The sequence below is a fragment of the Bradyrhizobium sp. SZCCHNS1022 genome (assembly GCF_032484835.1).
In the GTDB taxonomy this organism is placed as follows: domain Bacteria; phylum Pseudomonadota; class Alphaproteobacteria; order Rhizobiales; family Xanthobacteraceae; genus Bradyrhizobium.
In genome coordinates, this window is sequence record NZ_JAUETT010000005.1 from 1 (window position 1) to 56,808 (window position 56,808).

General features: G+C 63.2%; 52 protein-coding genes and 2 pseudogenes (1 of these 54 only partly in view). 21 read left to right on the forward strand and 33 right to left on the reverse strand.

Features of this window, described 5'->3' with window-relative positions:
- The 3 genes from QX071_RS25515 to QX071_RS25525 all read right to left on the reverse strand — a co-directional run.
- Positions 1–6,053: non-ribosomal peptide synthetase (locus QX071_RS25515; RefSeq protein WP_315729489.1), on the reverse strand; the 6,053-nt coding region annotated here is incomplete at its 3' end.
- 205 nt (positions 6,054–6,258) lie between these two features.
- Positions 6,259–8,670, reverse strand: coding sequence for an AMP-binding protein (locus QX071_RS25520; RefSeq protein WP_316172171.1), 2,412 nt, complete (start codon positions 8,668–8,670; stop codon positions 6,259–6,261).
- 224 nt (positions 8,671–8,894) lie between these two features.
- Entirely contained in the window at positions 8,895–9,110 is a 216-nt protein-coding gene (locus QX071_RS25525) for an MbtH family protein (RefSeq protein ID WP_315705457.1), read from the reverse strand.
- 328 nt (positions 9,111–9,438) lie between these two features.
- On the opposite strand from QX071_RS25525, the gene QX071_RS25530 reads away from it, so the two are divergent.
- From QX071_RS25530 to QX071_RS25540, 3 genes are all read left to right on the forward strand, one after another.
- The gene (locus tag QX071_RS25530) at positions 9,439–10,191 is read left to right on the forward strand and encodes a thioesterase II family protein (protein ID WP_315705456.1); all 753 of its coding nucleotides are present in this window, start codon (positions 9,439–9,441) and stop codon (positions 10,189–10,191) included.
- A gap of 345 nt (positions 10,192–10,536) precedes the next feature.
- On the forward strand, positions 10,537–10,833 hold the full coding sequence (locus tag QX071_RS25535; protein WP_315705489.1) for a hypothetical protein: 297 nt from the start codon (positions 10,537–10,539) through the stop codon (positions 10,831–10,833).
- Entirely contained in the window at positions 10,803–11,675 is an 873-nt protein-coding gene (locus tag QX071_RS25540) for an MFS transporter (RefSeq protein ID WP_315729490.1), read from the forward strand. Before QX071_RS25535 ends, QX071_RS25540 begins: the two co-directional genes overlap by 31 nt.
- Positions 11,676–11,696: 21 nt before the next feature.
- Here QX071_RS25540 and ccoG (QX071_RS25545) read toward each other — a convergent pair whose 3' ends face one another.
- The 4 genes from ccoG (QX071_RS25545) to QX071_RS25560 are packed head-to-tail and all read right to left on the reverse strand — an operon-like array spanning position 11,697 to position 15,171.
- Positions 11,697–13,142 carry a cytochrome c oxidase accessory protein CcoG gene (gene ccoG, locus QX071_RS25545; protein WP_315705455.1) on the reverse strand — a complete coding sequence of 482 codons (1,446 nt, stop codon included), beginning with the start codon at positions 13,140–13,142 and terminating at the stop codon, positions 11,697–11,699.
- Between the two features lie 50 nt (positions 13,143–13,192).
- Positions 13,193–13,396: a DUF2892 domain-containing protein gene (locus tag QX071_RS25550; RefSeq protein WP_315705454.1), complete on the reverse strand. Its 204-nt coding sequence runs from the start codon at positions 13,394–13,396 to the stop codon at positions 13,193–13,195.
- Positions 13,397–13,429: 33 nt separating this feature from the next.
- The gene (trxC, locus tag QX071_RS25555) at positions 13,430–13,888 is read right to left on the reverse strand and encodes a thioredoxin TrxC (RefSeq protein WP_315705453.1); all 459 of its coding nucleotides are present in this window, start codon (positions 13,886–13,888) and stop codon (positions 13,430–13,432) included.
- Positions 13,885–15,171 carry an FAD/NAD(P)-binding oxidoreductase gene (locus tag QX071_RS25560; RefSeq protein ID WP_315705452.1) on the reverse strand — a complete coding sequence of 429 codons (1,287 nt, stop codon included), beginning with the start codon at positions 15,169–15,171 and terminating at the stop codon, positions 13,885–13,887. Before QX071_RS25560 ends, trxC begins: the two co-directional genes overlap by 4 nt.
- Before the next feature lie 131 nt (positions 15,172–15,302).
- Between QX071_RS25560 and QX071_RS25565 the strand changes: the two genes are divergently transcribed.
- The 4 genes from QX071_RS25565 to QX071_RS25580 all read left to right on the forward strand — a co-directional run bounded on the left by QX071_RS25565 (position 15,303) and on the right by QX071_RS25580 (position 20,317).
- Complete coding sequence (locus tag QX071_RS25565) at positions 15,303–15,650, forward strand: metalloregulator ArsR/SmtB family transcription factor (protein WP_315705451.1); 348 nt, start codon at positions 15,303–15,305, stop codon at positions 15,648–15,650.
- 76 nt (positions 15,651–15,726) lie between these two features.
- Positions 15,727–16,716, forward strand: coding sequence for an efflux RND transporter periplasmic adaptor subunit (locus tag QX071_RS25570; RefSeq protein ID WP_316172170.1), 990 nt, complete (start codon positions 15,727–15,729; stop codon positions 16,714–16,716).
- On the forward strand, positions 16,713–19,955 hold the full coding sequence (locus QX071_RS25575) for an efflux RND transporter permease subunit (RefSeq protein WP_315705449.1): 3,243 nt from the start codon (positions 16,713–16,715) through the stop codon (positions 19,953–19,955). Before QX071_RS25570 ends, QX071_RS25575 begins: the two co-directional genes overlap by 4 nt.
- A 2-nt stretch (positions 19,956–19,957) precedes the next feature.
- On the forward strand, positions 19,958–20,317 hold the full coding sequence (locus QX071_RS25580) for a carboxymuconolactone decarboxylase family protein (RefSeq protein WP_315705448.1): 360 nt from the start codon (positions 19,958–19,960) through the stop codon (positions 20,315–20,317).
- A 70-nt stretch (positions 20,318–20,387) separates the two neighbouring features.
- Here the strand turns inward: QX071_RS25580 and QX071_RS25585 are convergent, their stop codons facing one another.
- Genes QX071_RS25585 through QX071_RS25615 form a run of 7 tightly spaced genes read right to left on the reverse strand, consistent with a single transcriptional unit; the run spans position 20,388 to position 29,329 of the window.
- Positions 20,388–21,380 carry an FAD:protein FMN transferase gene (locus QX071_RS25585; RefSeq protein WP_315705447.1) on the reverse strand — a complete coding sequence of 331 codons (993 nt, stop codon included), beginning with the start codon at positions 21,378–21,380 and terminating at the stop codon, positions 20,388–20,390.
- Positions 21,381–21,390: 10 nt separating this feature from the next.
- The gene (locus tag QX071_RS25590; protein WP_315705446.1) at positions 21,391–21,942 is read right to left on the reverse strand and encodes a nitrous oxide reductase accessory protein NosL; all 552 of its coding nucleotides are present in this window, start codon (positions 21,940–21,942) and stop codon (positions 21,391–21,393) included.
- Complete coding sequence (locus QX071_RS25595) at positions 21,939–22,766, reverse strand: ABC transporter permease (protein ID WP_315705445.1); 828 nt, start codon at positions 22,764–22,766, stop codon at positions 21,939–21,941. The genes QX071_RS25590 and QX071_RS25595 overlap by 4 nt, the downstream gene beginning before the upstream one ends.
- The gene (locus QX071_RS25600) at positions 22,763–23,683 is read right to left on the reverse strand and encodes an ABC transporter ATP-binding protein (protein WP_315705444.1); all 921 of its coding nucleotides are present in this window, start codon (positions 23,681–23,683) and stop codon (positions 22,763–22,765) included. Before QX071_RS25600 ends, QX071_RS25595 begins: the two co-directional genes overlap by 4 nt.
- A complete protein-coding gene (locus QX071_RS25605) occupies positions 23,680–25,062 on the reverse strand; it encodes a nitrous oxide reductase family maturation protein NosD (RefSeq protein WP_315705443.1) in 1,383 nt (460 codons plus the stop codon). The genes QX071_RS25600 and QX071_RS25605 overlap by 4 nt, the downstream gene beginning before the upstream one ends.
- Before the next feature lie 2 nt (positions 25,063–25,064).
- The gene (nosZ, locus tag QX071_RS25610) at positions 25,065–26,996 is read right to left on the reverse strand and encodes a TAT-dependent nitrous-oxide reductase (protein WP_315705442.1); all 1,932 of its coding nucleotides are present in this window, start codon (positions 26,994–26,996) and stop codon (positions 25,065–25,067) included.
- A 17-nt stretch (positions 26,997–27,013) separates the two neighbouring features.
- Complete coding sequence (locus QX071_RS25615) at positions 27,014–29,329, reverse strand: 4Fe-4S binding protein (protein WP_315705441.1); 2,316 nt, start codon at positions 29,327–29,329, stop codon at positions 27,014–27,016.
- Between the two features lie 206 nt (positions 29,330–29,535).
- On the opposite strand from QX071_RS25615, the gene QX071_RS25620 reads away from it, so the two are divergent.
- Complete coding sequence (locus QX071_RS25620) at positions 29,536–30,429, forward strand: ferritin family protein (protein WP_315705440.1); 894 nt, start codon at positions 29,536–29,538, stop codon at positions 30,427–30,429.
- 14 nt (positions 30,430–30,443) lie between these two features.
- On the opposite strand, the gene QX071_RS25625 is transcribed toward QX071_RS25620, so the two are convergent.
- From QX071_RS25625 to QX071_RS25645, 5 genes are read right to left on the reverse strand one after another with little or no spacing between them, the layout of a single operon-like run.
- A complete protein-coding gene (locus QX071_RS25625) occupies positions 30,444–30,878 on the reverse strand; it encodes a PAS domain S-box protein (protein WP_315705439.1) in 435 nt (144 codons plus the stop codon).
- Positions 30,879–30,913: 35 nt separating this feature from the next.
- Entirely contained in the window at positions 30,914–32,341 is a 1,428-nt protein-coding gene (gene ccoG / locus QX071_RS25630; protein ID WP_315705438.1) for a cytochrome c oxidase accessory protein CcoG, read from the reverse strand.
- Between the two features lie 9 nt (positions 32,342–32,350).
- Positions 32,351–32,665: a metal-sulfur cluster assembly factor gene (locus QX071_RS25635; protein ID WP_315705437.1), complete on the reverse strand. Its 315-nt coding sequence runs from the start codon at positions 32,663–32,665 to the stop codon at positions 32,351–32,353.
- Positions 32,665–33,171 (reverse strand): DUF2249 domain-containing protein, encoded by a 507-nt coding sequence (locus QX071_RS25640; protein WP_315705436.1) that lies wholly within the window; start codon positions 33,169–33,171, stop codon positions 32,665–32,667. Before QX071_RS25640 ends, QX071_RS25635 begins: the two co-directional genes overlap by 1 nt.
- Before the next feature lie 12 nt (positions 33,172–33,183).
- The gene (locus tag QX071_RS25645; protein ID WP_315705485.1) at positions 33,184–34,524 is read right to left on the reverse strand and encodes a hypothetical protein; all 1,341 of its coding nucleotides are present in this window, start codon (positions 34,522–34,524) and stop codon (positions 33,184–33,186) included.
- Between the two features lie 255 nt (positions 34,525–34,779).
- On the opposite strand from QX071_RS25645, the gene QX071_RS25650 reads away from it, so the two are divergent.
- The gene (locus QX071_RS25650) at positions 34,780–35,502 is read left to right on the forward strand and encodes a Crp/Fnr family transcriptional regulator (RefSeq protein WP_315705435.1); all 723 of its coding nucleotides are present in this window, start codon (positions 34,780–34,782) and stop codon (positions 35,500–35,502) included.
- Positions 35,503–36,473: 971 nt separating this feature from the next.
- Here QX071_RS25650 and QX071_RS25655 read toward each other — a convergent pair.
- On the reverse strand, positions 36,474–36,959 hold the full coding sequence (locus QX071_RS25655; RefSeq protein WP_315732805.1) for an Rrf2 family transcriptional regulator: 486 nt from the start codon (positions 36,957–36,959) through the stop codon (positions 36,474–36,476).
- A gap of 103 nt (positions 36,960–37,062) precedes the next feature.
- On the opposite strand from QX071_RS25655, the gene QX071_RS25660 reads away from it, so the two are divergent.
- Complete coding sequence (locus tag QX071_RS25660; RefSeq protein WP_315705484.1) at positions 37,063–37,530, forward strand: carboxymuconolactone decarboxylase family protein; 468 nt, start codon at positions 37,063–37,065, stop codon at positions 37,528–37,530.
- A 108-nt stretch (positions 37,531–37,638) separates the two neighbouring features.
- Here QX071_RS25660 and QX071_RS25665 read toward each other — a convergent pair whose 3' ends face one another.
- Both QX071_RS25665 and gstA read right to left on the reverse strand, forming a co-directional pair.
- Complete coding sequence (locus tag QX071_RS25665; RefSeq protein ID WP_315705433.1) at positions 37,639–38,025, reverse strand: SgcJ/EcaC family oxidoreductase; 387 nt, start codon at positions 38,023–38,025, stop codon at positions 37,639–37,641.
- A 293-nt stretch (positions 38,026–38,318) separates the two neighbouring features.
- Complete coding sequence (gstA, locus tag QX071_RS25670; RefSeq protein WP_315705483.1) at positions 38,319–38,936, reverse strand: glutathione transferase GstA; 618 nt, start codon at positions 38,934–38,936, stop codon at positions 38,319–38,321.
- 100 nt (positions 38,937–39,036) lie between these two features.
- On the opposite strand from gstA, the gene QX071_RS25675 reads away from it, so the two are divergent.
- On the forward strand, positions 39,037–39,915 hold the full coding sequence (locus tag QX071_RS25675; RefSeq protein WP_315705432.1) for a LysR family transcriptional regulator: 879 nt from the start codon (positions 39,037–39,039) through the stop codon (positions 39,913–39,915).
- A gap of 39 nt (positions 39,916–39,954) precedes the next feature.
- On the opposite strand, the gene QX071_RS25680 is transcribed toward QX071_RS25675, so the two are convergent.
- On the reverse strand, positions 39,955–41,475 hold the full coding sequence (locus QX071_RS25680) for an MFS transporter (RefSeq protein WP_315705431.1): 1,521 nt from the start codon (positions 41,473–41,475) through the stop codon (positions 39,955–39,957).
- 191 nt (positions 41,476–41,666) lie between these two features.
- Here QX071_RS25680 and QX071_RS25685 point away from each other — a divergent pair, with 191 nt between their 5' ends.
- The gene (locus tag QX071_RS25685) at positions 41,667–42,518 is read left to right on the forward strand and encodes a LysR family transcriptional regulator (RefSeq protein ID WP_315705430.1); all 852 of its coding nucleotides are present in this window, start codon (positions 41,667–41,669) and stop codon (positions 42,516–42,518) included.
- Between the two features lie 50 nt (positions 42,519–42,568).
- Here the strand turns inward: QX071_RS25685 and QX071_RS25690 are convergent.
- Positions 42,569–43,045: pseudogene (locus tag QX071_RS25690) on the reverse strand (NuoB/complex I 20 kDa subunit family protein); the annotation flags it as partial.
- A gap of 4 nt (positions 43,046–43,049) precedes the next feature.
- Here QX071_RS25690 and QX071_RS25695 point away from each other — a divergent pair.
- A pseudogene (locus QX071_RS25695) lies at positions 43,050–43,679 on the forward strand (transcriptional regulator); the annotation flags it as partial.
- Between the two features lie 80 nt (positions 43,680–43,759).
- Here QX071_RS25695 and QX071_RS25700 read toward each other — a convergent pair.
- Positions 43,760–44,137, reverse strand: coding sequence for an EthD domain-containing protein (locus QX071_RS25700; protein WP_315705429.1), 378 nt, complete (start codon positions 44,135–44,137; stop codon positions 43,760–43,762).
- 68 nt (positions 44,138–44,205) lie between these two features.
- On the opposite strand from QX071_RS25700, the gene QX071_RS25705 reads away from it, so the two are divergent.
- Positions 44,206–44,571, forward strand: a complete 366-nt coding sequence (locus QX071_RS25705) for a MerR family transcriptional regulator (RefSeq protein ID WP_315705428.1) — start codon at positions 44,206–44,208, stop codon at positions 44,569–44,571.
- On the opposite strand, the gene QX071_RS25710 is transcribed toward QX071_RS25705, so the two are convergent.
- The gene (locus tag QX071_RS25710; protein ID WP_315705427.1) at positions 44,564–45,844 is read right to left on the reverse strand and encodes an MFS transporter; all 1,281 of its coding nucleotides are present in this window, start codon (positions 45,842–45,844) and stop codon (positions 44,564–44,566) included. The two genes, QX071_RS25705 and QX071_RS25710, sit on opposite strands and share 8 nt — an antisense overlap.
- Between QX071_RS25710 and QX071_RS25715 the strand changes: the two genes are divergently transcribed.
- Positions 45,815–46,468: a TetR/AcrR family transcriptional regulator gene (locus QX071_RS25715; protein WP_315705426.1), complete on the forward strand. Its 654-nt coding sequence runs from the start codon at positions 45,815–45,817 to the stop codon at positions 46,466–46,468. The two genes, QX071_RS25710 and QX071_RS25715, sit on opposite strands and share 30 nt — an antisense overlap.
- A 47-nt stretch (positions 46,469–46,515) precedes the next feature.
- On the opposite strand, the gene QX071_RS25720 is transcribed toward QX071_RS25715, so the two are convergent.
- From QX071_RS25720 to QX071_RS25735, 4 genes are all read right to left on the reverse strand, one after another.
- Positions 46,516–47,148, reverse strand: a complete 633-nt coding sequence (locus QX071_RS25720) for an ATP-dependent Clp protease proteolytic subunit (RefSeq protein ID WP_315705425.1) — start codon at positions 47,146–47,148, stop codon at positions 46,516–46,518.
- A 43-nt stretch (positions 47,149–47,191) separates the two neighbouring features.
- A complete protein-coding gene (locus QX071_RS25725; protein ID WP_315705424.1) occupies positions 47,192–47,551 on the reverse strand; it encodes a hypothetical protein in 360 nt (119 codons plus the stop codon).
- Complete coding sequence (locus QX071_RS25730) at positions 47,548–47,862, reverse strand: metalloregulator ArsR/SmtB family transcription factor (RefSeq protein WP_315705423.1); 315 nt, start codon at positions 47,860–47,862, stop codon at positions 47,548–47,550. The genes QX071_RS25725 and QX071_RS25730 overlap by 4 nt, the downstream gene beginning before the upstream one ends.
- Positions 47,863–47,954: 92 nt before the next feature.
- Positions 47,955–48,860: a LysR family transcriptional regulator gene (locus QX071_RS25735; protein ID WP_315705422.1), complete on the reverse strand. Its 906-nt coding sequence runs from the start codon at positions 48,858–48,860 to the stop codon at positions 47,955–47,957.
- A 100-nt stretch (positions 48,861–48,960) separates the two neighbouring features.
- On the opposite strand from QX071_RS25735, the gene QX071_RS25740 reads away from it, so the two are divergent.
- A complete protein-coding gene (locus QX071_RS25740; protein WP_315705421.1) occupies positions 48,961–50,124 on the forward strand; it encodes an MFS transporter in 1,164 nt (387 codons plus the stop codon).
- A gap of 36 nt (positions 50,125–50,160) precedes the next feature.
- Positions 50,161–51,198, forward strand: a complete 1,038-nt coding sequence (locus tag QX071_RS25745; protein WP_315705420.1) for an aldo/keto reductase — start codon at positions 50,161–50,163, stop codon at positions 51,196–51,198.
- A gap of 47 nt (positions 51,199–51,245) precedes the next feature.
- On the opposite strand, the gene QX071_RS25750 is transcribed toward QX071_RS25745, so the two are convergent.
- The gene (locus QX071_RS25750; RefSeq protein ID WP_315705419.1) at positions 51,246–52,166 is read right to left on the reverse strand and encodes a LysR family transcriptional regulator; all 921 of its coding nucleotides are present in this window, start codon (positions 52,164–52,166) and stop codon (positions 51,246–51,248) included.
- A 195-nt stretch (positions 52,167–52,361) separates the two neighbouring features.
- Here QX071_RS25750 and QX071_RS25755 point away from each other — a divergent pair, with 195 nt between their 5' ends.
- Positions 52,362–53,513, forward strand: coding sequence for an MFS transporter (locus tag QX071_RS25755; RefSeq protein ID WP_315705418.1), 1,152 nt, complete (start codon positions 52,362–52,364; stop codon positions 53,511–53,513).
- Entirely contained in the window at positions 53,510–54,430 is a 921-nt protein-coding gene (locus QX071_RS25760) for a hypothetical protein (RefSeq protein WP_315705417.1), read from the forward strand. Before QX071_RS25755 ends, QX071_RS25760 begins: the two co-directional genes overlap by 4 nt.
- A gap of 255 nt (positions 54,431–54,685) precedes the next feature.
- Here the strand turns inward: QX071_RS25760 and QX071_RS25765 are convergent, their stop codons facing one another.
- On the reverse strand, positions 54,686–55,162 hold the full coding sequence (locus tag QX071_RS25765; RefSeq protein WP_315705416.1) for a GNAT family N-acetyltransferase: 477 nt from the start codon (positions 55,160–55,162) through the stop codon (positions 54,686–54,688).
- 168 nt (positions 55,163–55,330) lie between these two features.
- On the opposite strand from QX071_RS25765, the gene QX071_RS25770 reads away from it, so the two are divergent.
- Positions 55,331–55,909: an AAA family ATPase gene (locus QX071_RS25770; RefSeq protein ID WP_315705482.1), complete on the forward strand. Its 579-nt coding sequence runs from the start codon at positions 55,331–55,333 to the stop codon at positions 55,907–55,909.
- 46 nt (positions 55,910–55,955) lie between these two features.
- Here the strand turns inward: QX071_RS25770 and QX071_RS25775 are convergent, their stop codons facing one another.
- Positions 55,956–56,423: a DUF4260 domain-containing protein gene (locus QX071_RS25775; RefSeq protein ID WP_315705415.1), complete on the reverse strand. Its 468-nt coding sequence runs from the start codon at positions 56,421–56,423 to the stop codon at positions 55,956–55,958.
- Between the two features lie 102 nt (positions 56,424–56,525).
- Between QX071_RS25775 and QX071_RS25780 the strand changes: the two genes are divergently transcribed.
- Positions 56,526–56,808, forward strand: partial view of a LysR family transcriptional regulator gene (locus QX071_RS25780; RefSeq protein WP_315705414.1) — the 5' portion only. Its footprint extends 596 nt past the window's final position; 283 of the gene's 879 nt are visible here — the first part of the coding sequence; its start codon is at positions 56,526–56,528; its stop codon lies beyond the right edge, outside the window.

Below are 56,808 nucleotides of genomic sequence, written 5' to 3' on the forward strand. Positions count from 1 at the left end.
TCGAGCTCGCCGTAGCTCAAGGTGGCGTCCGCAAAGCGCAGCGCGATTCTGTCAGGCGTGCGCGCCGCCTGGATCGCGAACGGCTCATGCAATAGCCCTTGCGGAGTACCCGCCGCCGTGGCGTTGAATGCGCTCACCACCTGCTGCTGCTCGGCATCGCTCAATAGCGACAGCGCCGAGAGTGGCCGGTCCGCATCGGCCACGATCGTGCTCAGCAAGTGCTGCAAATGCCAGGCCAGACGCGCGATCGCATCGCCGTCAAATCGCCCGCCGTCGTACATGATCTTCATCGCCAGCGTCTCGCCGACAGCGACCTGCAGCGCGAGCGGATAGTTGATGCGGTTGACCGCGCGGATCATATCAACGCGGACCGCATGATCCGCACCTCCCGCAGACATCTCGTCCGGGTAATTCTCGAACACCACGATACTCTCGAACAGCGGCGTTGCCGCCGGCAGCTCGCTCCAGCGCTGCACCTCGGCAAGCGAACTATACTGATAGTCGGTCAGCTCGCTCTGCCGCGCCTGCACCTCCTCCAGAACGTCCAGCACGCGCGCCTCGCTCGGCAACGGCACGCGTAGCGGCAAGGTGTTGATGAACAGCCCGACCGTACGCTCCACCTCAGGCAACTCGGCCGGACGGCCCGACACCGTGACGCCGAACACCACGTCATTGCTGTCGCCGTAGCGGCCGAGCAGCAGCGCCCAGGCCCCCTGCACCAGCGTGTTGAGGGTCAGCCGGTGCCGGCGCGCGAAGCTCTCCAACACCTCCGGGGCGATCGGCAACTCTTCGTCGTACTCGGCATAACGATCCCCGTCGAACGCCACGCCTGCCGCATGCCCGAATCCAAGGGAGGTCGGCGCGTCGAAGCCGGCGAGGCGCTCGCGCCAATAGGCTTCTGCAGCCGGTATCTCCTGGCGCTGCAGCCAGGAGATGTAGTCGCGGAATGGAGGTGCAGGCGCCAGTTGCGCCTGCTCACCTCGGCGCAGCGCCCCATAGACGGCGAATACCTCGTTCAGCAGAATCGGGATCGACCAGCCGTCAAACAAGATATGATGGCAGCACCACACGAACCGATGGTCGCGACCGGCGAGCCTAACAAGACACAGGCGCATGAGCGGCGCGCGCACGAAATCGAAGCCGCGTGCACATTCGGCATGCTCCAATTCTGCCAGTCGCGCCGTCTGCTCGGCGGCCGAAAGACCTTCCCAATCATGAAACGTGAATGGCAGCGCGGTGTCGCGCAACACGGCCTGAAGCGGCACGGCAAGATCCTGTCCGACGAAGACACTGCGCAACACCGCGTGTCGTCCGATCGAGAGCTCCCAGGCAGCTCGGAATGCCTCGATGTCGAGGTCCCCGAGCAAGCGACAGCTCAACGTCGTGACATAGGCGCGGGATTGCGGCTCATAGACGCTGTGGAACAGCATGCCCTGCTGGGTCGGAGTCAGGGGATAGACATCTTCGACACGATCAGGGCCCCCTACAGCCGCGAGCGCGCGATCGAGATCTCCTTGGGAGACCTCCACAAGCCGAGAGACTCCATCCGGCAGCCCATCAGCGTTCCGGCTTTCGTGCAGCGAGTTCGGCTCGCGCTCGACAGCGTCATCGCGCGTCACAACCGCCCCGGCACCTGCCGCAGCGGCAAGCGCCTCAATGGTCTGGTGCTCGAAAATTTGCCGCGACGTGAGCTTCAGTCCCGCCCGGTTGGCGCGAGCCACCACCTGAATCGATTGGATCGAGTCGCCGCCGAGCTCGAAGAAATTATCCTCCACCCCGACCTGATCGAGCTTGAGGATCTCGCACCAGATCGACGCAAGTATCTGCTCGCTCGGCGTGCGCGGTGCGACGAACCGGCCGATCTCAGGCCGCCCTTCCGGCGCCGGCAGTGCATTGCGGTCAATCTTGCCGGCCGGCGTCAGTGGCAGCGCATCGAGCATCACGATCGCTGCCGGCACCATGTAATCCGGCAATCGTCGCTGTAACGACTGGCGCAGGCGCTGGCCGAGTTGATGCGTCAGCGTGGCCGCGCCGGGATCGTTGGCGTAGGCACGATCGGGGCGGCACGAGGGTTGCGGCAATTGGACCGGCCCATCACAACGGCTGCGGTCGACAAAGACGACGTCAAAGCAACCATCGGCCGAAGCGGAGGTCCAGCTCACGCGCACGTCATAGCCGTACCGCTCGCCGATGTCCCAGAAGGTTTCAGGATCCTCGCCGGTCGGCACGCCATCGGCAGCCATCAGTTCGCCAATCCTGGCGTTGGATTCGCTGGCTTCCAGCCACTGCGACGCCGTGAGATCCTGCGCCAGCCGTCGATTTGGCACGTGCAGCACCGCGACACTTGGGGGTCTCTGCTCGGCGAGGATAGCGGCGAGCTCGACCAGCGAACATCCAGTCCAGTCCATCGATTGCGCGGCCGCCTGCGGCTTCTTGCCTCCGATATGCAGGACCACGTCGTAGCGATAGCGAGTCAGCTCGTTGTCGAAATGGCCGCGCCTGAGCAGGATCTCGACAGCTGAGATCCGTGCAATCCCATCCTGGAGGGCCGAGAAGAACGCCGGATCGATCGCGAGCTCCGTCTCATGCTTGGCTGCAGTGGCGGCCCGGCTCTTGATCTCTTCGGCGCGCGATCCTGCGCGCGCACGCGCAACCTGAATTGAACCATGGAATACAGGCAACAGACCAAAATGCCTGACGTCGCCGACGAAGATCCGGCCGCCGTCAGCAACGAGCGCCGAGGCTCCCGCGAGCACGTCGCGCAGGTAGTCGGTATCCGGAAAATATTGCACGACCGAATTGATGACGACAGTATCGACGGATACCGGCGCCATGTCTGAGAGGGCCGTGGCCTCGCGCTGCGCGAGTTCGACATGGGCGAGCTCACTCCGCTCCCTCGCCCACGCCCGCAAGCCGTCAATCGCTGCTGACGAGATATCCGTGCCACGATAGAGGCGGCTGATCGGCGCGAGATGCTGAAGAAGAAGACCGACGCCGCAACCGATCTCCAGAACACGGTCAGGCCTAAACGCCGCGATGCGCTGCACCGTCGTCGTGAGCCATTCGATCATCTCCGGTTCGGGGATCGGCGCGCCGGTGTAGCTGTTGTTCCAGCCGATGAAACTTGGCGCCTTCGCCTCCGGGCTGAGACCGTATGTCTCGTCGAACAAGGTCTGCCATTGCGCAACGCTATCGTCGCCGTCGACGGTGACCTGCCGCCGCTCGGCCTTGAGCCGTCGAAGATCGGGCACGACATAGGCGACCAGCCGCTTGCTGCCTGGCACGTCCTCGCGGGCGATCACGGTGGCCTGCTCCACGCAAGGCTCCGACCGCAGCGCGGCCTCAATCTCGCCAAGTTCGATCCGGAAGCCGCGAATTTTGACCTGATGATCGAGCCGGCCGAGATATTCGAGCTCGCCGTCGGCGCGCCAGCGCACGAGATCCCCGGTGCGATACATCCGTTCGCCAGGCACAAACGGGTTCGGCACAAACCGCTCGGCCGTCAGGCCGGGCCGGAACAGATAGCCGCGAGCCAATCCAGCCCCGCCGATATAGAGCTCGCCGGGTACGCCAATCGGAACCGGCTCGAAATGTTGGTCGAGCACATAGGTCCGCGTATTAGCCAAAGGGCGGCCGATCGGTGGCGTGCGCCGATCGGCGAGGCAGCGGAAAACGGTGGTGCAGACGCTGGCTTCCGTCGGACCATATGCATTGAGCACGATACGCTCGCCGAGCCAGGGAGCAATCATCTCACTGGTGCACGCCTCGCCGCCCACGAGGAGCGTCTTCAGATCCGGCAGGGATTCACCTTTCAGAGCCGCCAGCGCGGAGGGCGGCAGCAGAACGACGGCGATCCTTTGCTGCTGCAAGAGCATGCGCAGCGGTTCGCCCGGCAGCATCTCACGACGGTCGGCAATGACCAGCGCGCTGCCGGTGCGCCAGGTCATCATCAATTCCCACACGGCGGCGTCGAAACTGAAGGAGGCAAACTGCAGGACGCGGCTTCCAGTGGCGATCTGCAGCGGCGCGAGCTGAGCTTCCGCCAGATTTGTCGCGCCGGCATGGGGGACCATGACACCCTTCGGCCACCCGGTGGAACCTGACGTGTAGATCACATAGGCCAGATCTGCAGAGTCGACGGGAACGGCGGGCGCATCGGACCGCAGGCAGGCGATCTCGGACCAGGCCTCGTCGAGGCGAATCACCATGGCATCGTTGAATGGTATCCGATCGACGAGCGTGCCGTGGGTGAGCACCAGCGGCGTCCGCGACTCTGCGATCATGTAGGCAAGCCGCTCGGTCGGATAGTTGGGGTCAAGCGGCAAATAGGCCCCACCCGCTTTCAGGATGCCGAGCACCCCGATCACCATGTCGAATGAGCGTTCGAGGCAAAGACCGACGACGATGTTGGGACCGACGCCACGCTTGCGCAGATAGTGCGCAAGCTGATTGGCGCGGGCGTCGAGCTCTGCATAGCTCAATTGTTCGCTGTGACGGATCAACGCCGGCGCGTCCGGTGCCAGCGCCGCCTGCGTGGAAAACAGCTCGTGCAACGTGCGATACGCGGACTGCACCGCCGGCGTCGCATGCCAGTCGCCCAGGACTTTCCCGCGATCCGTTTCCGACAACAGCGGCAATTGCGAGAGCCGCGTGTCGGGAGCGGCGACCGCCCCCTTGAGCAGCTGCACGAAGTGAGACGCGAAGCGCTCCGCTGTCGTGACATCAAACAGATCCGTCGCGTAGACGAGCGAGCCGACCAGTTGCCCGCCGACTTCCGTCATCGCGAGCTCGAGATCGAACCTGGCCGCCGTCTGCTCATCATCGAAGCGTTCGATCTTGAGGCCTGGAAGCTTCATCTGCTCCAGCGAGACGTCCTGCAGGACAAACACGGTCTGAAAGATCGGATGTCGGCTGAGTTCGCGGACCGGCTGCAACGCATCGACCACTTGCTCGAACGGAAGGTCCTGATGTGCGTAGGCGCCAAGCGCCGTCTGCTTGACGCGCCGTACCAGAGCTCGGAACGATGGATCGTCCGCGACATCGCTGCGCAGCGCCAGCATGTTCACGAAGAATCCGATCAATTGCTCCGTCTCAGCGCCTGCGCGGCCTGCAATCGGGCTTCCCACGACGATGTCGGTTTGACCGCTCCACCGCGCCAGCACTGCTTTGAAGCCTGCCAATAGCACCATGAACAATGTCGCGCTCTCGCCGCGCGCCATTGCCGCCAGCGCACTGGACAGCTCGCGATCGAGCACGAACCGATGCGTTGCGCCGTGGAAGCTCTGCGCGGCGGGACGCGGGCGATCGATCGGCAAATCCAGCCCCGCCGGCGCGTCCGCCAGCCGGTCGCGCCAATACGCCAGCTGCGGCTGGAGCACGCGCTTCAACACCCATTCGCGGTGCCACACCGCATAGTCCACGTAGTGAATCGGCAGATCCGGCAGCGGCGAGCGTCGGCCCGCGGAAAAGGCCGCATAAAGGGTCGCGAGTTCGCGGAACAACACACCGACCGACCAGCCATCGGAAATGATGTGGTGCATCGAGAGCGCAAGGACGTAGTCTTGATCACCAAGCGCAAAAAGATCACAGCGCAACAATCGATCATGAGCGAGGTCAAACGGTTGCTCGATCAATCGGCGCGCCCGCGATATTGCATCGGCCAATGCGACCTGATCGGCAACAAGATCGATTCGCCAGGGCGGATCGATCAGCTGACAGGCAACGCCATCCCGCATCACGATGCGAGTCCGGATGCTATCGTGCCGCCGTACGATCTCAGTCAGCGCCGCCGAAAGCGCCGCGGAATTCAACGGCCCCTTCAGGCGAACCGTGAGGCCGATGTGATAGGCCGGCCCCAGCCGGCCCAGCCGGTCAAGGAACCACAGCCGCTCCTGTGCAAACGAAAGAGGTAGCAGATGGCCCCGCGGCACCTTTGAAATTCCGCTGGATAGATGCTCAAGGCCGCGCTTGAGCTTCAGTCGCAACAACTCTCTTCTGCGACCTAACGTTGCTTTAATTGGCGAGGCTTGGGGCGTGGTCTCCGGCGTAGACAAATCCATTGGTCGTCTGCTCCTAAGCTCGAACACTTCGCCTGAAGCGCCGCGTCGTGCGGCATCAATTCAAGCATCGGCCATTAGATTGGATAATCGCGATCTCAGATCGTGATTACCGGTATGGGCTTGCGCTATCGACGCTCTGCGCGCCAGTTGGATGCGCGGTTCTTCGACGAATAGCGGACCTGCACAATGCGCCGGCTGGTCAGACCGCCTGCGAGCCCAACTCGCGCGCGACGTCCTCGTCGCCCATCTGGGCGACCTCATCGGCCAGGCGTTGCAGCACATCCGCATTTGCCCAAAGCGGAGACGTACGCAGCCGAGCGTGCAGCTGCTCCGCCATCTTGGCGCAGTTACTCTCATGCCACAGCATTGCTGAATCAATCTGCATCATGAAATCAGTCTCGAGCTTGCTCTTCACCCGCACCAACCCGAGCGAGGTCACGCCTAAGGCCATAAGGGATTCACGACGATCAAGATCATCGGCATTCAATCCGATCAGTTCGCCAAAGATATGGCCAAGGTAGTTCTCGATCGAGCGAATCTGATCGGCCTCATCCTGATCCCTCATTCTGAGAATCAATTCGATCGGGTCTATTCGATCACTGCCCGCCGATGAGAGATCATCCTCTGCGCACCACTCCATTCGCACGGGCAAGGTTCCGTCGAGCAGCATCTCGCGCGCTTTGGACCTTTGGATCTTGCCGCTCGAGGTCTTCGGGAGCGCGCGATGATGCGTCAACACGACGCGGTCGAGTTCAATGCCATTGGCGGCGGAAATTGCCGCACGCACCTGCTCGATAAGAGACCCAGCGTCGCCGATGGGGCGCCTGGCCTCCTCAATCACCAGCACCGCACGTTCGGTCGCCTCATCGGCGACAGTGAACGCGGCGGCATCCGCAATATCGGACGCCGTCTGCCGCGCCGCGGCTTCAAGATCCTGCGGATAGAGATTCTGGCCGCGGATGATCATGACATCCTTGATCCGGCCGCTGACGTAAAGTGTACCATCCTGCATGAAGCCGAGGTCGCCCGTTCGGAGGAACGGCCCCTCTCCGCTCGCAAGACGGGCGTTAAAAACACGCGCAGTCTCCTCTGGATTGCGCCAATAGCCCGCCCCCGTAGTCGAACCGTCGATCCAGATCTCACCAACCATCTCCGATGCACATCTCTGTTTCGTCTCGGGATCGACGATCAGAATACGATGTTCGGGAGATGGACGGCCGCTAGACGGAACGCTGTATTCGTCATGCAGACCTTGCGCGCGCTTCAGACCCTTCCGGCGAATTGCTGCGGACGAGACGACGGTGGCCGTCTGCCCCAATCCGACCGGACCGCCGGACACCAGCAGCGTCGCCTCCGCGAGCCCGTAGAACGGGCACATCGCCTGGCGCTTCAATCCATAAGGCCCGAAACGCTCGGCAAAATCTTCCATGGTCTGCAGCTTGATGGGCTCGGCGCCGCATCCGGCGACAGTCCAATGACGCAAGTCGAGCTCGGCGCATTCCTGTTCCGTAATCTGACGCAGACAAAGATCGTAGGCGAAATTTGGTGCGATGCTGACCGTGCCGCCATATTGCGAGATCGCCTCCAGCCATCGTACCGGACGCGCCACGAACGCAGCCGGCGGCATCAGAACCGACGTGATACCATGATAGATTGGCGTGCAGATGCCGCCGAACAGGCCGAGATCGTGAAAGTGAGGTACCCAACTGACCCACACCGACTGACCGTGCAGCGCGGTCTGCTTGCCGAGCAACCAGGCGTTCCGCGCGGCATTCCCATGCGTCACCATGACGCCGCGAGGACTTCCGGTCGAGCCGGAAGTATACTGAAGTACGCAGATCTCGTCCGGGTCGGGCATCACGATATCGTCGTTCGCGGCTCCGTCCGGAGGAAGCTGATCGGTCACGAGCGTTCCGACAGAGCACCCCAATTCGGACAGGATGCTGCTGATGCGCGGCGCCAGTTGCGATGACGTCAGAACCGCAGTCGGCTCCGCATTGTCGATCAAGCCTGCGATGACCCGACTACTTCCCGATCGCCGAGGTGGGCTCAAAGGCACAGCAACTGCGCCAGCGTAGAGCACTGCGAAGAACGCGATCACGAAATCGATCCCGGGGAGATAGAACATAAGGACGCGATCGCCACGACCTATACCATTCGTCCTCAGACTCCCTGCCAGTTGAGCCGCTGCGAGATCGAGTTCCGCAAAGCTCAGATCGATTCGCGCCGATGACGCTGGAAGGAAGCGCAACGCGAGCCGTTCAGGCATATGCTTGGCATTGCGTCGCAACGCTTCAACCATCGTGACTGCATTGCTCGCGACTGCGTTGCTCGAACTCGTCATCGACATCTGCTCCCCGGCCGAACTCATCAACGACGCGCACCATGGCCTGAGGGCGCGCAGCGGCTCATCGCCTCGATCATCGGCAACCGGTGATCGGACGCTGAGCATGATCAATGGATCGCGCCGGAACTGGTGGCTCCCACAGACTTCCGACGCAGAGTGGAGGCTACATGGAGCCTCTTGGCGGATCCGCCATCGGCGAGATCCTCGATTCGGAAAGAGCGCGACGAGTCTCCACAAGCGCCAGCCGCCCGCGCCGAGCAACATGAGAGACCGCAACATGACCGGCAGGATATGTCACCGCCCCTTTAGTCCGGACGTTTGACCAACCAGCTGCACCCATGATTAGCGCTCCATCTTGACGGCACTATTACGCACCGCGAACGCGTATCTTTCCGGGATTCGCAAACAACACAGACCCTGCGGACGGATTCCGGTATTCGACCCTGGATCGCATCACGATTCCAAGCTGACCGAAATCTCGTCGCTCGTCATGCGCGCTCAGCCATCCGCTTTCGCAAACTAAGCGGCCTCATATCAGTCCAGACGGCTTCGATGTACTCCAGACACTCCGCCTTGGAACCACGCTTGCCCACCGCTCGCCAGCCGGCGGGAACCGGCTTCTCGGCAAGCCAGATCGAGTATTGCTCTTCGTCATTCATCACAACGAGAAAGATCTCTTCATTTGATTCGTTTGTCAGAGTCATTCGAAACGTCTCACTTCTATTGCCCGCCAGATCATCGTGCGCAAAGAACAGCGACGCGTGTAGTTAGCACCCGTCTCGTCATGCATGCCCCAACAAATGTACGAATTAGTGGCACGCATGATCATATCGTCGTGTTCGATGAACTAAATACAATTCTAATGATGCGACCTATGGTTGCTACGGCGTGATTATCGACAATACGGAATTGAAATATGCCATAGCGATCCCGCGAGTCCGGCGCGTCAGTACGACAGATCGATGACTATCGGCGCAACGTGACATTACAGTTGATGATACGATCAGCGGCAGCACTGGAGAGTTGACACCGATGTTCAACGCAGCGCCTCTTGGGCGAACCCCATCAATGCCCATTCGACTTTTTTGTTTCGCTCATGCAGGTGGAACCGGAAAATTATTTCGCTCCTGGCAGAAGCTGTTGCAGCCCGGCATCGATGTTTGCACTTTTGAATATTCCGGCCACGGAACCCGGATCAACGAACCACTGCTCGACACGATCGAACAGATCGCCGACTCTGCAGTCGAAGAAATCAGTTGCTCAAAAGACGGTCCGTACGCGCTGATCGGTCATAGTATGGGCAGCCTTGTTGCCTTCGAGACATGTCACGCACTTGCAAAGCACGGTCTCAAGATGCCTACCCTTCTCATCGTGTGTGGACATCGCGCGCCGCGAGTTCCACCAGTGACTCCTCCGCTACACAATGCTCCCGACAGAGAGTTCCTCGCCCATCTTCACGGGCTCGGCGCAACGCCGCCGGAAATCTTTGACGTACCCGATCTTCTCGATCTGATGCTTCCGATTCTGCGCGCCGATTTTCGCGCCTGTGAGACCTACCGACCGGCCCATCGTCCGTATTTATCGGTTCCGATCGCAGCCTATGGCGGACTAACCGACAGCGACACGAGCAAGGACTCGCTTCTCGCCTGGCAAGCCGAGACAACCAGTCGATGCATGGTTCGCATGTTTCCGGGTGGTCATTTCTTTGTCAGTGATTGCGCGGACAGCGTTGTCGCGCACTTGAAGCGCGATCTGCTCCAGGCCTCGACCGTGGTGCAAGTTTGAGTCCCCCGAGCCGGTCGGCCCCGCCTCCCCCGGCCAGTGCAGGCCGCAAGTCTACAACGAATTCCAGCCCTGCGACTTAACAGCGCATTCGGGCTGAACAGTTGAGCGGAACATTTGCTCTCAGCCCGATCTCCGAACACTTCCGCGCTGGCCCGAGACCCGCCACGCTGTCCAACGAACGAGAGCGTCACTGCATCGATGTTGAACCCGACCGGGCGTATATCGTTATCGATCACGCAGCTCTAACCAGAAGTCGGGACCTTTACATCGATGTCTGAAAGCCGGCGACCGCCACGCGATAGCCTATCGGCTCGCCTGTGGCCCCTGCTCGCCGTCAACTTCTTCATGGCCGACATGCAATCGGGAATCGGTCCCTTCCTCGGCGTGTTTCTAGTCGAGCGCGGCTGGACCAGTGGGGTGATCGGAACGGCCATGAGTATCGGCAATGTCGCGGGCATGTTGATCACCACGCCCATCGGCGGATTTATCGATGCTTCGCACCACAAGCGCGCCTGGGTGATCGTCCCCGGAATAGCTGTCGTCCTGGGCTCCTCGTCATCCTGCTTTCGCAGAATTTCTGGGCCGTCGCCGCTTCGCAGATTGCGACCTCGATCGCCGGTGCCGCGATCGTTCCTGCCGTGACCGGGATCACGCTCGGCATGGTCGGACAGAAAGGCTTCAACCGGCAGAACGGTCGCAACCAGGCCTTCAAGCGTTCCGGCAACATGATCGGCGCAGCAGCGTCCGGGCTCCTGGGCTGGAAGCTGGGTTACTTCTCGGTGTTCGCGTTGTCGGCGCTATTCGGCGCAATCACCGTCGCCTGCGTGCTGCTGATCCGGCCTGGGTCCATCAATGATCATGCCGCGCGCGGCAACAACGAAGATGACCCGAAAAGTCAGCCCAGCGGGCTTACGGTGCTGCTTCGGCATAAGCCGCTTCTGGTCCTCGGGCTCGCACTCGCGGTGTTTCAACTCGGCAACGCCGCCATCATTCCGTTCTACGGCATCTCAGCCGTATCGAATGGTAAGGCGAATGGCCCGAGCTTCGTCGCAACCACGATCGTGATCGCCCAGGGTGTGATGGTGGTTGCATCCATTGTGGCGATGCGCATCGCGGAGAAGCGAAATTATTGGCTGATCCTGCTGGTCTCGTTTCTCGTCCTGCGCTGCGGGGAATCCTTGCCTGGCTCCTCAATGGCTGGGGGTGTCGTTCCGGTCGAGGTGCTCGACGGCATCGGCACCGGCCTGCAGAGTGTCGCGGTGCCCGGCATGGCGACCCGCTCACTTTACGGAACGGGCCGCGTCAATCTCGCCCAAGGCGCCGTCATCACTGTTCAGGGCGTCGGCGCCGCATTCAGTCCCGCGCTAGGCGGCTGGGTGGCGCATTGGATCGGCTATTCGTCCACCTTTCTTGTCCTGGGTGGCCTCGGCCTCCTCGCCACGCTCGTGTTGGTCGCGCTCGGCGCCGCGGTCAAGCAGTATTAGCCCAGGCTGCTCGCACCGGCGTTATCGCGTCGGCGGAACGAAGTGATCATGCGCAATGGCCGTAGTTCCGGTCGCGGGATCGGTGGCCCTGATCTCGATGTCGAGCGGCACCGGGGGGATGTCGGAGCTCGATGCTTGCACCGACATGCGGATCTCTCGGGTCTGGTCCTGACCGACCTCGACGATCATGCGGCCATCCGCCGCACGTTCGACGCCCGCGACAGAGATCTTCGCATTGGGCAGACCGTTGACCTCGAGCACAACGTTGCGCGCTGCACGCTTATTGAGCAAGCGCACCGTATAATCGTTGCGCACCCCGCCGTCCGAAAGCTGGACGAACAATGGATTGCGCTCGTGCAGGACATTGACGCCGAGCGTACCGCGCGTGGCCAACGTATAAAGCATGATGCCGCCGACAATGACCATGAAGCTCGCGTAGATGACGGTGCGCGGACGAATCAGACGATAGATCGCCGGCTTCCCCTCCATGCGCCGCTGCACATTGATGTCGGTGTCATAGCCGATCAACCCTGTCGGCCGTTCGATCTGCTTCATCACGGTATCGCAGGCGTCGATGCACAGGCTGCACTGGATGCAGCCGAGCTGAATGCCATTGCGGATATCGACGCCGGTCGGGCACACATTGACACATTGATGGCAGTCGATGCAGTCACCGGCGGGTTCGCCGTGCTCGCGCGCCGCCTCCGCCTTCTTCACCGACATACGCGGCTCGCCGCGGTCGCGCTTGTAGGTGACGTTGAGCGCCCATTCGTCCGTCAGGGCGGCTTGGATCCGGGGCCACGGGCACATATAGATGCAGACCTGCTCGCGGGCGTGACCGGCAAAGGTATACGTCGTGGCGGTGAGAATGCCGATCCAGAGGTAGGCCAGGAATGGCGCCTGGAAGGTCGCGAGTTCCTTCACCAGAGTCGGCGCATCGGCAAAATAGAGCACCCAAGCTCCGCCGGTCCACCAGCCGATCATCAGCCAGAGGAAATGCTTGGTCGCAACCTGACGCACATGGGTGACGGTCCAACCCCGCTTATCGCTCAGGATTCGCTCACGGCGGTCACCTTCGACCCAGCGCTCGACCGCGTAAAACAGATCGGTCCAGACCGTCTGCGGACACAGATAGCCGCACCACAATCGGCCCGCCACCGCATTCATCAGAAACAGCGCCACGGCAGCCAGGATGAGAAGACCGGTGAAGTAGTAGACCTCCTGCGGCCACAGCTCGATAAAGAAGAAGTAGAAGCGGCGGTGCGGAAAGTCGATCAGCACCGCCTGATTCGGCAAACCTGGGCCGCGATCCCAACGTACGAAAGGCAGGAGGTAGTAGATGCCGAGCGCAATGCAGAGGATCGTCCATTTGATGCGGCGAAAGCGGCCGTGTACGGCCTGCGGATAGACCTTCTCGCGCGCCTTGTAGAGCGGGCCGACGATATAGGTATCGCCTGAATCAACCATCTTGCTCCTCGTTATCGTCTCTGCGGCGCATCCACCTGCTGCTCGCGAGCTCAGGAGAATGCGTTACCGCTCTTCAGGCCGAGCTTCTTGAACACGATCGCCGCCGGACAGAAGCCGGTGAAGGACGCCTGAATCATGTTCACCCCCGCAAAGGCCGTCAGTAGGTACCAGTACGGATTGACGGTCCAGCCGAGCGCGAGCCCGAGCAGGACGACCAACCCTGCAAAGCTGAGAACTGCTTTATCGACGTTCATGGCATGCTCCTGTGTGATTTGGATTGAGCGTGATCAAGCCCGGCTGAGGCCGGACAGAGTCCAGGCGACAATTCGTTGCGAATCCATCGCACCTGAAACGCGTGCCAGCTCCCGGCCTCCCCTCAGGAGCAGGAGCGTTGGAATGCCCGAGATGCCGAAGCGCGCCGAGACGTCTGGCGCTGCGTCGGAATTGAGCTTGAGCAAGCGGGCGCGCGGCTCGAGTTCCTGCGCGGCCCGTTCGAACATCGGCGCCATCGCCCGGCAAGGACCGCACCAGGGCGCCCAAACGTCGACGAGCAGCGGCAGGTCGCTGTGCGCGAGATGCCGTTTGAACGCGGCCTCGTCGACCTCGATCGGATGGCCGCTGAAGATCGCCGTGTGACATTTTCCGCATTTCGCTGCCGCGGGTGTGTTGGGGGTCTTTCCGACACTTGAGGGCAGACGGTTGATCTGCCCACAATGGCCGCAGACGACCTGGAAGGTCTCACTCATGTGCCGGTTTTGACCTCCTTGACCTTCGCGATGTTGAGCCGATCGAGCAGGAAACGCTCGTAGAACGGCTCCGGGGTGCCGCGCCGCATCTTGCGCAAGAAGTATTTCTCGAACGCGACCTTTGCGAAATGCACCCACTCACCTTTCGACGACCAGTTGACGTTGCGGGGCGGGATCTGGGGCTGCGCCAGAAAGGCTACGCCGGAGTCGCCGAAATCCGCGAGGCAGATCGCATTCCAGGTCGGCTGCGCCGCCGGCTCCCGGCCGCGCAGCAACGCGCCGATGTTCAACGCGGTCGCAGTCACCATCGATTCGATCATGAAACCGGTCTTCGGCACGCCGACCGGGACCGGTGTCGGTCCGATCGGCGGGATCGCGACGCAAACGCCGACCGCGAACACGTTCCGGAATTCGGGATTGCGCTGGTGCTTGTCGACGACGATGAAGCCGCGCGGATTGGTCAGCTTCTCGATCCCGCGCACCGCGGCAACGCCACGGAACGCCGGCAACATCATCGAATACGCGAACGGCAGTTCGTGGGTCTTACGCACAGCACCGTCGTCGTTCAGCTCCTCGACGGTCATCCGCCCCGCCTCGACCCCGGTCACGCGCGCATTGGTGATCCACTTGACGTGCTTCTCGCGCAGCTCGCTCTCGAGCAGCCCCTTGGTGTCGCCAACGCCGTCGAGACCGAGATGGCCTATATAGGGCTCGGAGGTCACGAAGGTCATCGGCACACGATCGCGCAGCTTGCGGCGGCGTAGTTCAGTCTCCAGGATGAAGAGGAATTCGTAGGCCGGACCGAAGCAGGATGCTCCCTGTACGGCCCCGATCACCACCGGGCCCGGGTTTTCGGCCAGCTTGTCGAAGGCGGCTTTTGCGTGCGCCGCATGATCGACGTGGCACACCGACTGGGTATGGCCTTGCGGCCCCAGACCCGGAATTTCGTCGAAGGCGAGTTCCGGACCGGTCGCAATCACAAGATAGTCGTAGTCCACGATCGTGCCGTCGTTCAGCTCGACGCGATCGTCGGCCGCATGCACGCGCTTGGCGCCCTGCGTCAGCAGTCGAATGCCCTTGCGCTTCATAGTGTCGACCAGATCGATCTCGATCTCGTCGCGCTTGCGCCAGCCGACCGCAACCCAGGGATTGGACGGCACGAAGTGATAGACCGGCCCTTCGGAGATCACCGTCAGCCGGTCTTCCCGCCTCACATGCGCCAGTAATTCGTAGGCCATCAGCGTTCCGCTCAGCCCGGCTCCAATCACGACAACTTCCGCCATGGTATTCTCCTCGGTTTCCGTTCTTCCCGTTCGCGCCACGTGAGCCGCGGCTTGTGTGATCTGGTGATCTGCGCTTGATTATATATTCGAATATTCGTATATACGCAATCATGAAAATTGACACCGACATCATGGAAGCGGCGGCGGACCAGGCGAGCAACCTCCTCAAGGCGCTTTCGAACCGGCACCGGCTTCTGATCATCTGCCAATTGATCGACGGGGAACGCCCGGTCGGTGACCTCGCCGAACTGCTGTCCTTGCGCGATTCCACCGTGTCGCAACACCTTGCCTTGTTGCGCAAGGATGGACTCGTGTCCGCGCGGCGCGATGGGCAGACGATCTATTACTCGATTGCAAGCGATCCGGCGCGTGAGGTGCTGAAGACGCTTTACGAAGTCTACTGCGCGCCGGCTCCTGCCAAACCGGCACGGAAGGTAGAGCAACGGCGGATCGGCCCCTTGAGACATATCAAGGGTTGAGAACGGGCCTCATGGCATGCGTGCGCAAGCTTCGCTGCCCGGGCGTCCTCCGGAACTGGAAAAACAGGATTAGCTAATGCGAAGATTAACGCTCCTGAGCTTGATGGCCGTTGCGACATGGTCCGCAGTGCCGGCTCAAGCGGAAACCCTGACGGCGGCGACGCGTCAGGTCACGGACGAAAAGGCTGTATTCGCTACCGTCGAGAGCATCAGCGTAGTCCCGGCGCGTGCGCGCATCGGCGGCACCGTGGCTCAGCTTCACGTCAGGGAAGGCGATGCCGTGACGCGCGGCCAGGCGATTGCCGTGGTCGGCGACGAGAAGCTCGTGCTGCAGATGAAATCGCTGGATGCACAAATCCTGGGGCTGCAGGCGCAGACGGATCAGGCCCAGATCGACTTTGACCGGATCCAGGGATTGGTCGAGCGCGGGACGCTGCCGCGCACCAATCTGGATCAGGCCCGGACCGCGCTCAACGTCGCGCAGAATAATTTGCGGTCCAAGACCGCCGAACGCGCCGTCGTGCAGCAGCAGCAGACCGAAGGACAAGTGCTGGCGCCCGACGACGGGCGCGTGCTGAAGAAGCTCGTGACCGTAGGATCGGTGGTGCTGCCCGGCGATCCCATCGTGACGATCGCGCAACAGAATTTCAAGCTGCGGCTGCGTGTGCCGGAGCGGCACGCGCTGTTCCTGAAAGCCGGCGACAAGGTCCGCGTCGATGCCGCCGAGTTGGGTGAGCAAGGCACGAAATGGGGCGTGATCGATCTGGTCTATCCGCAGATCGAGGAAGGCCGCGTCGTTGCCGACGCCATCGTCTCGGGCCTCGGCCAATATTTCATCGGCGACCGCCTGCGGGTGTGGATCTCCGGCGGCACGCGCAACGCCTTCGTGATTCCGGCGCGCTATGTGACGACCCGTTTCGGGATCGACTATGTTCAGCTACGGCAACAGGATCAGACCGTCGCTGTGCCGGTGCAGCGCGGCCGCGAGCTGCCGAGCCCCGACCTCCCCGACGGCCTTGAAATCCTGTCCGGTCTGCGCGCGGGCGACCAATTGGTGCTGCCGTGAAACTCGGATTGTCGGGCAAACTTACCCAGGCGACGATCGGCTCGCCGCTGACGCCGCTGTTCCTGCTGGCGGCATTGGTCGTTGGCCTGATCGCGGTCATCGTGATCCCCCGCGAGGAGGAGCCGCAGATCAGCGTTCCCATGGTCGACATCCGCGTCAATGCGGATGGATTGCGCGGGCCTGACGCCGTCGAGCTCGTTACCAAGCCGCTCGAGACCATCGTCAAGGCGATCGACGGCGTCGAGCACGTCTACAGCCAGACCGAGGACGACCGGGTGATGGTCACCGCGCGGTTTCTGGTCGGCACCAAGTTCGAAGACGCCATCCTGCGCGTCCACGAGAAGATTCGCGCCAATCTCGATCGGATTCCGGTCGGAATCCCGGAACCCTTGATCGTCGGGCGCGGCATCAACGACGTGGCTGTCAGTGTCCTGACCCTGTCGCCGAAGCCGGAAGCCGCCGACCGCTGGACCGACAAGGACCTCTATGAGCTCGCGGATAAGCTGCGCGCCGAGTTGACCAAGGTCGACAATGTCGGCCTCACCTACATCTCCGGCGGCGGCGCACAGCAGATCCGGGTCGAGCCAGATCCGGAAAAGCTGTCCCTGTTCGGTGTCACGCTGCAGCAGCTCGTCGCCAAGGTGAAGGATGCCAACCGCTCCTTCCTGGCCGGCGACATCAGAGACGGCGGCATCGTCCGCAACGTCGCGGCCGGCCAGACGCTCGCCGGGATTCCCGACATCGGCCTGCTTCTGATCACCACGCGTGACGGACGCCCGGTCTATGTCCGCGACGTCGCGACCGTCGTGATCGGACCGAATCTCGCCGAGCATCGGGTCTGGAACGATGCCCGCAGCGGCGAGAGCCAGTGGAACCGCGTGCCCGCGGTCAGTCTGGCGCTGGCCAAACGCGCCGGCGCCAACGCCGTGGTCGTGTCGCATGACATCGCTCAGCGGCTGGAAGGCCTCAAGACGCGCCTCATTCCCGATGACGTCACCGTCACGGTGACGCGGGATTATGGCGAAACCGCCAACGAAAAGGCCAACGAGCTCCTGTTCCACCTCGGGCTTGCAACGCTCTCGATCGTCGTCCTGATTGCGATCGCGATCGGCTGGCGTGAGGCGGTGGTCACCTTCGTCGTGATCCCGACCACGATCCTGCTGACGCTGTTTGCCGCCAATCTGATGGGCTACACCATCAATCGCGTCAGCCTGTTCGCGCTGATCTTCTCGATCGGCATCCTGGTCGACGACGCGATTGTCGTGGTCGAGAACATCGCCCGCCATTGGTCCATGCACGATGGCCGTCCGCGCCTGCAGGCAACGATCGAAGCGGTCGCCGAGGTCGGCAATCCGACCGTCGTCGCGACGCTTACCGTGGTGGCAGCCTTGTTGCCGATGCTGTTCGTGTCGGGACTGATGGGCCCCTACATGGCACCGATTCCGGCGAATGCGTCCGCCGCGATGCTGTTCTCGTTCTTCGTCGCCATGGTGGTCGCGCCTTGGCTGATGCTGCGGCTCGCGCCAAAAAAGGACCCTGCCAAAACCGATGGCAATAGCGCGGGACACGCTGCACATGACGAAGGCCGGCTCGGCCGGCTGTACCGCAAGGTCGCCCGCCCGATCGTTGCAAGCAAGCGCTCAGCCTGGATCTTCCTGCTCGGGGTCGGTATCGCAACTTTGCTCTCGATGACGTTGTTTGCGACCAAGTCGGTCACGGTGAAGCTGCTGCCGTTCGACAACAAATCAGAGATCGCCGTTGTCGCGGATCTACCCGAGGGCGCGAGCCTGGAGGAAACCGAACGGGTGCTGTTCGCAGCGGCCGACATCGCCCATCAGCTGCCGGAGATCACGTCGGTCCAGGCCTACGCCGGAACGCCAGCGCCGTTCAACTTCAATGGACTGGTGCGGCATTATTACCTGCGCGAGCGTCCTGAACTTGGCGAATTGCAGGTCAACCTCACCGCGCGCGGCGAGCGCAAGCGAGCCAGCCACGACGTCGCGCTCGACCTGCGCCAACGGCTCAAGGCGGTGCAGATGCCGGCAGGCACCAGCATCAAGGTGGTCGAGGTGCCGCCGGGACCACCCGTTCTGGCGACGTTGCTCGCCGAAATCTATGGTCCCGATGCAGCAACGCGGCGGGAGGTTGCGCGCGAGGTGAAGAAGATCTTTGCCGAGGTGCCGTTCATCGTCGACATCGACGATTCCATCGGCGAGAAGCGGCCGCGCCTGCGGCTCTCGATCGATCAGGACAGTCTCGAATATTTCGGGGTCGAACAGCGCGACGTCTACGACACGATCCAGACCCTGTTCGGAGGCGTGTCCGTCGGCTACTCGCATCGCGGCGAAGAGCGCAATCCGATCGAGATCGCGGTCAAATTGCCGAAGCGCGACAAGGATTGGACCGCCGCACTGGCATCCACCCCGGTGCCCGCCAACACCGTGCCCGGCAGCAAGACCGTCGTCGAGCTCGGCCAAGTGGTCAAGGCAACGCAGGAAGAAGGCTCCCCTGTGATCTTCCGGCGCGACGGCCGTTTCGCCGACATGGTGACGGCCGAGCTGGCCGGCCGTTTCGAGGCGCCGCTCTATGGCATGCTAGCGGTTGCCGACCGCATCGATGCGCATGACTGGGGCAAACTGCCGAAGCCGGTCATCGCATTCCACGGCCAGCCCGCGGACGAGTCGCATCCGACGCTGCTGTGGGACGGCGAATGGGAGATCACCTATGTGACCTTCCGCGACATGGGCGCGGCCTTTGGCGCAGCGATCCTCGGCATCTACGTGCTGGTCGTTGCGCAATTCGGCAGCTTCCGCCTGCCGCTGGTGATCCTGACGCCGATCCCGCTCACCCTGATCGGCATCCTGCTCGGCCACTGGTTGCTAGGGGCGCCCTTCACCGCAACCTCGATGATCGGCTTCATCGCGCTGGCCGGCATCATCGTGCGCAACTCAATCCTGCTGGTCGATTTCATCCGCCACAGTGGCGGCGAAGGCAAGAGCTTGCGCGACGTCGTCCTCGAAGCCGGTGCGGTGCGCTTCAAGCCGATCCTGCTGACCGCGCTTGCCGCCATGATCGGCGCCGCCACCATCCTGCTCGACCCGATCTTCCAGGGGCTCGCGATTTCGCTGCTGTTCGGCCTGGCCTCATCGACGCTTTTGACCGTGCTCGTGATCCCCGCGATCTACATCGCGCTGCGCTCGCCGGCGAAAACCGATCTCAAGCCGACCTCAAGGGGATAATCATGGACAAGAACTATACCGAGCTTTGCAGCGGGCTGTCCGGCAATATGAAGAAGCTGCGCAAGGGCATTCCTGACGTGATGCAGGGCTTCTCCGCGATGGCGCAGGCCGCTACCCGCGATGGCGCGCTGGACAAGAAGACCAAAGAGCTGATCGCACTCGCGATCGGAGTCGCGGCCCGCTGCGACGGTTGCATCGGTTTTCACACCGAGGCGCTGGTTCGGCTCGGCGCAACGCGCCAGGAGGTGGAGGAAACGCTCGGCATGGCGATCTATATGGGCGGCGGTCCGTCGCTGATGTATGCCGCTGATGCGATTGCCGCGTTCGAGGAATTCCAGCAACGGGCGACGGCTGCCGCCTGAGATTGGCCAAGGCTGCCGCGGGAAGACCCGGCTTTCATCCGCCTTCGTGCTGCCGTTTAGGGAGCGGTCTTCATACCACGAGTTCGGATACCGCGCCGGCGGCGTCGATCAGGTGAACCCGTTCGATACCGGCCGGCTGCATCAGCGACCTGATCTGAACCACCGGCATCAGACTGAAGGCGGTCGACATCGCGTCCGCGGCAGTCGCCGTCGCGGCGATGGTTGTGACGCTGCTGTAGAGATGTCCGCAGCCGCCGTTCGTCGGATCAAACAGATGATTGAAGCGTCCTTGCGGACCGAACCGGAAGCCGTATCCTCCGGACGTGGAGACGGCGCGGTCCTCGATAGACAGCACCGTTTGCGTCCGTCCGGGCGTGTCCGGATCGGCGATGCCGACCTCCCAAGGCAGCCCATCCGGACGCGCACCGACGGCCCGGCTTTCCCCCATATCGACGAGCGTGTGCGCAATCCCCTGGGCACGCAGCAGGTCTACCACCTTGTCCGTGACGTAGCCTTGCGCGATTCCGTTCAGCGTCACGGCCGTCCCCTTCGGCGCGACGACCCGATCGCGGCTGACCGACAAGCGGCGATAGCCGACGTGGGCAAGCACCGCGTCCATGGACGCCTTGTCAGGCCCCGACGGGTCCGCGTCCGGTCTTGAGAAATACCTTGCGTAGAGATCCCAGAGCGGCTGCACAGTCGGGTCGAACAGACCGCCGGTCAGCTCCGAATGTCGCAACGAGGTCTCCATCAGTTCGACGAACTCGACCGCAGGATCCACGAGTATCCCCGTGCGGTTCAACCGTACCAAGGCGGAGTCCTCGACATAAAGGCTGAACAGCCGCTCCAGCCGTCGCGCCTCGGCACAGGCCGCAGAGATCAAACGCTCAGCCTCGTTCCGATCGGGATGATAGATCTTCATCGTTGCGACCGCGCCCAGCATCGTGCCGCGCCAGACGGCAAGATCGGCCTTCGCAGTCGCCCTACCAAGCCCCGCAACAGCTAGCCCCGCAACAGCGCCGCTGATGCTGATGAAACGCCGCCGCGACATTGCACGCGCCATGTGATCCTCCTCAATCGAGCGAAGCACGATCCTTCTGCCCCGGACTCGCCCCGCCGCCCTCCTCGTCCGGCCCGAGCACATAGGTCTTCGGGACATCCGCAAAGGACACGATGCGTCCACCGTTTTCATTCACGAATGTCTTCGCCGCGCTGCGATCCGAGAACGGGACGGCCTCTTCGCTCCCCATGCCGCCCCTGACGCTGCTGCCGATCACGAACAGAGCCTTACGCGCCTCGACCCAGTTGTCCGCGCCAGGCTTGTCCCAACTTGCTGCTTTGCCCATGTCGGAGACGTAGATCGCCTGGATGTCCTTCGGCTCGTCGGGAAGCACGGTGAAAGCAATCGTATCCCGCACCGACGAAAACCAGACCGGCTCGATCAGGCTCGCCACCAGGATCTGTCCTTTCGGACCCGGATGCTCCAGGACATTCATGCCGCAATAGTGCCCGATCGCCTCTTCTGTCATGCGATGGGGCGGCGGCATCCGCGCCGCTTGCTTCTCGCCGCAGCCAAGCAGCGCGATCGGAAGCAGGATGGCAAAGGCGAAGGAAAGACCCTTCATAGCTCTCTCCGGGAAAACGCAAACGCGGCAAGTCCGAGCGGAACCAGCGTCCAAAACAGCAGCGCGATCAGAAGCACGCCGGCCGACAAGGTCGTGCTCTGGGCCAGACCAGCCATACCAGCGAAGGTGCTGACATTGGCGAAACCGGTCAGGTTGAACAGGCGATAGGCGTCCGTCGGGTTGATCAGCAGCATTGCATCGACTGCCGAGGCCGAGATGCTGCGCCCCTGGTCCAGGGCGAGAATTCCGAGCAAGCCCATGTCGTAGATCAACACCAGGAGAAGCCATAGACCGATGCATAAGCCGGCTGCGGTGCCGCGATCTCGCACCAGCGCACTCACCAGATAGCCCATCGCGACAAACACGGCCCCGAGCAGCACGGACGATCCGATCATGGCGCCGAAGGCTGCGAGGCTGTCGGAATCGATCTGGTTTCCCGCAGCGATCAACGCGGCAGCTGCAATTCCATATCCGAGACAGGTCGCAAACGCGAGCACAGCCAGATGGCCGAGGAACTTGCCGACCAACACTTGCCAGCGAGCCACCGGGTAGCTCAGCAGCAGGAGCATCGTCCCCCGCTCCATATCGCCAACGATCGCGTCATGCGAGATCAGCAGTGCGATCAGCGGAATCAGGAAGATGGTGAGGCTGGACAGGCTGACGATCACGACATCGAGCGCGCGCACGCCGACCGTACCGGTCGGCGCACTGCCGAGAAACGTGAGCGAAAGCGCGAGCCCGGCAAGCAGCAGGGTCGCGGCCAGCACCCAGCGGTTCCGAACCGCCTGATGGATCTCCTTCCGTGCGATGACCAGCGCGTTCATCCGGCCTGCTCCGCTTGCCGCAGGAAGTGCGCGTAGAGTTCATCGAGCGTCGGAGGGACCACATCGAGATCGTCGACCGGCGTCCCCGCCGCGGTCGCGCGATGCAAGAGTTCGAGTTTCTGCTCCGGCGCAGCGTCGATCTCGACGATATGGCCGTTGAGGCGACGACAGACGGCATCGACCGGCAACCAGGAGAGCGGCCCTGCAGGCGCTGAGTCCGAAACCTTGAGCCTGATGCGGGTCGGCAGCTGGGCAAGGCGCCGCAGATGGTCGATTGACCCGTCGGCGACCTTGACGCCCCGGTTCATGATGATGACACGGCCGGCCCGCTCCTCGAGTTCGGTGAGTGCATGCGAGGACAACAACACGGTCGCGCCGCCCGCGGACAGGTGCTGGATCACTTCGTAGAAGGTCTGGCGCAGCTCCGGATCGAGGCCGGTCGTTGGCTCGTCCAGCAGCAAAACGCGAGGATGCCCGATCAGCGCCTGCGCGAGGCCCAGGCGCTGGCGCATGCCCTTGGAGTAGGTGCCGACCCGCCGCCTCGCTGCATCGCCGAGCCCCACCGTGTCGAGCAGCTTCAGCGCCTCCGCGACCGGCTCGCGCTTCAATCGCGCGTAGAAGGCCAGTGTCTCCCGCCCGGTCAGCGCGGAATCGAAGGAGACGTTTTCTGGCAGATACCCGAGTTGCCGCCGGCCAGCGAATTGTCCTAGAGCGGGATTGTCGCCGAGCACCTCCACCGCTCCGCTGGTCGGTCGGATCAGCCCGAGCATCAGCTTCATCAGCGTTGTCTTGCCCGCGCCGTTATGGCCGATCAGCGCCACGAGTTCGCCCTGCTCGAGTTCGAACGAAACCCCACACACGGCTTTGATGCGCCCATACGCCCTGGTCACATCGGTCAATCGAACCGTGCTGCTCATCGCGCGCCCTCGGCCAGGCGATGCGCTGGTGGCGACATCAAGGGATGACTGTCGATGACCCCGCCCGGCAACAGTGCCGGGAACTGCGCCTGGGCCCAGCGGATCACCTGCACAGCGGGACTGTTGATCAGAAGCTTGGCGGCCGGCGCAGTCCAGAGCACGCGATCGATCATGTCGTTCGGCCGATACGCCGTATCGGCAACGCCGTCGCCGTTCAGGTCAAAAGCCGGGTTGTCGCTCCAGTAATTGCCGCGTCCGTTCTCCGACCAGTCGAGATGGCGCGTACCGACATATTTCACCTGGTTGGAATTGTTGACGAAGGCGTTACCCGTGATCTCGTTACGCTCCGAGCCGGCGGTGAAATGGACGCCGATCTCGCAACCCTCGAACCAGTTGCGCGCAATCCTGTTCTTGTTGGTGTTGTAGATGAACACGCACTTCTCGGGTCCGATGCGTTCAGCCTTGCTTGCCGCCGGAGCGCCCGCGACCGATTGGGGGACTCCCTCCTCTGCCGTGCGATTATCCGAGGTCGCCCAGCGCTCCGCCGATTGCAGCCCGCCAATCACCGTGTTGTCTGTAATCTCCGATTCGTTTGCCGCATTGAACAGGATGCCGCGATCCCGGTCGTGATCAGAGATATTGTTCCTGACGATCAGGTGGTTGGAAAACATGAAGGCGTAACCGATGATGTTTCCCTTCGAGACGTTGTTCGTGATCTCGCCCTCGTTCGCATACATGTAGTGCACGCCGAAGCGCAAATCCCGGAAGCGGTTGCCGCTGAACACGTTGTTGCGACTGGTGATTGCGAAGATGCCGTCGCGTCCGTAGCGGAAGTCGTTGTCGATGACCTTGGCGCCGGGCGCGTTCCAGACCGTGATCCCGTTGCCGGCTTCGCTCGTGCGCGCCTGACGCAAGCCGACGACGACGTTGCGACGCACGACCGCATCGGGCGCTCCGTGAAGATACATTCCGAAGAGATTGTCCTCGAGCCGATTGTCCTCCACCACAGCACCGCGTGCCGACTGCTCGATGAAGATTCCCGAATCCATGCCCTCCAGCGAGCGCCCGGAGCCGCGCACCTCGAGCCCGCGCACGATAGCCCCTGGCGCCGAGACCGTAATGACGCTGCCCTGTCCCGTGCCGCGCACAACGACACCGGGCGCACCCGACAGCGTGATCCGGCGCGTCAAATGCAGTGGCCCGCGATAGGTTCCGGCGGCAAGCCGCACCTCGTCACCTTCTGAGGCGGACTCGAGCACCGCCTGGAGGTCGCTGACATCAGGCGTTACTGAAAGCTCTGTTGCCAGGCTAGCGCGCGGGCCGGCGCCGGCGGCAAACGCAGCCAGCGCCAAGATCGCGATGTAGCGCACCCAACGCATCGTCAGACGTTCTGCGGCGAGACCAGCATTCGCCCCCTCATCTCCATGTGCATGGCATGGCAGAACCAGGTGCAGAAGTACCAGTACACGCCGGGCTTGTCGGCAATGAACGTCACCGATGAGGTCTGTTGCGGGCCGATCTCCATGTTGACGCCGTAGTTGACGATGCAGAAGCCGTGGGTCAGATCCTCCACATCGTCGATGTTGGTGATGTAGACCGTGACCTCGTCGCCCTGTTTGACCTCGAACTTCTCAAGGCCGTAGGCCGGCGCGCTGGAGAACGAGTAGACCCGGACCTTATTGCCATCCCGGATCACCTTGGCGTCGCTCTCGAGCGTGACGCCGTCGGCCTTGGCCTGCTTGACCGCATCCGCGAAGAACGGATCGTCGCGCTTGTAGATGCTTGTGACCTTTCCCTCCAGCTTGGATCGATGCACGATGACGGCGTCATGCGGCTCGGCGAAGCTCGGGCCGTCATGCACCAGCTTCATCTGGTCGCCCGAGATGTCGATCAACTGGTCGTTCTCCGGCTTGAGCGGACCGACGTTGAGGAAGCGATCCTTGGAGAACTTGTTCAGCGAGATCAGCCACTTGCCATCGGCCTCCTTGGTCTCGCCCATCGAGGAGTGGTTGTGGCCGGGCTGATAATGGACGTCGATCTTCTGGATGATCGGATTGACCTTCTCGCCCTTGAAGGCGCGCTTGGCGAGATCGATGCTCCACTTGCAGACCTGGCTGTCGAGGAACAGCGTCGTATAACCATTGCCCTTGCCATCGAAGGCGGTGTGCAGCGGACCGAGGCCCAGTTCAGGCTCGGCGACCACCGTGGCACGCGGCTGGATTTTGTCGTCGAATAGCTGATCGAACAGACGCACATCGAACACCGAGACGGTCGGCGATAACTTCCCGTTGGCGACGACGTGAATGCCATCGGGCGCGGTGTTGATACCATGCGGGCTGTTGGGAATCGGAACATAGCGGGTGTACGGCGAGCCATGCCGACCATCGAGCACAGGAACGCCGTTCATTTCCTTGAAGTCGCCCTTCTTGACGCCCTCCTCGATGCGCTTGAGGTTGAAGATGACGATCCAATCCGTCTCGCTCGCGGTCATTTCCGCGAGTGTGACGCCCTTTTCCGAATTGTAGCAGGTCGAGAAGACGTACTTGCCCTGGTAGTCGGCGTCGGTGTTGTCGAGGTTGCCGTCGACGATAACCTGCCAAGCGACCTTCATTGTGTCGCCATCGACGGCTGAGAACATCGACCAGTACTTGGTCTTGTCGTCGAGGATCTTGCCGTCATTGGGCAGCGGCACTTCGTACTCGCCATTGCAGAACACGTAGCCGGTGCGCGGATATTTTTGCGGCCGCATGCCGTGGATCGTGTACTGGTTCGGCAGCTCGATCATCTTGTCGCACTTCATGATGTCGGTGCGGATACGGGCAAGCCGGGTGTTGGCCTTGTCATTGATGAAGATGTAGCGCCCGTCATAGGTGCCATCGGTGAAGGACATGTGCGGATGGTGGCAATCGCCGTTCTGCCACACTCCATTTAGGCGGCCCTTCAGTCGATCGCGGGTCTCCTGCGTGAGGCCCTCGTTCAGGATCTTCAGCGACTCGTTGGTCAGGCCCCAGCCGGTCGCGCTATCGCGATTGAAGACCGGAATGCGCATCAGCTCGCGCATCGACGGCATGCCGACGATCCGCACCTCACCCGTCTGGCCGCTCGAGAAGAACACATAATATTCGTCGAGTTCGCCGGGCGCGACCTCGGTCTTCTGGCCTCCAGGGCGCGCCGCAGGTTGCGCGGCAGCCGAGTTCGGAGCGACCGACTTGCCGAGGCCCAGCCCGCCCGCAAGGCCTGCCGCGCCGATCGCGGCGGTGCCAACGACTTGCCGCCGGCTGATGTTATTGTCGTCGTCTTCCTCGCGCGCCATGATGGTCTCCTGTGTGGCTATGGAGAAGGGGATGGATTGGTACCGGCGCCCGTCACCACGGGCTTTCCGGCATGGGTGAACACCGTCCCTGCTCCCTTGCCGCCCGTGCGCATGGACGGTGAGGACATGGCGGCGAACTTCTCTCGCTTGAGCCGCACCTGGATCATGTGCGGGCAGCGATGATCGTCGTAATAGAGTTCCTGACAGTGCATGCAGTAGATGCACTCGTTGACGTTGATGTGCCCCTCCGGATGGATCGACTGCACCGGGCATTCCTTGGCGCAGCGCTGGCAGGGCGAACCGCATTCCTGCCAGCGGCGAAGCCACTCGAAAGTCCGGATGCGTCCGGGGATCGCGAGCGCGGCCCCCAGCGGGCAGAGATAGCGGCAGAAGAAGCGCTCGATGAACAAGCCGATGACCAGCAGACCGACCGCGTAGGCGACGAACGGCCAGCTTCGCGCAAATTTCAGGATGATCGCGGTCTTGAACGGCTCGACCTCGGCCATTCGCTCCGCGAGATCGACCGAGTAGAGCGACAGTCCGAACAGGCCGAGGAAGATGATATATTTGACCGGCCACAGGCGCTCGTGCAGTCCCCAGGGCACGGTGATCTGCGGCACTTTGAACCATTTTGCGATCGTGTTGGTCAGTTCCTGTAGTGCGCCGAACGGACAGAGCCAGCCGCAGAACGGCCCGCGTCCCCAGAACAGAAGCGCCGCCGCGGTGGCCGACCACAGGATGAAAATCAGCGGCGCGGCGAGGAAAAATTCCCACTTGAAACCTGTCACCAGCGCGTTGCTGAACGTCACGACATTGACGACCGAGAGCTGCGCGTTGGCGTACCAACCGAGCCAGACCAGGACGAAGGCGAGGAAGCCGCGCCGAACCCAGGTGTAGAACACGGGCCGGCGCACCAGCACATTCTGGAAGAAGAAGATCACGGTGAGCGCGCACAGCATCAACGCGGTGATGCCGATCGAGACCGGCTGCGAGCGCCAGATACGCATCCATAGCGGTTCTTCGTTCTCGGCGGTCGATGCGGCCTGTTGCTCAACTGGAGCGCCCCCCTGTGCCTGCGCCGCAGGTGCCGGAGCGGTGGCTAGAACGGTGACCGCCTGCTGCTCGCGGCGGACATATTGGTCAGGCAAGACGTAATCGAGATCGAAGGTGAGAAACGCCTTGTCCCGCGCGCCGACACTGCGCTGGACGAGAAGCTGAAGCTGCCAGGGCTGCGTCGGATCGAGCGTGAACTCCGGCGGAGTGACGAACAGGCCGATCTCCTGGAAGTCGGGAGAGCCGGCTGCGGCGAGCGCTCCGAGCCGCGTATGATTGCGGTCGCGGAAGCGCGTGCTGGAGCCCTCCTGCAACACTTCGATGCGGTCGAAGATGCCGCCGCGGACATAGGCCGAGCCCTTGAAGGAATAGATTCCGTTCGCGGCGATCACGATGGCCTGCTGGCCCGGCTTCAGCCGTTCCTTCAGCCGTTGATACCCGTCGTCGCCGAGCAGACTTCGGCCGATCGTAGGTGCGGAAGCGAGCGCAACGTAGAGATCAATGAAGGTGTCATCCGGCGCACCCGGCTCGGCGTTTTGCGCCGCGACCGCATTGCCCGACTTGGCAAATGCATCGTTGACGTCATTGATGGTCAGATGCAGCCGCCGCACTGAACCGTCACCGATGAGGCTCTGCCAATCGCGCACCTCGCTATGCGAGAGATCGAGCGTCTTGGTCACCGGTGGAAGAGCCGATTTCGCGGCAGAAGCGTCCCCGCCGCCGACCCGACCGGTGCGGATCAGCTTGACGGCCGAGCGGACGATGCTGTCGCTCATGACCAGCACCGTGACCGTCGCGCCACTGACGATGTCCACCTGTGGGGGGCGTTCGGCGCCTTGCGCGACCGGCTTGATGTCCTTGCCGATCAGCGAGTTCAAGGCTCCGACGATGCGGGCCTCGGGAATACCAATCAGGACGATCGGCTCCTTGTGGTCGACCAGCTTCAGTCCGGTAATGATGCCCTTCGGATCGATACCGACGAGAATGTGAATCGGCTTGCCGGAATAGCCGACGGAGTTCGCGAAATCTGAATTGAGGTAGACGAAGCCCTGCAGCTGATCGCCGCGATACACGGGCACGACCGGTGGATCGCCCTGCGGAGGGCCAAATCGATCCGCACCCTTGAAGAAATCACCGGGCTGCACCTTGGACAGGTAGGTGCCGAGCTCGGTCGCAGCCGAAGCGGTCCCGATCGAAAGCCATGCGAAGGCCGCGAGCGCGATGGTCAAAGCAAGACCGACGCGACAACAGCGCGACGGGGCTAGCAGACTCCGAGACATGCAGCACCTCAGCGCGGAATAACGCGTCCGACGTGGACGCGTGTTCCATTCTTCTTGAATGTGGTTTGAGTGGGCGTCGGCGCTGACGGCCCGGAGAGGATCGATGATCCCGCCAACCCAATTTGACTCCTGTTTGCGACGGATGTCTAGTCGCACCAGCGAGGATGAAGTTTGTTGCAGGACAAACTTGCTTACAAAGGTGCCTCATGCTGCTCACACAAACTCTGCTCTTGAAGTCGGAGCCGGCAGGAACTTTGCATTCCCTCGATGAGCTGTTTGCGCTCGCCCATGCGATGGAGCAGGAGGCGGCAGACAGATATGGCGAGCTTGCCGAGCATATGCGCTGTCAAGACAAAGATGAATTGGCCGCGGTGTTCACGCGCCTCGCTGCTGCCGAGCGCGAACATGTCGACAGTGTCGCGCGGTGGTCGCAATCCCGGACGGGACATGCGCCTGATCCGGCAACGATCCGGTGGCAGGCGCCCGAGACGTTCGACTCCGAGACTGCGGCCGAGATGCAATCTTCCCGCCTGATGACTCCCTATCGTGCGCTCGCGATAGCCGTGCGCAACGAGGAGCGGGCGTTTGCCTTCTGGTCCTATGTCGCGGCGTACGCCAAGACACCCGATATCAAGTCTGCAGCCGAGGCGATGGCGCGCGAGGAACTCGGACATGTCGCCACGCTGCGAAGGCAGCGACGTCACGCTTTTCACGCAGAGCGCGACGCAAGGCAGGCGTCCGGAGCGGCAATATCACCTGGTGACGCCGTCGACGCACAGGTGGATGCCGGCGCGATCGAGCATCGGTTGACGCTCCTGCTTGGCCAGATCGACAGCGGCCTGACCGGAGCGGCGGCGGATCGCGTCCGTGAGCTCCAGCGGGAAACCGCCGCTATGGCAGTTGAGGCCGAAGGCGCTGTTCTGGTCACCGTCCCCCTCGCTACGGCCGATGCACCGGCTCTCGCCGAGGCGCTTGCGGACGCTTACCTCGACGGCGCCGAACGCGCCACCGACCCTGAACAGCTTGACCGCTTGCAGCGGCTTGCAGGGAAAGCTGTCGCTCGCCTCGCTTGGCTGCATTCGCTGACGTCAAGCCAGTAGCCGCTGTAGTGGGGTCATGACCAGCGGCTCGCCGCGCGCTCTTTTTCCACCCGTTCGGTGACATCTCGCACCACCGCGACGGAGCCAAGCACTTCATCATTGCCGGCGCTCTTGACGATCGCGAACGTCATTTCCGTGTAAAGTTTCCGCCCACTCTTGTGCAAGGCGCGGGTCAACGTCGGCCGGCCCTGCAGCTTCATGGCGCCGCTGGTCATGGCGGCCTCGAACCCACGCCAGTGCGCGTCCCTGAGATGCTCCGGAATGATCAGGTCGAGGCCGCGACCCAGAGCCTCTTCGGCCGAATAGCCGAACAAAGCGCTCGCGGCCGGATTCCAGCGGAGAATCGTGCCGGTGCGGTCTGCGTAGATCACGGCATCGGCGGTCTGATCGAGAATCCGCTCCGCAAGTTGAGACCGTTCTTCCATCGATTTACTCTTTGCTTCGGTCACCAAACTCCATCCTACGCGAGTTGGGCGGCAATGTCTCAGCGGTCGAAGAACTTGTCCTTGGCGGAAAGAACGTTGGAACCGGTCTCGTCCCTTGCCATGAACACCACGTCGGTTTGCCCGGACTGCTCCGTCGTCAGCGTGATCCGCAGGGCTTCCGACTCGTCCGGCGGCACCTCGACCGGAGCAAGGGTCTCGTGACCGATGATGGTCATCCTGGCATCCATGCCGCTGACCGACAGGGTATAGACATGCGCGACCGAGGATTTGTTCAACAGCTTGACCGTGTAGGCGTTGCGCACCGATCCGTCGGACAGCCGGACAGCAACGGGGTCGCGGTCATGCTGGACCGAAAGCGTGGCCGTCGTTTTGGTCGCGAACGCAACGCCGATCGTGCCGGCGAGCGCGACGCAGGCCGCGGTCAGGCCGATCGTCTTCGGGCGCACCAGGCGATTGACGTGCGCCTCCCTCCGGCGGCCCCGCTCGATGTTCCTCCAGCTCTCATAATCGATCAGCCCGCGCGGGCGGCCGAGCTTGGACATGACCCCGTCGCAGGCGTCCACGCAGAGCCCGCAATTGATGCATGCGAAGTTCGGTCCTTGGCGGATGTCTATTCCGATCGGACAGACCGCGACGCAATGGCCGCAGTCGACGCAATCGCCGGCCGGCTTGCCCTGCAGGCGCAGTTCGGCCGCCTTCTTCGCCGAGGTCCGCTGCTCGCCACGGTAGTCGCGGTAGTTGACCGTAAAGGCCTCCGGATCCCAGATCGCGCCCTGCAGCCGCGGCCACGGACACATGAAGGTGCAGACCTGCTCGCGCGCGAATCCGGCCAGGCCATAGGTGGTGCCGGTGAAGACCAGGATCCAGGTGAGCGCGTTGACCGACATCTCGCCGGAAGCTGTATTCCGCACCAGGCTCGGCGCGTCGGTAAAGTAGAAGATCAGCGTGCCACCGGTCGCCATCGCGATCAGCAGCCAGGCCGAATGCTTGGCAACGATCTGCGCCATCCGCTTTGCGGAGAGCGGAGCACCGATGTTCTTCAGGCGCTGACGGCGGTCACCCTCGATCCATCTTTCGACCAGCAGGAAGAGATCAGTCCAGACCGTCTGCGGACAGGCGAAGCCGCACCAAAGCCGCCCCGCCACCGCATTGGTCAGGATCAGGACGGTCGAGGCAAGCACCAAAAGTCCCGTGACCAAATACAGATCCTGCGGCCAAATTTCGAGGAAGAAGGCGTAGAGGCGTCCGTTCGCGAAATCGAGCAACACCGCTTGGTCCGGCGCATTGGGACCGCGGTCCCAACGGATGAATGGGGTGACGTAGTAGATCGCGAGCGTCAGCAGCAGGATGCCCCATTTGATCCGGCGGATCGGGCCTTTGACGGCCTGCGGCACCACTGGCTGGCCGGCTGCAGCCGTGGCCCTCGCGCGCGTCTTCGCGTGATCGATCTCGATCGTGATCGTCATCTTGGCGCCTCAGCTGACCGCCGCGAAGCCGAGCGATGCGCGGATGGCCGGGGCGATCCGGGCCGGCGTCCACGGGGGATCGAAGGTCATCGTCACGTCGACCGAGCCGATACCGGGCAGGCCGGCAACACTGTTCGTCACCCCCTCTTTGAGGAAGCTGGTCGCCGGACATCCCGGCGTGGTCGCGGTCATCGTCACATGAACGGCGTCGCCAGCGATTGAGATGTCGTAGACGAAGCCGAGATCGACCACGTTCTCGCCAAGCTCCGGATCGATCACAACACGCATGGCATCGCGGATGAGACCTTCGCGTTCGTCGGTCATCACGGAGCCCTCACCGTTAGTTCATACGTCGCGCCGTCAGGTGTGAACCCGCCGAGCCAGCGGAAGCCGCGCTTTTCGAGTTGCGGGAACAGGAACACCGGTTCGCGCCGCAGCAGCGCCGACAAGGTCTCGCCGGGTCCGAGTTGGTCGGCCGCCGCAAGAATCCGGACCATCGGTTCCGGCGGCTCGAGGTCGCGGTTGTCCAGCTTGACGGCGGGTTCAGGCCAATCGTCGAAACCGGCGCCGGCCGTTGCACTCGACGCCTGCTCCAGTTCCGTCTCCACCGGCGTGAACAGAACTTCCCACTCGCCGTGCTCGAGCGGGCGATCCGCATAGGCATAGCCTTTGTCCGCCATGACGGCGAACAGCGGAACAGGCTTGAAGGTCGCGTAGAGGCGAAGGCCCTGCCCCGGCGCAAGCCGCTGCAGCGCGGCCATGATGACCGAGAAGGGTTCGCCTCCAGCGCGCAGGATCGGACGGACGTCGACATCGATATAATCGGTCATGGGTTTCCTCTCTCAACTCCTGGCGAACAACAAGTGTGGCGCGATCGCGCCGCCCGGAAGCCGCAGCGGACTTGCGACATCCGCCAGCCGCCGGATCCGGATCACTTCGTGCACAATGCCGGCTGCTCCAATGGCCATCACCGCGACAGTGATCCGGAACGAAGCGGCGGGCGCGCCCATCAGCAGCGTCAGGGTTCCGGCCCAGACCGCGGCGTAGTAGATGACGAACCACTTCGTCGCCCTGCCCTCCGCGACGAGATCCTGGACGCGCGGCGTGGGAGCGCGTCCCATCACCGGGCCGTAGGTCTCGAGCCAGGTCAGGAAGGCGACGATCTTGTAGAGCTTGGCGAGCACCAGGCCCGACAGCCAACCGAAAACGGCGAGGAAGGCGAAGGCGCCGACGTGCGCGGTGAAGGCGCCAGCCATCGCAAGTGCAATGCCGAGCACCGCGGTCCCGGCCAGGCTGGCGAAGGACAACGTCGCCATCCGCATGTTGAGCTCGAGCTGCCGCCGCTTGCGGGCGCGGTAGATGCCGGCGATGTCGCGCCCGTACAGGGCGCCGGAGGCGAGCGCAAGCATGGCGGCGGTCGCAAGCACGATGCGCAATCCAGACCCGAACCCGATCGCGAGGAGCCCGCCGGCGACGGCGACGACGACGGCGGCGGCACCGGCGGTCAGCGTGGTCATGCTCTGCCGTTCATCGATGTCCGGCGCCAGCATGAACATGGCCAGCAGCCGGTAGCTCACGCCCATGGCCGTCAAGGTCAGCCAGCCCCCGAGACCGGCGATCGCATGCAGCGGAATGCCGGACGCCAGCAGCACATCGCCCACCGAGCCTGCCCGGCCGGCAAGGGCGAATGCGAAGACCGAGCCGAATGCTGCTGTCGCGCTGAGCGAGGCGAGGCCGACGAGAACGAAGCGGGCCGGCCCCGTCGGACGCAAGCACGCCGTGAGGCCCAGATCGACCACGACCAAAGCGAAGCCCGCCACGAGCAGGACCGCGCCGAGCGGAAGCAGCCACAATGCGGGTGGAAGTCGGCCGCCCAAGGCCAGGAACCCCGCGAGCAGCAAGACGAGGCCGGCGGTCAGCAAGCCCAGGGCCGGCAAGGCCCAGTTGTCCGCGAACAGGGGCTTGGCGACCAGCACGGGCACGAACTGGAACAGCGCGCCGCACATCGCAAGGCTCAGCCAACCGATGCCGACCGCATGCACCAGGACCAGCGTATCCGGGGCTGCGAGATCCACGGCCGGATAGCCGATACCGAGCACCATCAGGAGCAAGGCGACGAACAGCCACGCGAGCGCCATTGCGAAATAGCTCATTGTCCATCGTGATATGCTGGCGCCGACCATGTTGGCCTCGGAGTTCGTGCGCGGCACGAATGTAGAGCGTAGATAAGCGACCGTAAGCCGTGGCGACCGGCATCTCTTTGTCGGAGCACAAATTACCGAGCCGTTGACCACTCCGCCAATCCAGGCGCGTCGCGCACGCCGAACGTTGCGCCAGCGCAAGCTTCCTGCAAGTTCCGCGAGGTAAGAGCCGGCGGGGGCATTGAGGCCTGCGCCCGGTCCGGCTACTCTCCACCGCAATTTGAAACGAGGCTACCGATGGCTGCTGTCGACCGTTCGCTGGTCGCGAACCTCCCGATGTTCGCGGGGCTCTCGCCCGCCGAGCAGGATGAGTTGCTGGGCGAAGCGCGTTCGATCCGCTACGCCAAGGGCACGGCCGTCTTCGACCAGGGGACGGAGGCCTCGCGCTTCTTCCTGCTGCTGCACGGGCATCTTCGGGTCGAGAAGACGACCTCGCAAGGACAGCAATCCGTGGTGCGTTACGTCTCCGCCGGCGAGTTGTTCGGCGTCGCCCAGGCGATGAGTCTCTTGCGCTATCCTGCGACGGCGGTCGCCGCCGTGGACAGCATCGCGCTCGCCTGGCCATCGGCCTCATGGGCAAGGCTGATCGCCAAATATCCGAGCCTTGCCTCGAGCGCGCTGCAGACAGTCGGCAACCGCCTGCAGGACACCCAGGCGCGGGTGATGGAGATCTCGAACGAACAGGTCGAGCAACGCGTGGCGCACGCCCTGCTCCGTCTCGCCAAGCAGGCCGGACGAAAGGTCGAGAACGGGATCGAGGTCGACTTTCCGATCAGCCGTCAGGACATCGCCGAGATGACCGGGACGACGCTGCACACCGTCAGCCGCATCCTCAGCGCCTGGGAAGGCGAAGGCCTGGTCGAGGGTGGCCGGCAGCGGATCGTGCTGTGCGACATCCAAAGGCTTCGCGGCTTCGCCGAGGGCGAAGAAGCCATGCAGGTCCGCAAGCGCGGGCCCTAGGCTGCGTTCGTCCGAGGCGTATCGTCGCGATTGCGACAAGTGTTGTTCGCTTGACGTGTCAAACAGCGTGGCAGGCATGGGCTCGCGATCTCGCGGCGGCTTGCGCCCGAGCTTTGATCGGCTGTCCCCTCTTCTGCCGAAGAAGAGGACGCAGGGAAGGCCGGGAGCTTGCCGCCCCCATGGCCCCCGTGCAGTAAAGAATGCACGGGGTAGGAACCACAGGTTCGGCCAAGACATCCCGGCCTTCCCTGCGCGATAGTTTGAGCGGCTTATACGTGATCTCCCCGGGGACCGGCTTGATTGTCCCCGTGTCGCGACAACGCGCTACGCGCGTTGCGCTGGGCATCAGCTCCGGGATGCCAGGACCACACGACTTCGCCGTCGCATCGATTTGTTCGTCCGCATGAGAAAGATCACGCTGCAAATCGACGCGCCCATCGCATCTCAGGCCCAACGTTCGTGACGATCGCGAAGCGCCCCTCTTGCGGGCCGAGACGCCGGAGAATGTGAACTTGATTTGCCCGACGACACAAGCCGAGCGGCGTGCGGCAAACTGGCACGACGGGCCGTTCGGGTATGGAGCATATACGCGGATTGCCCGTCGTGCAGACGACCGGTCTTCGTATTCGTCCTCTGCGAGCTATTCACGTCAATGGCAAGGCCGCAAACCTTCGTCTCGAAGGGATGGAGGTCCGCCCTCGTGCTCTCGGTCGAGGTCACTGCGCGCAGGCAGCCACGTATCGAGGTGGCCGCAGGCCGACGGGCCAGACACGCGCGATTGCGCGCGAGCCTAGGCTCGGACAAATGTCCCCCTATTCCGATTCAATCGTCCCCGCTAGCTTTGATGTCACGCCCATGGCCCTGACCGGCAAGGGCGCAGCAATCGCTGGCCCATTCTTCTAACCGTCTCCAGCGTCCCTGCCCTATCGTCATCGACCTGACGGCGCCACCATTGGCGCCATCGTCATCGCTCAGCGCTGCGCCTTTTCGACATAGGTCGCCACCGCCTTCTTGTTGTGCGCGTCGATCAATCGGCTTCCGTCGGCGACGAGATCGGCGAGGGTTTGCCGGTGCAAGGCACCCCGCCACGCCTCCTCGGCCGCGATCATCCGGGTCTTGATGAAGCAGTCCGCCTTGTAGACGCAGGGGTCCTTCGCCTTGCCGGGACCGCGTCGCCGGATCTCCCGACAGACGAAGGCAGGCTCGCGCCCATCGATCGCTTCGACGATGTCGAGCAAGGTGATGCGCTTGGGATCGCGCGCCAGCCGATAGCCGCCGCGCGGGCCCGGCAGGGCATCGATGACCGCGGCGGCGGTGAGCGCCCGCAAGTGCTTGAGAAGATAGGTTTCCGAAACACCGTGCAACTCGGCGAGGCTCTTGCCCGGTAGCACCTTCCCTTCCGGCAATCCGGCCAGCACCAGGGCACAGTGCAGCGCCGCCTCCACGCCGTCGCTCATGCGCCGCATCGCCACCTCCCAAAACGCGCTTGGATCGCGCTCTAATCATGGATATATATTATCTATGATTCATCGCCAACCCCTTCCCGCGCCGGAGGCTTCCATGCATCCCAGAATGAACATCGCAGCATTGACACCCGATCTCTATCAGGCCGTCCGCGCGCTCGACGGCGCCGTGAGCAAGTCCGGGCTCGACAAGCGCGCTTTGCACCTTCTCAAGCTCCGCGCCTCCCAGATCAACGGCTGCGCCTATTGCGTCGATCTTCATGTAAAGGACGCCCTGGCCGACGGGATGGATTCGCAACTGTTGCATCTGGTCGCCGTCTGGCGCGAGTCGCCGTTCTTCGACACGCGCGACCGGGCGGTGCTCGAATGGACCGAGAGCGTGACCCTGGCCGCACAGTCGGGCATTCCCGACGCCGCCTATGAAGCCGTTCGCGCGGTCTTCCCGGAAACCGACATTGCCAAGCTGACGATCGCCATCGGAACCATCAATGTCTGGAACCGCATTGCCGTCAGCTCCCGGACGCAGCATCCGGTTGGCACTGGGGCCCGAGCAGGTTCACATTGATCGGACGGCCTTCCCCCCCTGACATCGATGTCAGAGGGTAGAATTCATGCTCGCGCCGACGTGACGCCATTGACGTCGACCTTCGGCGCAACGCCCGCGCCCGAGCCTTCAGGCGTCAAGTATCGATGTGCCATATGAGTTGTCTACGGCACACAGCCACCCGCCAGTCTCCGACTTGCGGAAGATATAAGTTGCGCGCCGAACGATCGGCTCATTCCCGTCTCCCGTATCGAGGAGAGTCTCCATGATGACGAGGGCGGTATCCGCGCCTTCGATGACCTCCATCCGGCCCTGCCTGACCTTCAATTGGTTCTTGAAATGGGCAGCAATGGCCACGAATGCTTTCCGTATCTGATCCTTGCCTGAAGCATTCAGGCCGGGCTTCACGACCAGCGTCGCATCATCGGCATAGAACTCCATCAAGCTGTCGAAGTCCTTTGCCGTGATAGCCTTGTCGGCGGCCTTGATCAGTTGCTTCAGTGGATGATCTGACATCGTCGTCTCCTTAATTGCCCGGAGACGGAATACAGAAAACCCGCCTCTAGGGCGGGTTGCTTGCAAAGGACAAATGAAGCGCGCACCCACCAATCAGTGATTGGTGGGAATAATCGACAGATAGGGTGCACAACGGCTGTCCATTTTCTCCCACTAACATGACAACGCCGGCAACTCAATCCTCTGCCCGCGTCAGATTCCAAGGCGGATACGGATTCGGGCGCTTCGATTCCGAAATTCGCGAACGAATGCGCCGCGACATGATGCAACTTCGAAACCGGGTGATGCGCTGGTCATTCGACCGGCGCAATACGAGCTTCCCGCGCGATCGCTTCCCGGACGGATGCCCGCGCGCCGATCCGCTGCATGTAGCCTGCGATCGCCGGCCAAGACGCGAGATCGATCGAAAAGCCCTGCATCCAGCCAAGCACCGTGAAGAGATAGGCATCGGCGACCGTGAAGCGCTCCCCCATCAGATAGTCTCGTGACGCGAGGTCCGCCTCGATCAAATCGAAGCGACGGAACAGCCGCTGCCGGAAGATCGCCTGCACCTCCTCGGGCAACACCCGGTTGAACAACGGGCTCGATCCGGCGTGGATTTCGCTGGTGATGAAGTTGAGCCATTCCTGGAGCCGAACCCGCGCCAGCGTGCCGGCAGCCGGCGCAAGTCCCGCCTTTGGCTTCAAATCCGCCAGATATTGGACGATGGCCGGTCCTTCGGTCAGCACCTCGCCGGTATCGAGTTCGAGCGCCGCGACATAGCCCTTCGGATTGATGGCGAGGAAGTCCCCTCCTTCCGCGGTGCGTTTTGTCCGGTTGTTCACGCGCACGAGATCGTAAGGCAAGCCGAGCTCCTGGAGCACGATGTGCGGCGAGAGCGAGCAGGTGTCGGGCGCGAAATAGAGCTTCATCGTGTGGGCCTCGTTGAGCGGATGCATCGGCCCCCTTTTGGCAGCCACTATGGAATAATGAAAATTACTCGGATATTTTTCTGGTATAAGCAGAGCTACTATGAATCTGACCCAGCTCCAGAGCCTGATCGCCGTCGCCGAAGCCGGCAGCTTCACAGCGGCCGCCGACAGGCTGGGCGTCACCCAATCGGGGATGAGCCAGGCGCTTGCCGCGCTGGAAGAAAGTCTCGGCGTCAAACTCCTCGTCCGCCGGCCGCGGGGCGTTGAATTGACCGCCTTCGGAGAGCGCACACTCGAGCACGCGCGCGCCGCGCTCAGCCATCTGGAAGCGATCGAAAAGGAGGCGATGGCCCTGACCGATGAGGACAGCGGCGCCATACGCCTGGCCGGATTTCCCAGCGTCTTCGCGACTGTGCTTCCGCCGCTGCTTCGGCGCTTCCGCGCGCTCCATCCCGGCATCGAATTGGTATCGCTCGAAACCGATGATACCGAAGTGGAAAGCTGGTTGGCGACGGGGGCGGTCGATCTCGGCGTCGTTCTCAATCCGTCTCCAGACAGGAATGCCGTTCCGCTCGGGCGGGACGCATGGATCCCGATTCTGCCGGCGGCCCATCCCTTGGCGCGACGATCGTCGTTGTCGCTCGCCGAGCTGGCCGCCGCGCCGTTCGTCCTCGCCACCGGCGGGTGCCATACCAACGCCCGCTCGCTCGCCGCGGCGGCCGGCCTGTCGCTCAAGGATGTGCGGATCGAGGTGCGCGACTGGGCGAGTGCGATTGCGCTGGTGCGCGAGGGCGCCGGCGTCAGCCTGGTGCCGGAATCGACCCTGCCGGAACGACGGCAAGGCCTGCGGATCGGCAAGCTCGTTCCAGCCCTGCACCGCGATTTCGGTCTCGTCGCATCGCCGGCCCGGCCGCTGTCGCGGGCAAGCAGCTTGTTCGTCGAAGTCTGTCGTCGCATGAGTGAGACGGCACGCGCATAGTAGAAGCCGGATTGCCGGGCCCTTGTATGGTCTCCAGCTTCATACCGGATCATAGACCTCCCTCCTCCTTCCGAAGGTCAGGAAGCTGAGTGCGGCCAGCACCCAGACGCCGATGGCGCCGTAGAGCATCACATCGCCGAAGCCCGCAGCCATCGCGGTACGGCTGATCGCATCCGGCAAGCCCGGGACTGCATCGTGAAGACCGGCCGCAGTCCCGGCGGCAATCTGTTCGGCAAGGTGCCGGAGCTGTGCTGCCTCGAACGAGCCCGATGCGGCGCCTTTCAGGCTGTAGAGGACACCATCGACCAGCACGAAGCCCATCAGCGCGATGTTGATGGCGAGCGAGATCATCCGCGCGCTCATATCGATCCCTGAGGCCATGCCGGCCCTGTCGCTCGACACCGATCCGGTGGTCGTGTTGGTGACGGGCGTGTTGGTCGCGCCGAGACCGATTCCGGCCGCCAGCGCGCCGATCAGCGTGATCGGCAAGGCCGCCACACCACCACCTGTTCCGATCCGCATGATGAGAAAGCCGAGCCCGATCGCGAACAGCCCTGCGGGGATGACGATGCCCGGGCCGTGACGAAGCGAAAGGCGTTCGGCAAAGGGCGGCACCACCAGCGTCGGCAAGGTGTAGGCGAGCAGCGCAAGGCCGGCCGTCAGGCCATCCAGTCCGAGCCCCGCCTGAAACCAGATCGGCAGATAGATCATGAACGGCCAGAAGCTGAAGTTCATGCCCATCGATCCGAACAGGGCTCCGGAAAAGGGCCGGACCCGGAATACCGAGAAATCGAACATCGGATGCGGCGTGATGCGCTCGGCGACGATGAATGCGATCAGGCTCACGCCGGCGGTGCCGATGATTGCGAGTGCCATCGGGCTGGTGAAACCGAGTTCTCCTCCCTCGGTGATGAAGTAAGCCAGGCAGAAGACGGCGACTGACAGGGTCACGATGCCGGCGAGATCGAGGCGCTGGGCGTCCGGATCCTTCGATTCCCGAACTCCGGCCAGCGCCAGAGCGGCCGTCAGCGCGGCGAGCAGGCCGTGAAGCAGGAACACCCAGGCCCAGCCCATCAGCGCCGCAATCCCGCTTCCGATCACCGGTCCGAAGCCGAGACCCGAGCCGAACACGATGCCCCACCATCCAAAAGCCCAGGCGCGCTCCTTGGCCCCATTGAACTGCTCCGACAGCACCGCGACCTGGCAGATCAGCATTGCGCCGCCGCTCGCCCCCTGCAGCGCCCGGCCGACGATGAAAACCGTCATGTCGGGCGCAACGCCACAGAGCAGCGAGGTCGCGCCGAAGACAACAATGGTCAGGACGAGCAGACGCTTGCGGCCGTATCGATCGGCCAGAGTGCCGGCCGCCATCAGCACCGTCGCCACGGCGATGGTGTACGCATTCATCGTCCACTGGAGCTGCTGAAAATCGGCGCGGAAGACTTTCTCCAGCGTCGGCAGGATGGCCGGAACACTCGATATCTCGAGCCCGAACATCATGGACGAGAGGCAAACGGTGGCCAAGGCAAGGTTGTCTCGCCGAGACGAGGCATAGGTCATCGATCAGGCCTTTCAGCGCCGCGACTATTCGGCGCGCCATGAACTGCCGATCACGCGCGGCGACAGAGGCCGGAGTGTCGGGGCAGTCCTGCGAGTGAACTGTTGTTGATGGGCCGGATCGTAGGCGAAGCTTGACGATATAAAAATGATATGGCTGGATATTTCAGAAACAACAAAATCGGATGATGGAGATGACCTCCCTCGATGTCGATTCCGTCCAGGCCTTCGTGGCGATTGCCGACCTTCAGAGCTTCACGCGAGCGGCGGAATCCCTGGGCACCACGCAGGGCGCGATCAGCGTCAAATTGCGGCGTCTGGAAGAGCGCATCGGCCAACGGCTGATCGAGCGCACCCCGCGCCACGTCCGCCTATCGGCACAAGGCGCCGCATTCCTCGCTCGGGCTCGCGACTTCCTTGCCGCGCATGAAGCCGCGCTGTCGGCGCTGTCGGCCACGTCTCCGCGCCGTTTCGGGCTCGGCATTGCCGCGCATGTCGCAGGTCCCGAGCTTCCGACGCTGCTGGCGCAACTCAACGCGCATGATCCAGGGCTGCGCATCGAGGTCCGTCTCGAAAATTCGCGCACGCTTCTCGATGCCTTCGACCGCGGAGAGCTGGACGCCTGCATCATCCGGCGCGAAGACGACCGGCGTGACGGCAAGGTGCTCGGGCCGGAGCATTTCGGCTGGTTCGCCACGCCGAATTTCGAGCATCGGCAGGGCGAGCCGCTGCGGCTTGCGGCGCTGTCGCCGTCGTGTGGCGTGCGCGATGTCGCGACCCGCGCCCTGGACGAAGCCGGCATCGCCTGGACCGAAGTGTTTCTCGGCGGCGGCTCCTCGGCGGTCACGGCGGCCGTCTCCGCCGGGCTCGCCATGGCTGTCTTCTCCTGGCGCCTTGCCCCGCCCGGTACCGTCGAAGTCGGCGAGCGCTTGAAGCTGCCGCGCCTTCCTTCGTCCGAGATCGTGCTGCACTCGACGCTTACCGACCCCAAATCGCGCGCCGCACTGCGTACGCTGGCCGCCGCGTTCGACGCAGGCCGCGCATAGCAGAAGCCGGATTGCAGCGCCGGTGCGGTGTGAATTCGGCAGGCGAACACTCAACGCTCGATCGTGCCGGCACGCCGAATCTTTTTCTGGAGCAGCATCACCCCATAGAGCAGCGCTTCCGCCGTCGGCGGACAACCGGGCACGTGGATGTCGATGGGCACAATACGGTCGCAGCCCCGCACCACGGAGTACGAATAATGATAGTAGCCGCCGCCATTGGCGCATGAGCCCATCGAGATCACATAGCGCGGTTCGGGCATCTGGTCGTAGACCTTGCGCAGTGCTGGCGCCATCTTGTTCGTAAGCGTGCCGGCGACGATCATCAGATCGCTTTGCCGGGGCGAAGCGCGCGGGAAACAACCGAACCGCTCAAGATCGTAGCGCGGCATCATGACCTGCATCATCTCGATTGCACAGCAAGCAAGCCCGAAGGTCACCCAATAGATCGAACCCGTTCGTGCCCATTTGATCATCTCATCCGCCGACGTGACGAAAAAACCCTTGTCGGCAAGCTCGCTATTGACTTCAAACAACAACGCCCCCAAGGCGCTGAAGCTCGATCCGGCCGAACGACAGCACCTCTTTCTCCTCAGCGATCGACCCGCCCCCGAAATCCGCCGCTCAGGATCGGAAGTCGTTCCCGAACCAATTCTGCGCATGCTCGAAAGCATGGCTGCTCAACCAGCCTATGTGCTGGGCCGCCGCTGGGATATCCTTGCCTGGAACCGGGCCGCCGTCGCCGTCTTCGGCGACTACGGGCGGCTTGCGGGCGACGAACGCAACATCATGCACATGGTCTTCGCCAATCCGGACCATCGCCGGAAGGTCGTCGATTGGGAGACGCTGGCGCCGGCCTCGCTCGCCATGTTCCGGGCCGACAGCGTGCGTTACGCAGGCGATCCGGATTTCGAACGGCTGATCGCGATCCTCAGCGACAAGAGCGCCGAGTTTCGCGCCTGGTGGCCGAAGCACGAAGTGTTGAGACCAATCGGCGGCCTGAAGCGCATCGATCATCCCAAGGCCAAGCGGATGGTCTTCGAGTACACGAGCCTCGCCGTCACCGACCAACCGGACATGAAGCTCGTCGTCTATACGCCGCTCAAGGACGAACAGACCGCGACCAAGCTCGCGCGCTTGATCAAGGCGGTCGACCGTTCGTGAATCTGCCTGGCTCCGCGGTTCGCGCAACCGTCAGGGCTCGGTCGAGCAACGCAATCCCCGCCGCCACAACACCAAGCCCGTCACTGCGGCACGATGAGACGCTCCGTTGCGTACCAAAATTGGGAGCGGCTAAGGTCGACGAAACGCTTTTCATCCTCGATCAACAAATGCAGCGCTTTCGTCCCTTCCGGCGTCTTCCTTGCTGCAAGATGCGACACCAAATCGTCCCACCACAATTCGGCGCAACCGTCGAAATCAACCGGCTCTGTCTCCCGCCCGCTTTGGATGGCCGATTGCGCCGCGGGATTGTCCAAGGGGATGGTTTGCACATAGCGCCGGATGCCGAGCACACCCTGATATTGGCGGATGAGCGCCGCGTGGTTCACGCGCCAGTGGCGATCGAACTCCTCGCGGCTCAGTTCCGGGCGACGCTTCACACAGCCGATCAGTTTCAACATCGGACACCTTCCTCTCTGGTGACCGGCACGCTACACCTTGACAGTACTGTCAGAGTCAAGGAGGAGTCATGAAGATCGGGCAACTCGCATCCAGAGCCGACGTGAGCGAGCGAATGCTGCGCTACTACGAGAGCGAAGGTCTGCTGCGCCCAGGACGGACGGCAGCCGGCTATCGCGACTATTCGGAGAACGATGTTTCGAAGGTCAGGCGGATCGTTGTGCTGAATGGCGCAGGTTTCAAGCTCAAGACAATCGGCCAGCTATTGCCTTGCGCCTTGCCCGAAGAAGGCAGAGAACCTTGCCAAACTCTCAGGGACAAAATCGCTGAGAAAATTGGCGAACTGGACCGCCAGATCGTAGAATTGAGCGAGAGCCGGAAGCTGCTCGCATCGATGATTGCGCCACGTCAACGTTCCGTCACAGATCTCACTTGATGCGTCCGTCGATCATGCGCGAGGGAGCAAGGCTCAACAGACCCAACAGGGCGAGCGCAAGGCCGACCCATAGCGGCGCGGTGAGGCCATAGCCTGCATCGATCCCGACGCCCCCCGCCCATGCGCCGAAGGCGAGGCCGGCGGTGATGGCCGAAGTATGGACTGTGTTCACCAGTGGACCCGGATGCGCGATCCGCATCACACGAGCGACCATCGCAGGATTCATCGGCACCCCGGCAACGCCAACAGCCAGAAACGCCAGGACAGCGACGTAGCTGTTGGTGGCAAAGACGGCGAAGACAAGAAGGGCCAGCGCGAGCGCAATCAATCCACCGAACAGGATCGGGATCGTATACCGGTCAGCGAAACGCCCAACGACAAGATTGCCGAAGACGTTCGCTCCGCCGTAGGCTGCCAGCAGCACCGGCATGGTTGCCGGTGAGAGTCTCGCTTTGTCGATGAAGAGCGGTACGGCGTAGCTGAAAGCGGCGAAGGTCGCGCCGATGATCAGGCCGCTCGTCGTATAGGCCGCCCATAGGCGTGTCTTCCTCAACGCGTCGAGCTCCACGCTGAGACCAACTTCCGCGCGGCTCTTCAAGTCCGGCACGAAGGCGGCGACAAGGACGGTCGACAACATGGCGAGGACCGCGATGCTCCAAAAGCTCGCCCGCCATCCGAGCCCCTGCTCGATCGCCGTAGTCGCGGGCAGACCGAGCACGGGCGCGAGCATGAGCCCGCCCAGCACGATGGATGCAGCGCGGCCTCGCGCCTGAGGGGCGACCAACTCCGCGGCAATCGCCAGTGCCACGCCGAAGCAGGCGGAACTGGCCGCACCGGTCACGATCCGCGCGATTGCCATGACGCCGTAATCCGGTGCGAGCGCCGCGACGACCCCGCCCGCGACATAGAGACCGAGCAGAAGCAGAAGTGCCGGCTTGTTCGGCGCCTTGAGGCGGAGCAGCAACGCTATCACGAGCGGACCGCCGATTGCCATACTGAGCGCATAGAGCGAGACCAGATAGCCGATCTCGGCCACAGAAGCGGCAAAAGCCGCCGACAGGGCCGGCGACATACCTGCAACCATGAACTCCGAGGTAGTGAGCGCGAAGATCGTCAGCCCGAGGAGATAGACGACCAGTGGCATTCCCGCAGGTTCCGGCAAACGATCCCGGCTCGAATCTGGATTACGATCTCTCACCCCGTTCACGGCTCGGCATCCATTTCTATAGTCATAATTATGGAAATGGCTATCGTGCTTGCCCGAGAGGGTCAATTGATTTATATAAATGTCACTACAGAAAGGAATTTGATGGCACCGCGTGGCCGTCCCCGCAGCTTCGATCGCGATCTCGCCCTCGAAAGGGCGATGGAGGTGTTTTGGATCAAGGGCTACGATGGGGCACAACTCACGGACCTGACCGCCGCGATCGGCATAACGCCGCCAAGCTTCTATGCAGCCTTCGGCACCAAGGAGATGGCGTTTCGAGAAGCCGTTGATCTCTACGTCGCAACAGTGGGTTCGGTGCCCATGCGAGCGCTCGAAGACGCAGCCACCGTCCGCGGCGGTATTCGATCCATGCTGGCGGGCAGCATCGACGTCGCCCTATCCACCAAGCCAGGAGGATGTCTGCTGATCCTCGGTGTCGTCAATTGCCTGCCGGACAACCGGGCGGCGCGCAAGCATCTGTTGCGCGCTCGCCGCAAGACGGTCAAGTTGATCGCGACCCGCCTCGAACGGGGTCTGCACGAAGGAGAGCTGCCGATGGATACGGATGTCGCGCAGCTCGCAGCATTCTATCACGGCATTCTGCAGGCCATCTCCTTCCAGGCGCGGGATGGCGCGACGCGGGCGGAGCTACAAGCCTTGATCGAGCCGGCGCTCGCCGTTTTGAAATGACCTGAACCGGCGCTCTGCCTGCAAGACGAGGCATGATCGTGGTCCCGCTACGGCGTCCACGCAGAGCCGGATGCGCCCGGCTCGTCGGCCCGAAACTCCAGTATGCGATCGATGAGGCCCCACGCCAGGGCTTCTTCGGCCGTCATGAAGCAGTCGCGATCCATCGCACGCTCGAACTCTTCGTAGGAGCGCTTGCAGTGCTCCGAATAGAGCCGTGTCATGCGGCGCTTCGTCTTTTCGGTTTCTTCGGCATGGATGAGGATGTCCGACGCCTGTCCCTGGAAGCCGCCCGACGGCTGGTGGATCAGGATGCTGGCGTTGGGCAGGGCCGCGCGCTCGCCGGGCTCGCCGGCCATCAGGAGAAATGATCCCATCGAACGGGCCGTCCCCATGCAGAGCGTGTGCACGGGCGCGCGGATGTAACGCATGGTGTCATACATCGCGAAGCCGCTGGTCACGACGCCGCCCGGCGAATTGATATAGAGGTTGATCGGCCTCTTGGGATTTTCGGCTTCCAGGAACAACAACTGGGCGCAGACCAGAGCGGAGACGGTGTCATTCACCTCCCCATTCAGGAAGATGATCCGTTCGCGCAGCAGACGCGAATAGATGTCGAACGACCGCTCCCCTCTGCTGGACTGCTCGACGACCATGGGGACGAGTTGCATCGCTTCGCGCATCGGCGAACTCCGCTTTTTGGAATGTGTCGGGAAGCTCGCCGGTTCAGGCGGCGAGCATGAGCATCGGGCTGTTGTTGTTTGCTGCCGCCCTTGTCATCCGCTCGCGCCGGGCGTGATCGAGTTCATGGATGATGCGCAGGCACGTTCCGCCGTTCCCGTTCGGGGCGATCCGAAATGTCACCGTGCTTTCCAGAAACGGCGGCGCGTCGTCGCGCATCCGATAACTGACTTCCTCGCCTGGCGTCACCGAGGTCGCCTCGGGATCGGCGAGTGCCTCTCGGGGCAACCAGTTCTCACGAAATTCCGCGAGGCTGATCGCGCGCCACACCTTTTCCGTTGGCGCGTCGAGCTGATACTCGAGCTCAATGCCACTCGTCCGCTCGTCGGCCATTCCGTGGGTCATTGGTCCATATCCTTCAGCAAGACCTTGAGAGCTTCGATGCGTGCGGGCCAGTAGGCGCGATATTTCGCCAGCCATTGCGCGATGAGAGACAGTCCGTCGGGATCGACTTCATAGTTCACGAAACGCCCCTGGCGCTGTTCCCTGACGAGCCTGGCATTGCGAAGAACCGAGAGATGCTGAGACATGGCCGGCTGGCTGATCTCAATCCCTTCGCGCAACGCGCTGGCGTTCATGCTGCCGGCAGCCAGCTTCTCGAAGATCGCGCGGCGGGTCGGATCGGCCAGAGCGCGGAAGATGTCGTTCTCGATCATGCCAATACATAAGCATACACTTATGTCATTGGCAAGTGATGATCTGCAGGCCCGAAGAGCGTCGGCGATTGCGAGACCCGACAAGAGCCGATCTACGAGACCCTGCCCCGCTCCGCGAGGAAATCGAGCAGCGCCCGGACGCGCGAGGGCAGCGGCCCGCCCTGGCCGATATGGATGGCGTGGAAGATTTCGCGGTCGCCGGGGTTGAGATGCTCCAGCACGGGCACGAGCCGGCCGGCCGCGATGTCGTCGCGCACGGTGAAAGCGGCAAGACGGGCCAGCCCGCTGCCGCCGAGGACCAACCGATGCAAGGCTTCACCATCGCTGGCCTGCACGCGCCCCACAACGGGCACGACGATCGTTTCGCCGTTCTTCCGCAACGGCCAGCCGTCGACGCTGCGGACATAGCCGAAGCCAAGACGGTTGTGTGCGTCGAGATCCTCGATCGTCTTCGGCTCGCCGAAACGCCCGAGATAGGTGGGAGTGCCGACGATCATCATCGCGGTGTCGCCGAGCTTGCGGGCGACCAGGCGCGAGCTCTTCAGCGGACCGGCGCGGACCGCCACGTCCGTCCGCTCCGCCAGGAGGTCGACAACCAGATCGGTCTCGACGAGATCGAGCGTCACGTCCGGATAGCGCTCCAGGAATGCCGGCAGGATGGGCGCGAGGATGTAGGCGGCATAGGACGCGCTGGTGTTGAGACGGATGCGGCCGACCGGCTGCTCTCCCGCGCCCGCGCTCCGCTCGGCGTCCTCGATATCAGCCAAGATACGGCTCGCCCGCTCATAGAAGGCGCAGCCTTCCGGCGTGAGCTGGAAGGCACGCGTGGAGCGGTTGACGAGGCGCGCGCCGAGCCGCGTCTCCAGCCGCGCGACGAGCTTGCTCACCGCCGATGGCGTCATGCGGCAGGCACGCGCGGCGGCCGAGAAGCCGCCCTGTTCGACCACCCGGACGAACACCTCCATTTCACCGGAGCGATTGACTTCTGAGCGCGCCACTGGTCGTTCAATTCACAAATGATATGCCTTTCGGCATTCTATATCATGACGCGTCCAACATCTATGTCCTGCTTCGACATTCACCATCGCAGGACAGATCATGCCGTTGGCTCTTTATGCCCTCACGGCCGGAGCCTTCGGCATCGGCGTCACCGAATTCGTCATCATGGGACTGCTGTTGGAGGTCAGCGCCGATTTCGGCGTCACGATCGCCGCGGCCGGCCTGCTCATCTCCGGCTATGCGCTCGGTGTCGTCGTCGGCGCCCCGGTGCTGACCGTTGTCACGGCTCGCTGGCCGCGCAAGACCGTGCTGCTCGCCCTGATGGCGATCTTCGTTGTCGGCAACGCGGCTTGCGCCCTCGCGCCGAGCTACGGTGTCCTCATGGCGGCGCGCGTCCTGACTGCGTTCGCGCACGGCACCTTCTTCGGCGTCGGATCGGTCGTGGCGACCGGCCTCGTATCAGAAGATCGCAAGGCCTCCGCCATAGCCGTGATGTTCACCGGCCTGACCATCGCCACCATCCTCGGCGTGCCGCTCGGCACCTGGATCGGCCAGCATCTCGGTTGGCGCGCGACGTTCTGGGCCGTGGCGCTGGTCGGGCTGGAGGCCTTCGCGATCATCGCCCTGCTTGTGCCCAAGGATAAGCGGCCTGCGGATGCGGGCGACTGGCGCGCGGATCTCGCCGCCATTCTGCGCCTGCCCGTGCTCCTAGGGCTTGCGACAACCGTCCTCGGCTACGCCGGCGTCTTCGCGGTCTTCACCTATATCGCGCCGATGCTGACGCGGATCAGCGGATTCTCCGAGAACGCGGTGTCGCCGATCCTCCTGGTGTTCGGCGGCGGACTCGTCATCGGCAATCTCGTCGGCGGCCGGCTGGCGGACCGCAGCCTCGTTCCGACTGTCTTCGCGACTCTCGCGGCACTCGGCGCCGTGCTGGTGCTGATGGCGCCGGGCCTGCGTTCGCCCGCTGCCGCCGTTGCCCTCACCGGCCTGTTGGGCGCCGCGGCATTCGCAACGGTGGCGCCGTTGCAGATGTGGGTGTTGTCGAAGGCCAAAGGCGCGGGCCAGAGCCTCGCCTCCTCGTTCAACATCGCCGCCTTCAATCTCGGCAATGCCATGGGCGCCTGGGCGGGTGGTGTCGTCATCGACCAAGGCAATCTTTCCGCCGTGCCGCTATGGGCGTCGCTGTTTCCGCTCGTCGCAATCGTCATCGCCTGGGTCGCGGTGAGCGGCGAACGCTCCGCCAAGCGCGTGACCTGCTGAAGTCGCTCACATCCGCAATCGATGAAAGGAATCGCCATGGACTATCGCGCCCTCGGTCACTCCGGGCTCAAGGTCCCGGTTCTGAGCTTCGGCACGGGCACGTTTGCGGGCACCGGACCATTGTTCAGCAATTGGGGCACGAGCGATGCCGCAGAAGCGCGCCGCCTCGTCGATATCTGCCTCGAGGCCGGTGTCAACCTGTTCGACACGGCTGATGTCTATTCCAATGGCGCGTCCGAAGAAGTGCTCGGGGCGGCAATCAAAGGGCGACGCGACGCCGTGCTGATTTCCACCAAGACCGGCTTGCCCATGGGCGACGGGCCCAACGATGCCGGTACGTCGCGGCTCCGTCTGGTTCGTTCGGTCGACGATGCGCTGAAGCGGCTCGGCACGGATTATATCGACCTGCTGCAACTCCATGCCTTCGACGCCGCCACGCCGCTGGCGGAGGTGCTGGCGACGCTCGACGCGCTCGTTCGCGCGGGCAAGATCCGCTATGTCGGCGTCTCGAATTTCCCGGGCTGGCAAATCATGAAGTCGCTGGCCTTGGCCGACGCCCAAGGCTGGCCGCGTTATGTCGCCCATCAGGTCTATTACTCGCTGGTCGGCCGCGACTATGAATGGGACCTGATGCCACTCGGCACCGATCAGGGACTGGGTGCGCTGGTCTGGAGTCCGCTCGGCTGGGGTCGGCTTACGGGCAAGATCAGGCGCGGCACGCCACTGCCGCCGGAAAGCCGGCTGCACGAAACGGCTCGCTTCGGGCCGCCGGTCGATGACGAGCGCCTCTATCGCGTCATTGAAGTTCTCGATGAATTGGCCGGAGAGACCGGCAAGGCCGTGCCGCAGATTGCACTCAATTGGCTGATCCAGCGCCCGACGGTTTCATCGATCATCATCGGCGCACGCAACGAAGCCCAGCTCCGACAGAATCTGGGCGCCGTGGGCTGGAAGCTGTCGCCCGATCAAATCGCTCGGCTCGATGTGGCGAGCGCGGTCATGCCGCCGTATCCCTATTTCCCTTATCGGACGCAGGAGGGCTTCGCCCGCCTCAATCCGCCAATCGTCGGCTGACGGAGGCAGAAGCCATCATCTTTCGAACTGCAATACTGGCGAGACTCTCAGAGGCGATCCCAGGGCGGCTCTGGCAGGAAGCGCTCGACCAGTTCATCGACGACGACGCGGACTTTCGGGCTCATCTGGCGTGTGTGAGGCCAAAGCGCATGAATCGGAAAGCCGCGGGTCGCGGTCTCCGGAAGCACGTGGACCAGTCGACCCTCCCGGAGATGGTCGGCAATCAGCCAGGTCGAAAGCAGCGCAATGCCCTGGCCCGCCAGAGCGGCGTCGCAGATCGCATCGCTATGATTGAACGAGAGCCGTCCGGCGACCGTCTTCGCCAACGGCTCGCCCCTTCCGTTCAGGAACCACCACGGCAAGGTCTGCCCGCCTCGGCCGAAGACGATACAGGAATGCGCCTCGAGATCGTCGAGCGACGCCGGACCTCCGTGCGCCTCCAGATAAGCAGGGCTCGCGCAGAGCACGGATTGCTGGACGCCGAGCCGCCTTGCGACGAGCGTCGCGCTGTCTTCAAGATCGCCGATGCGGATCACCAGATCGATGCCCTCCTCAAAGGGATCGATCCTGCGATCGGTGAGCGAGACTTCGAGTGAAAGTTCAGGATAGCGCGCCCCGATGTCGATGAGAACGGGCACGACCCAGCGCCGACCGAACACGACCGGCAGATCGACACGCAGGCGCCCGCGCGGTCGCAGGCGATGGGCGGTCATGGCCGCCTGCGCGTCGTCCAGCTCGGCCAGCACGCGTACACAGGTCTCGTAGAAGGCCTGGCCTTCGACCGTCAGGGCGAAACGTCGCGTCGTCCGGTTGAACAACCGGACACCAAGCCGCTCCTCGAGCCGCGCCACGCTCTTGGCAATCCCGGATTTGGAAAGGCCGAGCCTTTCGGCCGCCAGCGTGAAGCCGCCGGCGTCGGCGGCCTGCACGAATGCCGTGATGCCCTTGAAATGCTCGGTCGAGATCATCGCAGCTCAATTGACGAAATCTGGTCAACTGAGATTGCCATATCGCCCAGTTTTTCTCCATCCGGATCGTCAATAGAGCTGTCCCGGACGCGACTGACCGCCCGGAGAGAGAGCGTTATTGCCATGCCAGAGCCGGCCCGAAGCGAAAGACGCAAGGAGCCAGGGCAAACAATCACGCCCGCTCTCATCTGGCTGATGGCCATCGGCGCCGGCGTCGGGGTTGCCAATGTCTACTTCATCCAGCCGATCGTCCCGGAGGTTCAGGCTGCGTTCGGCCTTGCGCCCGAACAGGCAAGTCTCATCCCGGCAATATCTCAGGCAGGCTATGCGGCGGGAATGGCGCTGTTGGCCCCGCTCGGCGATCTGGTCGATCGCAAGCGGCTCATCCTCGCCAAATCCGTCCTGCTCGTGCTGGCGCTGTTGACGACCGCTGCGGCTTCGCACCTTGCCGTTCTCATTGCCGCGAGCGTCGCGCTTGGCGTGCTCGGCAGCGTCGGCCAGGACTTCATCCCCGTGTCAGCACATCTTGCCAGTGCGGAGACACGCGGACGCACGATCGGCCTCGTGACCACTGGCCTGCTCTGCGGCATCCTGCTGTCGCGCACCGTCGGCGGTGCCATCGGCGATCTCCTCGGTTGGCAGGCGATCTACGAGATCGCAGCCGTCCTGGTCGCGCTGGTCGGCCTCGCCGTCTGGCGCGTCCTGCCGCACCAACCGGCGATGGTCAGCGGGACGTATGGCAGCCTGCTCGCCAGCCTGCTGACGCTGGTCGTCCGCCAGAGCGTCTTGCGCAAGGCGCTTGCGACCCAGGCGCTGCTGGCATCCACGCTCGGCGCGTTCTGGTCGACGCTTGCGCTGATGCTGGCCGAGCCGCCCTTTAGCCTCGGCGCGAGCGTGGCCGGCGCCTTTGGACTGGCCGGCGCGGCCGGGGCTTTCGGCGCGCCGCTGTTCGGTGGCCTCGCCGATCGTCGGGGCCCGATGGCCGCGATCCGCGCCGGATGCCTGCTGGTCGCCACGGCTTTTGCACTGATGCTCATCGAGCCACGGTCGATGGCCGCGTTGATCGCCGGCGCCGTGCTGTTCGATCTCGGTGTCATGGCGGGGCTGGTCTCGCATCAGACCATCGTCACCTCGATCGATCCCGCCGCGCGCAGCCGGCTGAACGGACTCCTGATGACCGCCGCCATGATCGGCATGTCCCTCGGCGCGGCCGCCGGCGGATGGGCCTGGAGCATCGCCGGCTGGAGCGGTGTCTGCCTCACCGGCGCGGCCGCCGGCCTCCTGGCGCTGCTGCGCTCGCTGCTTCCGCCCGCCATTCCCCTTCTCTCCAAGGAGACCGCCCCATGACCGCCGCGCCATTGACGGTGTTGTTCTCGTTCCTCTCGCGCGCCGATTCCACGCCGCCCGATCAGCGCAGCCGCGCGGACGGCCATGCCGTCGACGCCGACGCCTTCGAGCCTGATCCGAACCTCAATTTCGAGAGCTGGGGCGAGTATTGGCGCAAGGTGCATGGCGTGCGCTTCCTGCACCCCGACGACGCCGCGGACCAAAAGACCATCGAGCGACTGCTCCGGTACGACCAGATCCACCGTCTGGCGCCGGGACCGACCAGCTTGAGCCCGCCGCCATACCGGCCGCCGCTCGATGACAATGGCCAACTCTTCGATACCATCATCGGCCATGTCGAACCCTATCGCCGCCCGCCATGGGACGGCGTCGCCTATCTCACCTTCGCGAACCTCGATGATCTCGGCGCAATGCTCGGCTCGGAGCGCGTCCGGCGCAAAATTCTCCCGGAGGATCGAGCGATCTTCCGCGACCTCGCCCCCCTCCTTGCACGCCAGCACGTGATCCTTCCCAACGCGACCGGCGATGACGCCATCGTTTTGGTGAAGACGCATCGCCGCCGCGATGAGCTCGACCGCGAAACATTCCAGCGCCGCTGGCTCGATGAACTTGCGCCGGCGGTGATCGCGCAATCCGACACCCGTCGTCTGGTCAAGCGCTACGTCCAGCTCCACGCCATCGGCCCTGAGACGGCGGGCCTGCCCTTCTTCCATCCGGCCACCAGCCGCATCGACGGCGTGACGGTGCTGGCCTTCGCCTCGCTGAAGGATGTGGAGAGCTTCCTTCTGTTCGGCGGCCACGCCGCGATCGTCGCGGCCGAACGCTCCATCTCCGACGTCGCAGCCGGTGAATACTGGACCGGCGCGGTCTTCACCGTGGTCGATCAACTCGCGGCCGAACAAGCGACCGGCAGGTGACGACGCGCACGCGGCGCCGCAGGGGATCATCTTTTTGAAGCGAACAGTGAAAGGCAACGAACCGATCGATCAAGCAAGTGAAAGACACGAACGCCGTCACGCAGGATGCTGCACGGCAGGCTCAGAAACGCGTCCGTTCGGCGGACGCATACCGATATCATCCAAATCTCGGCTGTGGCTGATCGGGTTTGACGCGTGCCTCAAATGCTGCGGAGTGCCAGTCGGCGCCTATACTCTCTGAATGAATCGGACAACTTACAAGGCTGACGACGAGACGGTTGGGCCGAATTCCTTCTCCATCAGGATGGCCCGCGAGGTATTGGCTTCGCCGCTGAAAGGCTTGACCTCTCCGGTTGGATGGAAGCCCATCTTCGTCCAGAAGCCGATGACCGGGTTGGTTTCGACCACCGCGAGCCGCATGTTTCGGGCCCCGAGATTATCGCGGGCGAACCGCTCCGCCTCTCGATACAGGGCTCGGCCGATCCCTGAGCCCTGCGCGCTTTCTCGGACAGCAAGGAGGCCGATGAACACCGTTCCAGATGACGGGTAGCCATCGATCATATCCAGAAGCCCGAGCGCCGCGCCTCCACGCTTTGCCACGAATGCATGCTTGTCCTTGAGCGCATGCCCCGGCGGAACCGCCGTCATGAATGTGTCGGCCGCATCATTGCGTCTCGAAACGCCATCGACACGTTGAGAATAAGCAGTAAGCTCATCGAAAATGGCGTTCACCTCGTGTAGATTTCCCGAAGTGACGGGAACAAGCGATACGATGCCGTCGGCTCGCGCAGAAGCTTCCATTGCCCACCCAAGAATTCATGCTCCATCGCCTATGACGGCAGGCTTGCTCTGTCCATGCTTGAAATGGGGCCGTTTCGCTTTTCGCCAGTCGTCGCCGCGATGAAGCGCAACAAGGAGATCTATTTGAACAATCGCCTCGTATTGATCTCCGGCTGTTCGGGTGGTGGAAAATCGACGCTGTTGGCTGAACTGAGCGCGCGCGGTCATGCCGTGGTCGAGGAGCCCGGCCGTCGCATCATAGCCGAGGAAATGGCGAGCGAGGGAAAGAGTCTCCCTTGGGTGGATCTGGCCGCGTTTCTGCGACGCGCGATCGACATAGCGTTGGCCGACAGGATCGCGATGAGCTCTCATGACGGATGGGTGTTTTTCGATCGCGGTCTTGTGGATGCAGCTTCTGCGCTGGAGGCGCTGAACGGCGAGCCGACCCTGCGTCCCCTTTGCATGCAGCATCGTTATCACCATCGCGTGTTCATGGCTCCGCCCTGGCCGGAAATCTATACGACCGACGCCGACCGTAAGCACGGCCTCGATGCAGCGAGAGCGGAGTATCATCGCCTGATGGAGGTCGTTCCGGCTTTGGGATACGACGTGATCGAGCTGCCGAAGATGTCGACGTCAGAGCGCGCTGACTTCGTGCTGGCGTCACTCAGCGGTGATCTCATCAATCCGGATCGATAACGAGCGGGTGGCATCCAAAGTGGACAAGCCAAGCCCCTGGGCGCGCTCAGCCGGGCCGACCGAGTCGACCGAGATGGGTGTCGGAAAAGCTGCTCGGATATTTCAGCCCGAAGCCGAGCGCCCGGTCGACGCCGATATGGGCGCACCAGATCAGCGCGACCTCCAGCCACAGTGTGTGATCCGTCATCCGCCCCAGGGCGGAGGCCAAGGCAGTCACCACGGCGGCAAGCAAGGCAGGCGCGACATAGGTGTGGACGAGATTATAGCAGCGTGCGCCCATCGATGATCCCGCGAGATAGCCGAGCATGGCGAGATCGGGCAGCAGGAACAGAACGGCAAACAGTCCCCATCCTCCGCCGAGCGCGCGAAAAGCCAGCACGGCCGAAATCGCCAGCGCGAGATTCTCAAGACGCAGCAGCACCAGGACGCTCCCGGTCGGCGTCCGCACCGCGACGTCGGGGTGAGCGGAGCCGACCATATCGGGGGACGGGTTGGTCAGAGTCTGTCGGGACATTGGAGCGCCTTTGGTGGTGATGGCCGCACCATCCCCCGTCCCCCTCTTGAACGAAATTGATTGATTTGGTTCATTAGCTGTACGAAATTTTATCAGGCTGACATGGACTGGGGCCTTTACCGTACCTTCCTGGAGATTGCCCGGAGCGGCAGCCTGTCGGCGGCGGCGCGGACGCTCGGCATCACGCATCCGACGGCGCGCCGCCATCTGGAAGAACTCGAGCAACAACTCGGCAGCCGGCTGTTCACGCGCTCGACCCGCGGTCTGATCCTGACCGGGCTTGCCGAACGGATGGTGCCGGAAGTCAGCCGGATCGAAGCCTCGATCGGCGCCATTGCGCGCCTCGCGAGCGAGCGCGCGGGCAGCGCGGACGGCACGGTGCGCA

Coding starts and splice junctions, on each gene's coding strand:
- trxC (WP_315705453.1), bottom strand. CDS start 13,888: ATGAGTGAGACCTTCCAGGTCGTCTGCGGCCATTGTGGGCAGATCAAC.
- QX071_RS25685 (WP_315705430.1), top strand. CDS start 41,667: ATGACCTCCCTCGATGTCGATTCCGTCCAGGCCTTCGTGGCGATTGCC.
- QX071_RS25705 (WP_315705428.1), top strand. CDS start 44,206: ATGAAGATCGGGCAACTCGCATCCAGAGCCGACGTGAGCGAGCGAATG.
- QX071_RS25550 (WP_315705454.1), bottom strand. CDS start 13,396: ATGAACGTCGATAAAGCAGTTCTCAGCTTTGCAGGGTTGGTCGTCCTG.
- QX071_RS25730 (WP_315705423.1), bottom strand. CDS start 47,862: ATGATCGAGAACGACATCTTCCGCGCTCTGGCCGATCCGACCCGCCGC.
- QX071_RS25725 (WP_315705424.1), bottom strand. CDS start 47,551: ATGACCCACGGAATGGCCGACGAGCGGACGAGTGGCATTGAGCTCGAG.
- QX071_RS25760 (WP_315705417.1), top strand. CDS start 53,510: ATGACCGCCGCGCCATTGACGGTGTTGTTCTCGTTCCTCTCGCGCGCC.
- QX071_RS25700 (WP_315705429.1), bottom strand. CDS start 44,137: ATGTTGAAACTGATCGGCTGTGTGAAGCGTCGCCCGGAACTGAGCCGC.
- QX071_RS25605 (WP_315705443.1), bottom strand. CDS start 25,062: ATGCGTTGGGTGCGCTACATCGCGATCTTGGCGCTGGCTGCGTTTGCC.
- QX071_RS25655 (WP_315732805.1), bottom strand. CDS start 36,959: ATGAGCGACGGCGTGGAGGCGGCGCTGCACTGTGCCCTGGTGCTGGCC.
- QX071_RS25635 (WP_315705437.1), bottom strand. CDS start 32,665: ATGACCGACGAACGCGAAGGTCTCATCCGCGATGCCATGCGTGTTGTG.
- ccoG (WP_315705438.1), bottom strand. CDS start 32,341: ATGACGATCACGATCGAGATCGATCACGCGAAGACGCGCGCGAGGGCC.
- QX071_RS25745 (WP_315705420.1), top strand. CDS start 50,161: ATGGACTATCGCGCCCTCGGTCACTCCGGGCTCAAGGTCCCGGTTCTG.
- QX071_RS25565 (WP_315705451.1), top strand. CDS start 15,303: ATGGAAGCGGCGGCGGACCAGGCGAGCAACCTCCTCAAGGCGCTTTCG.
- QX071_RS25720 (WP_315705425.1), bottom strand. CDS start 47,148: ATGCGCGAAGCGATGCAACTCGTCCCCATGGTCGTCGAGCAGTCCAGC.
- QX071_RS25530 (WP_315705456.1), top strand. CDS start 9,439: ATGTTCAACGCAGCGCCTCTTGGGCGAACCCCATCAATGCCCATTCGA.
- QX071_RS25535 (WP_315705489.1), top strand. CDS start 10,537: ATGGCCGACATGCAATCGGGAATCGGTCCCTTCCTCGGCGTGTTTCTA.
- QX071_RS25660 (WP_315705484.1), top strand. CDS start 37,063: ATGCATCCCAGAATGAACATCGCAGCATTGACACCCGATCTCTATCAG.
- QX071_RS25585 (WP_315705447.1), bottom strand. CDS start 21,380: ATGGCGCGTGCAATGTCGCGGCGGCGTTTCATCAGCATCAGCGGCGCT.
- QX071_RS25770 (WP_315705482.1), top strand. CDS start 55,331: ATGAAGCGCAACAAGGAGATCTATTTGAACAATCGCCTCGTATTGATC.
- gstA (WP_315705483.1), bottom strand. CDS start 38,936: ATGAAGCTCTATTTCGCGCCCGACACCTGCTCGCTCTCGCCGCACATC.
- QX071_RS25620 (WP_315705440.1), top strand. CDS start 29,536: ATGCTGCTCACACAAACTCTGCTCTTGAAGTCGGAGCCGGCAGGAACT.
- QX071_RS25645 (WP_315705485.1), bottom strand. CDS start 34,524: ATGGTCGGCGCCAGCATATCACGATGGACAATGAGCTATTTCGCAATG.
- QX071_RS25520 (WP_316172171.1), bottom strand. CDS start 8,670: ATGTTGCTCGGCGCGGGCGGCTGGCGCTTGTGGAGACTCGTCGCGCTC.
- nosZ (WP_315705442.1), bottom strand. CDS start 26,996: ATGGCGCGCGAGGAAGACGACGACAATAACATCAGCCGGCGGCAAGTC.
- QX071_RS25595 (WP_315705445.1), bottom strand. CDS start 22,766: ATGAACGCGCTGGTCATCGCACGGAAGGAGATCCATCAGGCGGTTCGG.
- QX071_RS25650 (WP_315705435.1), top strand. CDS start 34,780: ATGGCTGCTGTCGACCGTTCGCTGGTCGCGAACCTCCCGATGTTCGCG.
- QX071_RS25525 (WP_315705457.1), bottom strand. CDS start 9,110: ATGACTCTGACAAACGAATCAAATGAAGAGATCTTTCTCGTTGTGATG.
- QX071_RS25560 (WP_315705452.1), bottom strand. CDS start 15,171: ATGGCGGAAGTTGTCGTGATTGGAGCCGGGCTGAGCGGAACGCTGATG.
- QX071_RS25600 (WP_315705444.1), bottom strand. CDS start 23,683: ATGAGCAGCACGGTTCGATTGACCGATGTGACCAGGGCGTATGGGCGC.
- QX071_RS25715 (WP_315705426.1), top strand. CDS start 45,815: ATGGCTATCGTGCTTGCCCGAGAGGGTCAATTGATTTATATAAATGTC.
- QX071_RS25755 (WP_315705418.1), top strand. CDS start 52,362: ATGGCCATCGGCGCCGGCGTCGGGGTTGCCAATGTCTACTTCATCCAG.
- QX071_RS25750 (WP_315705419.1), bottom strand. CDS start 52,166: ATGATCTCGACCGAGCATTTCAAGGGCATCACGGCATTCGTGCAGGCC.
- QX071_RS25665 (WP_315705433.1), bottom strand. CDS start 38,025: ATGTCAGATCATCCACTGAAGCAACTGATCAAGGCCGCCGACAAGGCT.
- QX071_RS25640 (WP_315705436.1), bottom strand. CDS start 33,171: ATGACCGATTATATCGATGTCGACGTCCGTCCGATCCTGCGCGCTGGA.
- QX071_RS25740 (WP_315705421.1), top strand. CDS start 48,961: ATGCCGTTGGCTCTTTATGCCCTCACGGCCGGAGCCTTCGGCATCGGC.
- QX071_RS25580 (WP_315705448.1), top strand. CDS start 19,958: ATGGACAAGAACTATACCGAGCTTTGCAGCGGGCTGTCCGGCAATATG.
- QX071_RS25615 (WP_315705441.1), bottom strand. CDS start 29,329: ATGTCTCGGAGTCTGCTAGCCCCGTCGCGCTGTTGTCGCGTCGGTCTT.
- QX071_RS25680 (WP_315705431.1), bottom strand. CDS start 41,475: ATGACCTATGCCTCGTCTCGGCGAGACAACCTTGCCTTGGCCACCGTT.
- QX071_RS25675 (WP_315705432.1), top strand. CDS start 39,037: ATGAATCTGACCCAGCTCCAGAGCCTGATCGCCGTCGCCGAAGCCGGC.
- QX071_RS25775 (WP_315705415.1), bottom strand. CDS start 56,423: ATGTCCCGACAGACTCTGACCAACCCGTCCCCCGATATGGTCGGCTCC.
- QX071_RS25570 (WP_316172170.1), top strand. CDS start 15,727: ATGCGAAGATTAACGCTCCTGAGCTTGATGGCCGTTGCGACATGGTCC.
- QX071_RS25590 (WP_315705446.1), bottom strand. CDS start 21,942: ATGAAGGGTCTTTCCTTCGCCTTTGCCATCCTGCTTCCGATCGCGCTG.
- ccoG (WP_315705455.1), bottom strand. CDS start 13,142: ATGGTTGATTCAGGCGATACCTATATCGTCGGCCCGCTCTACAAGGCG.